Annotated in this window: 44 protein-coding genes and 2 tRNA genes (1 of these 46 running past the window's edge); 8 read left to right on the top strand and 38 right to left on the bottom strand. The window is 47.0% G+C overall.

What is annotated here, in order from left to right; genetic code table 11:
- From DW896_RS16195 to DW896_RS16205, 3 genes are all read right to left on the bottom strand, one after another.
- A protein-coding gene (locus DW896_RS16195; protein WP_005829693.1) for a carboxypeptidase-like regulatory domain-containing protein crosses the window boundary here: on the bottom strand, positions 1 to 546 show its 5' portion. Its footprint begins 1,296 nt before the window's first position; only the first 546 of its 1,842 coding nucleotides appear in the window; its start codon is at positions 544 to 546; the stop codon falls past the left edge of the window.
- Between the two features lie 568 nt (positions 547 to 1,114).
- Entirely contained in the window at positions 1,115 to 3,652 is a 2,538-nt protein-coding gene (locus tag DW896_RS16200; RefSeq protein ID WP_009037837.1) for a hypothetical protein, read from the bottom strand.
- Between the two features lie 254 nt (positions 3,653 to 3,906).
- Positions 3,907 to 6,186: an exo-alpha-sialidase gene (locus tag DW896_RS16205; protein WP_227741041.1), complete on the bottom strand. Its 2,280-nt coding sequence runs from the start codon at positions 6,184 to 6,186 to the stop codon at positions 3,907 to 3,909.
- Positions 6,187 to 6,473: 287 nt separating this feature from the next.
- On the opposite strand from DW896_RS16205, the gene DW896_RS16210 reads away from it, so the two are divergent.
- Positions 6,474 to 7,529, top strand: a complete 1,056-nt coding sequence (locus DW896_RS16210; protein WP_034529478.1) for a porin — start codon at positions 6,474 to 6,476, stop codon at positions 7,527 to 7,529.
- 67 nt (positions 7,530 to 7,596) lie between these two features.
- Positions 7,597 to 8,457 carry a hypothetical protein gene (locus tag DW896_RS16215; RefSeq protein ID WP_009037834.1) on the top strand — a complete coding sequence of 287 codons (861 nt, stop codon included), beginning with the start codon at positions 7,597 to 7,599 and terminating at the stop codon, positions 8,455 to 8,457.
- An 11-nt stretch (positions 8,458 to 8,468) separates the two neighbouring features.
- Here the strand turns inward: DW896_RS16215 and DW896_RS16220 are convergent, their stop codons facing one another.
- The 5 genes from DW896_RS16220 to DW896_RS16240 form a co-directional block, all read right to left on the bottom strand.
- Positions 8,469 to 9,524 carry a Gfo/Idh/MocA family oxidoreductase gene (locus DW896_RS16220; protein ID WP_009037833.1) on the bottom strand — a complete coding sequence of 352 codons (1,056 nt, stop codon included), beginning with the start codon at positions 9,522 to 9,524 and terminating at the stop codon, positions 8,469 to 8,471.
- 22 nt (positions 9,525 to 9,546) lie between these two features.
- Positions 9,547 to 10,563 carry a metallophosphoesterase family protein gene (locus tag DW896_RS16225; protein ID WP_009037832.1) on the bottom strand — a complete coding sequence of 339 codons (1,017 nt, stop codon included), beginning with the start codon at positions 10,561 to 10,563 and terminating at the stop codon, positions 9,547 to 9,549.
- Between the two features lie 44 nt (positions 10,564 to 10,607).
- Positions 10,608 to 11,087 carry a 2-C-methyl-D-erythritol 2,4-cyclodiphosphate synthase gene (gene ispF, locus DW896_RS16230; RefSeq protein WP_009037831.1) on the bottom strand — a complete coding sequence of 160 codons (480 nt, stop codon included), beginning with the start codon at positions 11,085 to 11,087 and terminating at the stop codon, positions 10,608 to 10,610.
- 74 nt (positions 11,088 to 11,161) lie between these two features.
- The gene (locus tag DW896_RS16235) at positions 11,162 to 11,779 is read right to left on the bottom strand and encodes a fumarylacetoacetate hydrolase family protein (protein ID WP_119993572.1); all 618 of its coding nucleotides are present in this window, start codon (positions 11,777 to 11,779) and stop codon (positions 11,162 to 11,164) included.
- Positions 11,779 to 12,435 (bottom strand): redox-sensing transcriptional repressor Rex, encoded by a 657-nt coding sequence (locus tag DW896_RS16240; RefSeq protein ID WP_016274430.1) that lies wholly within the window; start codon positions 12,433 to 12,435, stop codon positions 11,779 to 11,781. The genes DW896_RS16235 and DW896_RS16240 overlap by 1 nt, the downstream gene beginning before the upstream one ends.
- A gap of 150 nt (positions 12,436 to 12,585) precedes the next feature.
- Here DW896_RS16240 and DW896_RS16245 point away from each other — a divergent pair, with 150 nt between their 5' ends.
- Positions 12,586 to 12,933, top strand: a complete 348-nt coding sequence (locus DW896_RS16245) for a translation initiation factor (protein WP_005833443.1) — start codon at positions 12,586 to 12,588, stop codon at positions 12,931 to 12,933.
- Between the two features lie 107 nt (positions 12,934 to 13,040).
- Here DW896_RS16245 and tsf read toward each other — a convergent pair whose 3' ends face one another.
- From tsf to carB, 12 genes are all read right to left on the bottom strand, one after another.
- A complete protein-coding gene (gene tsf, locus DW896_RS16250; protein ID WP_009037828.1) occupies positions 13,041 to 14,033 on the bottom strand; it encodes a translation elongation factor Ts in 993 nt (330 codons plus the stop codon).
- Between the two features lie 122 nt (positions 14,034 to 14,155).
- Positions 14,156 to 14,989: a 30S ribosomal protein S2 gene (gene rpsB / locus DW896_RS16255; protein WP_005829604.1), complete on the bottom strand. Its 834-nt coding sequence runs from the start codon at positions 14,987 to 14,989 to the stop codon at positions 14,156 to 14,158.
- A 172-nt stretch (positions 14,990 to 15,161) separates the two neighbouring features.
- Positions 15,162 to 15,548, bottom strand: coding sequence for a 30S ribosomal protein S9 (gene rpsI, locus DW896_RS16260; protein WP_005829603.1), 387 nt, complete (start codon positions 15,546 to 15,548; stop codon positions 15,162 to 15,164).
- 6 nt (positions 15,549 to 15,554) lie between these two features.
- Positions 15,555 to 16,016, bottom strand: a complete 462-nt coding sequence (rplM, locus tag DW896_RS16265) for a 50S ribosomal protein L13 (RefSeq protein WP_005829602.1) — start codon at positions 16,014 to 16,016, stop codon at positions 15,555 to 15,557.
- Between the two features lie 338 nt (positions 16,017 to 16,354).
- Entirely contained in the window at positions 16,355 to 16,846 is a 492-nt protein-coding gene (locus DW896_RS16270) for a DUF4488 domain-containing protein (RefSeq protein ID WP_005829599.1), read from the bottom strand.
- Between the two features lie 151 nt (positions 16,847 to 16,997).
- Positions 16,998 to 18,401 (bottom strand): asparagine--tRNA ligase, encoded by a 1,404-nt coding sequence (asnS, locus tag DW896_RS16275; protein ID WP_005829597.1) that lies wholly within the window; start codon positions 18,399 to 18,401, stop codon positions 16,998 to 17,000.
- A gap of 27 nt (positions 18,402 to 18,428) precedes the next feature.
- Positions 18,429 to 19,913, bottom strand: coding sequence for a pseudouridine synthase (locus DW896_RS16280; protein ID WP_008664272.1), 1,485 nt, complete (start codon positions 19,911 to 19,913; stop codon positions 18,429 to 18,431).
- 136 nt (positions 19,914 to 20,049) lie between these two features.
- Positions 20,050 to 21,396, bottom strand: coding sequence for an adenylosuccinate lyase (gene purB / locus DW896_RS16285; RefSeq protein ID WP_009037826.1), 1,347 nt, complete (start codon positions 21,394 to 21,396; stop codon positions 20,050 to 20,052).
- A 157-nt stretch (positions 21,397 to 21,553) separates the two neighbouring features.
- Positions 21,554 to 21,628: transfer RNA gene (locus DW896_RS16290), tRNA-Val, on the bottom strand.
- Positions 21,629 to 21,659: 31 nt separating this feature from the next.
- Positions 21,660 to 21,734, bottom strand: a tRNA-Val gene (locus DW896_RS16295).
- Between the two features lie 130 nt (positions 21,735 to 21,864).
- Positions 21,865 to 22,425, bottom strand: a complete 561-nt coding sequence (locus tag DW896_RS16300) for a sugar O-acetyltransferase (RefSeq protein WP_009037825.1) — start codon at positions 22,423 to 22,425, stop codon at positions 21,865 to 21,867.
- A gap of 128 nt (positions 22,426 to 22,553) precedes the next feature.
- Positions 22,554 to 25,781: a carbamoyl-phosphate synthase (glutamine-hydrolyzing) large subunit gene (carB, locus tag DW896_RS16305; protein ID WP_005833447.1), complete on the bottom strand. Its 3,228-nt coding sequence runs from the start codon at positions 25,779 to 25,781 to the stop codon at positions 22,554 to 22,556.
- Between the two features lie 641 nt (positions 25,782 to 26,422).
- Here carB and DW896_RS16320 point away from each other — a divergent pair.
- Together DW896_RS16320 and trpS are read left to right on the top strand one after the other, a co-directional pair.
- Positions 26,423 to 27,067, top strand: coding sequence for an HU family DNA-binding protein (locus DW896_RS16320; protein WP_005833449.1), 645 nt, complete (start codon positions 26,423 to 26,425; stop codon positions 27,065 to 27,067).
- Positions 27,068 to 27,141: 74 nt separating this feature from the next.
- Positions 27,142 to 28,236: a tryptophan--tRNA ligase gene (trpS, locus tag DW896_RS16325; protein ID WP_098032873.1), complete on the top strand. Its 1,095-nt coding sequence runs from the start codon at positions 27,142 to 27,144 to the stop codon at positions 28,234 to 28,236.
- A 156-nt stretch (positions 28,237 to 28,392) separates the two neighbouring features.
- Here trpS and DW896_RS16330 read toward each other — a convergent pair whose 3' ends face one another.
- From DW896_RS16330 to tig, 12 genes are all read right to left on the bottom strand, one after another.
- Positions 28,393 to 29,586 (bottom strand): OmpA family protein, encoded by a 1,194-nt coding sequence (locus tag DW896_RS16330; RefSeq protein WP_119993574.1) that lies wholly within the window; start codon positions 29,584 to 29,586, stop codon positions 28,393 to 28,395.
- Between the two features lie 129 nt (positions 29,587 to 29,715).
- Positions 29,716 to 31,632 carry a DNA mismatch repair endonuclease MutL gene (gene mutL / locus DW896_RS16335; protein ID WP_005829573.1) on the bottom strand — a complete coding sequence of 639 codons (1,917 nt, stop codon included), beginning with the start codon at positions 31,630 to 31,632 and terminating at the stop codon, positions 29,716 to 29,718.
- Positions 31,633 to 31,671: 39 nt separating this feature from the next.
- The gene (locus DW896_RS16340) at positions 31,672 to 31,962 is read right to left on the bottom strand and encodes a hypothetical protein (RefSeq protein ID WP_005829571.1); all 291 of its coding nucleotides are present in this window, start codon (positions 31,960 to 31,962) and stop codon (positions 31,672 to 31,674) included.
- 4 nt (positions 31,963 to 31,966) lie between these two features.
- Positions 31,967 to 33,688: an OstA-like protein gene (locus tag DW896_RS16345; RefSeq protein WP_009037820.1), complete on the bottom strand. Its 1,722-nt coding sequence runs from the start codon at positions 33,686 to 33,688 to the stop codon at positions 31,967 to 31,969.
- A gap of 25 nt (positions 33,689 to 33,713) precedes the next feature.
- Positions 33,714 to 35,081 carry a peptidylprolyl isomerase gene (locus tag DW896_RS16350; RefSeq protein ID WP_005829568.1) on the bottom strand — a complete coding sequence of 456 codons (1,368 nt, stop codon included), beginning with the start codon at positions 35,079 to 35,081 and terminating at the stop codon, positions 33,714 to 33,716.
- 10 nt (positions 35,082 to 35,091) lie between these two features.
- Complete coding sequence (locus tag DW896_RS16355; RefSeq protein WP_005829565.1) at positions 35,092 to 35,940, bottom strand: peptidylprolyl isomerase; 849 nt, start codon at positions 35,938 to 35,940, stop codon at positions 35,092 to 35,094.
- A 57-nt stretch (positions 35,941 to 35,997) separates the two neighbouring features.
- Complete coding sequence (locus tag DW896_RS16360) at positions 35,998 to 37,560, bottom strand: peptidylprolyl isomerase (RefSeq protein ID WP_009037819.1); 1,563 nt, start codon at positions 37,558 to 37,560, stop codon at positions 35,998 to 36,000.
- Positions 37,561 to 37,649: 89 nt separating this feature from the next.
- A complete protein-coding gene (guaB, locus tag DW896_RS16365; RefSeq protein ID WP_009037818.1) occupies positions 37,650 to 39,125 on the bottom strand; it encodes an IMP dehydrogenase in 1,476 nt (491 codons plus the stop codon).
- A gap of 102 nt (positions 39,126 to 39,227) precedes the next feature.
- Positions 39,228 to 41,411: a DNA helicase RecQ gene (gene recQ / locus DW896_RS16370; RefSeq protein ID WP_009037817.1), complete on the bottom strand. Its 2,184-nt coding sequence runs from the start codon at positions 41,409 to 41,411 to the stop codon at positions 39,228 to 39,230.
- A 174-nt stretch (positions 41,412 to 41,585) separates the two neighbouring features.
- Entirely contained in the window at positions 41,586 to 42,830 is a 1,245-nt protein-coding gene (gene clpX, locus DW896_RS16375; protein ID WP_005829557.1) for an ATP-dependent Clp protease ATP-binding subunit ClpX, read from the bottom strand.
- A gap of 2 nt (positions 42,831 to 42,832) precedes the next feature.
- Positions 42,833 to 43,495, bottom strand: coding sequence for an ATP-dependent Clp endopeptidase proteolytic subunit ClpP (clpP, locus tag DW896_RS16380; RefSeq protein ID WP_005829555.1), 663 nt, complete (start codon positions 43,493 to 43,495; stop codon positions 42,833 to 42,835).
- Between the two features lie 131 nt (positions 43,496 to 43,626).
- A complete protein-coding gene (tig, locus tag DW896_RS16385) occupies positions 43,627 to 44,982 on the bottom strand; it encodes a trigger factor (RefSeq protein ID WP_009037816.1) in 1,356 nt (451 codons plus the stop codon).
- A 474-nt stretch (positions 44,983 to 45,456) separates the two neighbouring features.
- On the opposite strand from tig, the gene DW896_RS16390 reads away from it, so the two are divergent.
- Positions 45,457 to 45,705 carry an RNA-binding protein gene (locus DW896_RS16390; RefSeq protein WP_005829545.1) on the top strand — a complete coding sequence of 83 codons (249 nt, stop codon included), beginning with the start codon at positions 45,457 to 45,459 and terminating at the stop codon, positions 45,703 to 45,705.
- 82 nt (positions 45,706 to 45,787) lie between these two features.
- On the opposite strand, the gene lptB is transcribed toward DW896_RS16390, so the two are convergent.
- Entirely contained in the window at positions 45,788 to 46,528 is a 741-nt protein-coding gene (gene lptB, locus DW896_RS16395) for an LPS export ABC transporter ATP-binding protein (RefSeq protein WP_034523256.1), read from the bottom strand.
- A gap of 182 nt (positions 46,529 to 46,710) precedes the next feature.
- Between lptB and DW896_RS16400 the strand changes: the two genes are divergently transcribed.
- Both DW896_RS16400 and DW896_RS16405 read left to right on the top strand, forming a co-directional pair.
- Entirely contained in the window at positions 46,711 to 47,454 is a 744-nt protein-coding gene (locus tag DW896_RS16400; protein WP_005829541.1) for an ABC transporter permease, read from the top strand.
- Positions 47,451 to 48,221: an ABC transporter ATP-binding protein gene (locus tag DW896_RS16405; protein WP_005829539.1), complete on the top strand. Its 771-nt coding sequence runs from the start codon at positions 47,451 to 47,453 to the stop codon at positions 48,219 to 48,221. The genes DW896_RS16400 and DW896_RS16405 overlap by 4 nt, the downstream gene beginning before the upstream one ends.
- 114 nt (positions 48,222 to 48,335) lie before the next feature.
- On the opposite strand, the gene der is transcribed toward DW896_RS16405, so the two are convergent.
- The 5 genes from der to DW896_RS16430 all read right to left on the bottom strand — a co-directional run bounded on the left by der (position 48,336) and on the right by DW896_RS16430 (position 52,570).
- A complete protein-coding gene (der, locus tag DW896_RS16410) occupies positions 48,336 to 49,649 on the bottom strand; it encodes a ribosome biogenesis GTPase Der (protein WP_005829538.1) in 1,314 nt (437 codons plus the stop codon).
- A 49-nt stretch (positions 49,650 to 49,698) separates the two neighbouring features.
- Positions 49,699 to 50,580: a GTPase Era gene (era, locus tag DW896_RS16415; protein WP_005829536.1), complete on the bottom strand. Its 882-nt coding sequence runs from the start codon at positions 50,578 to 50,580 to the stop codon at positions 49,699 to 49,701.
- Between the two features lie 85 nt (positions 50,581 to 50,665).
- Complete coding sequence (locus DW896_RS16420) at positions 50,666 to 51,670, bottom strand: beta-ketoacyl-ACP synthase III (protein ID WP_005829534.1); 1,005 nt, start codon at positions 51,668 to 51,670, stop codon at positions 50,666 to 50,668.
- A 123-nt stretch (positions 51,671 to 51,793) separates the two neighbouring features.
- Positions 51,794 to 51,979, bottom strand: coding sequence for a 50S ribosomal protein L32 (gene rpmF / locus DW896_RS16425; protein ID WP_004288267.1), 186 nt, complete (start codon positions 51,977 to 51,979; stop codon positions 51,794 to 51,796).
- A 12-nt stretch (positions 51,980 to 51,991) separates the two neighbouring features.
- Positions 51,992 to 52,570, bottom strand: a complete 579-nt coding sequence (locus tag DW896_RS16430; RefSeq protein WP_005829530.1) for a DUF177 domain-containing protein — start codon at positions 52,568 to 52,570, stop codon at positions 51,992 to 51,994.
- Positions 52,571 to 52,795 lie beyond the last annotated feature (225 nt).

The following is a 52,795-nucleotide window of genomic DNA, read 5'->3' on the forward strand; positions in this document are numbered from 1 at the left end:
CGTAAATGTAACGGTATAGTCCGCCAGCGGCAAATTGCCAATTTCAAACGTACCGTCGCTTCCGGTGGTGGTAGTCTGTGTAGAGCTGATGCTGACTGTCACCCCTTCCAACGGAGCACTTCCCTTTCCTGCATCGGTCACTTTTCCTTTGATTTTTGCAGCTGCATACTCCATCTTAGGGCTGACTTCGGCTACTTGTTCTTCGTTGAATTTTCCTGCCACAACGGTAACGCTTACCGTCTGGTAATCGGCTTTCGTAAATGTAATTATATGTGTACCTATTGAAATGTTTTCGAGTGTATATACACCCTGTGAATTTGTCGTGGCTTGAGGACCGTCCGGTGTAGCCGTTATACCGGAACCATCGACCAAGACCGTTACCCCTTCAAGGGGAGAAGATAAATCGTCTGTGACGACACCCGTCACTTTTCCATAAGATAAAGCCCCTCCGCCCGTGTCATCATCCGAGCAGGAGCTTACCATGAACACCATACTTATAAGCATGGTCATCAGTCCGAAGACTTTTAGCTTTTTTGCCTGTTTCATAGTTTAATTATTATTAGAAGTTAATATAACAAAGGAGCCGATGCCAATCGCCCACATCAGCCTCAGGGCATTGTAAACCGCCCCCTCGACCACAAATTTGATTTTGCATGGGTTAATTTTAGGGTTAATTTGCGTATAATGGGACAAAAAAAAACATTAATCCGAGCTATTTTAACCCATAAAAGAAAGGACAGACTGCACTTGACTCTTCAAGTATCGAAAGGGGAAACGTGAATCAAACAATTATCGCACGGTTCTACTACCCCCCCCATTTCCAACAGTCCATTTGTCCTCTTTTATCAACGCCGGAACCTTAATTTTTAAAACGCTAATTATCAGAGGCTTTATAATAGTTTTATCTCAGTATACGACTAAGATACCCTAAGTATACGACTGAGGGTACCTAAGTATAAGACTGAGGTATCCTGAATATGCGACTGAAGTCAAAAGCTTTTTGCTTTGTAAACATTTATCAGACAGAACAAGAGCCATCGGACAAGCTGAAAGAGGCAGACCGAAGAATAAAAAGAGAGAAGACTGAAAGCACCGGATGCAACGTGCCGGGGAACTAACTCCAGTAAAGACTGAAAGGATGAGGATAATCCTCCCCCGTATATTTTTTGTATTCTGCCACAAATTTCTGGTAAGTGCCAATAGCGGCATTCTCATGCTTGAGTATGAAAAGCGACTTGAGGCAACAAGACAAGGCTGTCTCGTTCACCGGGTCGATATTGAATTCCGCTTCGGCCAAACTCACAGTTTCCGCATAATCCTGCGCCTCGAAAGCCTCCTTCATCAACTGCAAGACAAGCACTTCCAAGCGGCACTCCACATCTTGCTTAAAACCGTCGAACAACGGACCGTCCATAAAGCCGACAAACTTGCCACGCCCTACGATATACAAGAACTCTTGTCGGCACTCCTCTATCCGGTTTTCGGCAACTATCGCCATAAAACGCAAATAGTCGCAATAAAAATCGGAGGACAGCGTGAAACGGAAACATCCTTTTTCGTAAACCAGTTCTATGCCATCCAATTCTTTTAGAATTTTGCGCAGGTGATTGATGGCTACTCCACGCGAGTTTTTCACTTTGTCCTTTGGCTTGTCGGGCCATATCAAATCGCTCAGTTGCTTGGAAGAAATTCCGTCGGCATCGCTATAACGCAAAATGAGACAGAATATCTGCTTGATACGCAAGGAAAACATATAGGAGATATTGCGTCCGTTCCGGTCGAAAACGGAGAAATCACCGAATAAATACATCGAATTGACAGTTCCCGTATCCACTGCCATCTTCTCCACCTTTACATCAGAGGCTTCAGGAAGTTGTTCCTTGTCCTGTCGCACAGCTTTGCCATCCTCGCCCTTGCCGGAGTTTCGATGCCGCTTGTACACTATCCACACGCTTCCGCCAGCTACAGCCACAACCGCGGCTACCAGTACCAGCCACACATGTGAAGCATTTCCTCCACCGTTATTTGCTGTATATTTTTCAAGAGAAACCGGTGGAAACAACAGTGAGTAGACAGAAAATTTGGAAGACACGTCGTCGCTTGTTTCTTGCACGGTCACAAAAAGCCTGCTTTGACGCTCGTTGTAATAAAGACGAGCGTTCGTCGTGATTTTGTCGGAGTAAATGGGAATGGAATCACCCAATATATGACAACTGCCATCTTCTACAGAAAAACGGTAAAGATGCAAAAACGAGTTGGAGACACTCTCGGGATAACGCAAGACATAGAAACAAGAGTCATTCAGTATAACCATATCCTGCGCCGGAACCATATTAGGCTGTCCTTCTGAAATGTCCCAAAGCTTCTGCACACGCATTTCTTGCAAATCCACCTTATAAAAATCGTGAAAATAACGACGACCTATCACCTGGTCGCCCGACTCATTGCCCATGCCCCCGAAAATGTAGACAGAATGATTACTGTCCAGATAACCGGCCGAAGAGAAATAGCGCGGACAAAGAAAATCGCCGGACAGAGAACCCAGCGTATTCCAACGTCCCTCCTCTGCATTGAACATATAGAATTTATTGCTGTAGTACATATTGCCGAAGCCGCCGAAGATGGTGTAACGTTTGCGAACTGCATCATAATAGGAACAGTGATGATGCAATTGCATACTCAGCCGACTGTAACTCTCCACCCTCCAGCCCAACGTATGCAAGTCCAAACTCGCTATCATAGGCTCTGAATCTCCATTCTCGGTATACACCTCGTAGGCATAGAGCCTTTCACTGTCACTATCGAAGAAACTGCCGGCAAGAAACAGCTTCACAGGACACCGTTCGGCAAAAGCCTTGGCAGAAGTGCTTCCCGTCTCCATATTGTAGACGAACAACGAATCACGGTTGAAATAATAAATCTCGTTTCTGTCGGCATTGTAGCAAGAACCAGCTTCCGAAGCCGACGCAAAGCCACCCTCTTTCCTCCAGTGATAGGCCTCGTTAATCAGCCATATCGGGTTCTCCACTTTTCCATAAAGAGTACCCTCTTGGTTACAGACAGATTCTCCGTCCGCCTCATCCAAGGAAAATGTGTAAGTATGCTCGGCATTCACAACCAGCTTGTCAACAGCTATCTCCGGAACGTCAATGATGTGGTCGCTCTTACCGAACACGATTTTCGGACTGAACTCATCAGAGAGCAACACCCCCTTACATACCTTTTCTTGATCGTGAATTTTGAGAGTAATCTCATCCTGCTTCAGGTTGAAAGCTATCTTCACCTTGAACCAATGGGATTTCATCGCCTCCGCCTTACTGACAGGCAAGGCTATCAACACACACTTCCCCTCCTGGTTCAGACGGAACAAGATGTCATCGCCACGAAAATCAAAGAAAAGATTGAAAATCTGTCCTTCGTCAGCTCCCTTAACCCGCAATACATAGCCGACACTCTCGGTAGAATACAGAGCCATGTTGAACTCCAAGTCAAAGTAGTCTTTGAAAGAGGGACAACTGTGGGCAAACACATCATAGGATGTCCTTTCGTCGATAGGGCTGGCTGCGCCACGAAATCTCAATCCGTATGCGGAAACCATTTGGGTAGTGCAAAGACTTATTATTAAAATGATATATCTATATAAATGTACCATTAGGTTTTCATTTAAGGTTATGCAATGCCATCATAAAACATTAGCCAACATTTATTAAGAAATGATGGGAAGATTAAAATGCAAATATATAAAATATTAATGAACGAATAATATTTTGCTTAAATAAAGTAAGTTCCTATACAGCTATTATAAAAGACTAAAAGTCCGTATCATCTCCGCTCCTATAGAGGCGGAAGATGTACGGACTGGACGAGAAGTAGATACAGAGATGTTATGAAGACTACATGGAAAAGTTATGACGCAGGTACTCCCGTCACAATTCCCCGACCATGTGTCCCTATATAAACCCACCCATATTCCTGCATGTCACCGCAGATATGCAATACCAGGCCATATTGATGGGCATCATCGTTGATACGTACCCAAGAGTTCGCCGCATCGTCAGAACGGAAGAAACCGTATTGCCCGTTGACTACGCCTATCAGATAGATGGCAGGATAATCATTGCCTGGCTTTGCCTTGCCGAAACCAAAAGCATAGATGGTACGTACCTTATCCAAAGCACGGAAATCAAATTTTTCTGAAGCAGCAGAGCGGTACAAACCATCATAAGCTGCAATCCACAAATCTTTTTCATGACCGGGAGTAGCGTAGATACGGTCTTGTCCTCCACGCGGATCTCCTCTTCGTACGGCGGCACCGGCATTACCCCGTTGGAACCGTTTAACAGTTAAATTCAATGTGTCGGCATGAAAAGTCGCCCCACCATCCTCGCTGCTATACAATATTTCGGCCACAGCATCTACAGCATAAAAACGTTGGGGGTTCACCTTGTCTGCAATGACGCGGATATTCTTAGGCAAACCACGGCAAGATTGCCAAGAAGCCCCCTTATCACGGGTCAGATAAGCCTCCGAGCGGTCGGGTGTCCAAATCCAAGAAGAGCCGTCTGCTGCCACGGCGATATGCCCATTACGAGACTTTTCCGTCGGAACGGTGGCACACATAGTCCAGTGCCTGCCCCCATCTTCTGAATATGAAATGGTCTTTGCACCCGGCTGATGGCCGAACAGTGTACCAACCCTGACTATCAAATCCTGCTTCAGCCAGGCACCCGTCACTCCATTCGTATTTCCGAAATGAGGATTGGCATGGCTGCCCAACGAATCGGGACGATTGAGGTCGAAATGCGTAAAGCCACCATAATCACCGATACCGGAAATCAGACGCGCCCCTTTTTCGGGAGCATAGAGTTCGAGAGGCACGGTCTCTTCGATACCGGCAGACATGATACTCCATTTCACCGGTTCCCCACGTTCCACGGCAGAGAGGTTGAAAGTTTCCCAACCGCCGAAACCGGTGGTAAACATGGCATGTTCAGCGTCGGCAGGATCTATCTCAATATCGAACATCCAGTGCAGAGGGGCTACTTTTGTATAGGGAGCCTTAGAATAATCATACTCATATCCCGTCTTGAAAATCGGTTTCCAGCTCTTGCCACCGTCAGTTGTACGGAACATCTCATCACTTTTATAACCGTGCTTGCCCCCTAGACTGTGTGTACTGGCAATCAGATGCTTCGGATTACGAGAATCTACAGATACGGCTGCATAGCCAAATCCTGCCTTTTCGCCATCTGACAGTCTGACGGGAGAAATGTCTGTCCATTTGCCTTTACGGGTATCGTATTTCCATACGCCTCCATCCCCCATCTGGCTTGGACCGGGAGTATCTCCATACGTCAGGACCAATTGCCCGTCACCGGTCAAGACCATATGCGTGGGGCGATACTGCACCGGCTGCCCCCCGACCGGCCGCCAGCTTTCACCATAGTCGTGGCTCACGAACAGATTTTTCCTTCCCATCAATGAAGCCGCCACATAAATGTCACGGGTACCACGCCCATCGCGGGTGCCTTGTGCATCATAGGCAACGCAGACGATGCCACTGCCGCGATTCCCCCATGCGGCACGGTCGGCGGGATTAAACTTCTCGGAGACATCCGGGAAAGACACCACCCGTGCCCAGCTCCGCCCCTTATCCGTACTGCGCCACAAACCATGCAAACGGGTCCCCATATAAATGATATTCCCATTCTGCGGGTCTACCATCATCCGTTCCCCATTACCACGCCCGTTCTCGTTGCCGCCCATCGTAAAGGGCACATCGACACGGGCAAAGGTTCTACCGCCATCATAAGAACAAAGTATGGCCCCATTAGAGCTACTGGTATACGTACCACAGGCAATATACACGTTCTGCGGATTCTTCGGGTCGATGGCAATGCTCTCCACCCCCTGCAGATTGCTTTCATCCAGACTTATCCAGTCCAGCAAGGGCGTCCACTGGTTGGAAGCAGCGTCCCACCGGTAGGCTCCTCCCATATCGGTGCGGCAATAACGGACACCAGAAGCTTCCGGGTGAAAAACGATACCGTCCACAAAGCCTCCTCCCACTATCGGTACGCTCTTCCATTCGTAAGAAACGGAATTCACCGGAGATATATCTTGGGCGAGCATCGGCATGCCGCCCAGTATCAAACTTATTCCTGCTAAAAACAACTGTCTTTTCATAAGCATCAGGGTTCTAAAACAAACGTTCTTGATATTTCCTTCAAAGATAAGAATATTTCATTGATATTTCAGACTGAAACATTTGTGGCAGTGCACATACAATCCTAACAACCAACGTTTTAATAAAAACAAGAAACTAAATCAAGCCATAAAAAGATTAAAACGGCACCCATCGCAGTTCTTCCCTCCAACAGTTTTTTGTAACAACAATGCAACATATATGACACAAAAACACAACACGTATGTCCGAACTTTGTCGCCGACAAATCATTCGACAACAACAGATTATGAAAAAAAGTGCATTGACAGTACTGATTGCCCTGCTGCCGTTGGCCGCAATTGCCCAAACGCCCTCCATCAACGAGGACGGAAAAAAGATTGAAAAGGAGAAGATGGAAACCAAAGACTACCTGCCGGAAGTCCACGGAACCATCCGCGCCAAATACGAATATCAGACCACCATGGGTGCAGGACGTTTCGAAGTACGCAATGCCCGCGTCAGCGTGACGGGCAACGTATTGCCCAGCGTAGCCTACAAAGCCGAGATAGACCTCTCCGACGAAGGCCAAATCAAGATGCTGGATGCCTACGCCCGGCTTTTCCCGACAAAAGGACTGACAGTCACCGCCGGACAAATGCGCGTCCCCTTCACCATCGACGCCCACCGCTCGCCGCACCAGCAATACTTTCCCAACCGCTCGTTCATCGCCAAGCAAGTGGGCAATGTACGGGACGTGGGATTCACAGTAGGATATACCCTGCCTACCGATGTACCTATCACCGTGGAAGGAGGACTTTTCAACGGTTCCGGACTGACCAACCAGAAAGAATGGCACAAGGAAGTGAACTACTCCGCCAAAGCCCAGTTTCTCTTCACCAAAGGACTGAACCTGACACTAAGCGTGCAGAGTATCCAACCGGAAGAAGTACGCATGCAGTCCTATGACATCGGCACTTACTACGAAACCGGCCGTTTCCATATCGAAGGCGAATACTTGTACAAGCAATATTCCGACAACGCTTTCAAAGATGTACACGCCGTCAACACCTTCATCAACTACGACCTGCCTCTACGAAAAGTATTCAACAAGATGTCTTTCCTGCTACGCTACGACATGATGACCGACCAGAGCGACGCCAAAACCGCCGATGAGGAAACCGGCAGATTGACAGTGACCGACTACAAACGCCAACGCCTGACGGGCGGCATCACCTTCAGCCTCAGCAAGGCATTCCGCACAGACCTCCGGCTGAACTACGAGAAATACTTCTATGCCAAAAACAGCATAGCGAAAGAGTCGGAACAAGACAAGGTGGTATTGGAATTGATGGTACGCTTCTGATATTTCCTGGCTTTCCCTTGCTTTTTTCATTCCAAAAAGGTATATTTGGAATAAATTATTCCGAGTTATGGCAAATCCAATCATACCCGGCATACTGCAGACTGAACAAGACTTATTGTATAGTAAGCTGAATGCATACAATCAAGGGAGAGCCTCTTATAAGGAAGTGGGCGCCTATCTTGTCGTACTGCCCCGACCGGAGCATCTCCAATATACTTTATGGATTTACTCTCCACTGCCCGGAAGACAGTCCATCTTCTACATTTGCGACCTTTCCACCGACATTCACGAAACGCTACGGATGGCAAGCACACTATGTTTCTACTCGCCGCGCAGCCTGCTGCTTGTGGAGTACAATGCCAAAAGAATGCAGAGCAAAGGGGACGACATCATCTCCGTAGGCAAATACCACGGACACTTCCTGCACGAAATCCTCCGTATAGACCCTGCCTATCTTACGTGGATAGCTTTCAAATTCCAACCACGCATCCCCAAGCAGGAACGTTTTGTACAGATTGCCAAGATTTACCATTCGGTCCATCTCGACATACAACGGAGAAAAACGTACCAGACCACCGGCGGACGTTTTCTGGGGAAAGAAAGCGAAAAAGTGGAGAACCTGACGCTGACGGTGCTCAGCGTGCGACTGGAGGACAACCCCTACAAGACGCAGCTCAAAGGGACCACTCCTTATTTCTATGTGCGCCAGGTGCTGAAGCTGAAAGACTCCATCGGCAACTTCGTCAGCATCCGGCTGAATGCACGCACGGCAAGCCAGAAATCATGCCAGCTGCCCGCCGTGGAACATGCCTACCAGGTAGGGGAACTGATGGAGATAGCATCGGCACGCATCGCGCGTACCTATATAATAGGAAGTACGAAATACACCCGGTTGACACATGTGAAGCTGCACATCCCTACCGGGTAAAAGATTTTCTATCAGATACGAACCACACGCTGCATACGGCTGCTTTCCCAGCCTGCCTCTATCAAGCGGATGACTCCGACCACCTCGCGGGCATCGCTCTGCAAAGGTTCGCCGTGACAAATATGCCGATAGATATTCTCGTAAAAAGCTGCATAATCACCGGGAAGGCTTGGATAAGGTTCATGCACGATTCTACCGCCCTTTTCCGTATGAAGTATCCCCCAAGAGGATTTGTCCTCCTCGCCCCAGTGCGGAGTGACGGGCAATACGCCTTCGTTCAAGGCGGCTTCCTGAGGGTCGAAACCATATTTCACGTAAGAACCTTCCCTGCCGTGGAGGACGAAACGGGGTTCGCTCGCACACATCAGATAGCTGGATTTCAGCGTTATCTTTACTTCGGGTGCCTTTGAGGGGCGTAGCAAATGAATGATGAAGTAGTCGTCTACCTTGCTGTCCTTGCGCAACGTGGCAATATCTGCAAAGACGGCTTCGGGCATACCGAACAGCTGCACAGCCTGGTCTATGACGTGGGCGCCCAGGTTATAGGTCAAGCCACCGCCATCTTGTCCGGTTTCCTTCCAAGTATTCGGCTTGATAAAATTACGATAACGGGGGAAGGTGGATTCAAACTCCACCAGATGTCCCAGCAGGCCTTTGGACAGTATTTCCTTGACCGTCAGAAAATCGCCGTCCCACCGGCGATTCTGGTAAACGCTCAAGGTCAGCCCCCGGCTTGCGGCAAGTGCCACCAGCTCCTCAGCTTCTGCCACGGTGGTAGTGAAAGGCTTCTCCACAACCACATGCTTGCCAGCTTCGAGGGCGCGGCGGGCATACTCATAATGAGTGCTGTCCGGTGTGTTGATGACAACCAAATCCAACCCTTCCAGTCCGATAAGTTCCCCAAAACTCCGCACAATACAAGCGTCGGGATACTTTTCCCGGGAGAGTTCCTTACTGCGCTCCGTAACGGCAATCAATTCAAAATGAGGGTTGGTGGAGATGAAGGGAGCATGGAAAACACGTCCCGACATTCCGTAAGCGGCTAATCCAGTTCTTATCTTGTCCATATCGTTCTTTTTAAGTTCACCCTTATTCCGTCACCAACGGACGCTTACGCCAATCGTCCTTCATATAGCTGTCGGGGTAGACCGTCTTATCAATGATTTCGCCACCTTTCAGACGAATCCAGGTGGTGAAAGTACGGGCACCTTCCTTCATCACAATGACACGGGCACCGTTGGACAAATGGTTGTACTCGGTATTGCCACCGGTGAAACGGCCGTAAGCCAGCAGAATGCCTTTCCACATTACGGCATAATCGTTGTCATGGTCGTGTCCGACAAACATACCCATCACATCACCGGCCTCTTTCATGGCAGTGAACATGCCCGTATTCAGTTCCGGAGCGCAAGCCTTTTCCATGCGGGTACCTATCAGTATGGCGTTCTCGTCGGAAGCGGCTTCGTTATATTCCGGCAGAGGGATGTGGAAGAATGCCAGTGCAGGCAAAGGTTGGCCACCGTTCTTTGCTTTATAAGCGGCACTCTGCCGACGGTACCAGTTCACCTGGTCGAAAGTGAGCCAGTCGTACCCCTTTACGTCGGGTAGTTTGGAGTAGGAATGGGAATCCAGACAGTAAAGCAGGGCTGCATCCTTCTTGCCGTCCGAGGATTTCAGTGTGAGGACATAGTCGGGGGATTCAACTCCGCCACGGTCGGGTTGGATATTGAAAGGCATGGAACGGATAACATCATAAAGTTCGGCACGTGTTTTTCCCTGCTCGTTGTCGTGGTTACCAAAGGTTACGACAAAAGGAATCTTACGGTCCGTAGCATAGGAAAGCACCTTGCGCATGGCCGTATCGGCAGGTGCGGCATAGACCACATCGCCGGTAAAGACTACTAAATCGGGGCGCTCAGCATCGAGCACCTCGCCAATACGCTTCAAAGCAATGTCTGAAGCCGGATTACCATACTTAAAGTGGATGTCTGTAAACTGGACGATTTTAAACTCTCCATTCTTGTTGAACTGTAAAGGCGATACTTGTGCCGGGCAGAACAAGGAGGATAAAAGTGCCAGACAAAAGGTCAAGGAGATTTTCTTCATATAAGTGGATGATTAAAATTAGTCGGTATCATTTCAGCATAGTATTATTCTTTCACTATCAGCACAGTGGCATAGGCAGATATACCTTCTTCTCTGCCCGTAAAGCCGAGTTTCTCCGTGGTAGTGGCCTTGATGGAGATGTCGTCCTCGTCTATGCCCATCACAGTGGCAAGCGTGCGCTGCATTTCGGGAATATGTGCTTTCAGCTTAGGACGTTCGGCACAGACGGTGGCATCAATGTTGCTCACCGAATAACCTTTGGTAGCTATCAGTTCTATTGTTTTTCTCAGCAGAATCTTGCTGTCTATGTTCTTGAACTCACCGGCAGTATCGGGAAAATGATAGCCGATGTCGCGCATATTCGCCGCACCCAGCAATGCGTCACAGATAGTATGAATGAGCACATCCGCATCCGAATGCCCCAACAATCCCTTTTCATGTCCCAAGCGAATGCCGCCTAGCCAAAGCTCGCGTCCTGCCACCAGCTGGTGGACGTCAAAGCCGAAACCTACACGTATCTTCATATCATTACTTCTTTAAGTTGATACGAAAGTACGGAAAAAAAGCGAGGTAACAAGAAAAAACAAGACGAAGATAATCAGCGGATATGGAAGTCGAGCACTTTCTCCTCTCCAAGATAGCCCTGCAAGTGCTGTCCGATGCTGACAGGGCCTACTCCCGCAGGTGTACCCGTAAACAGCAAATCACCGATTTTCAAGGTCATGAAGCGGCTGACATAAGCAATGATTTCATCTACCCGGAACAGCATGTCCGCTGTATGACCGCGTTGCACCTCCTTATCATCAATCGTCAGATGGAAGTCCAGATTTTGCACGTCTCCACCCGCCTGCTCCAACGGGATGAAGGTGCCGATGGCTGCCGAATTGTCGAAACCTTTGCAGAGTTCCCACGGATTACCGGCTTCACGGAACTTACGTTGCAGGTCACGCGCAGTGAAATCAATGCCTACCGTCACTGCATCATAATAGCGGTGCGCAAAGCGGGGTGCAATGTTCTTGCCCAGCCGACAGATACGCACAACTACTTCCGTCTCATAATGCACCTCGTTGGAAAAGTCGGGGATAAAGAAAGGTTTGCCATCTTTCAGTATAGCCGAATCGGGTTTCAAGAAAATAACCGGTTCCTTATTCTCGTGTGTATGTCCCAGCTCCTTGTTGTGCAGAGCATAGTTCATTCCTACAGCAATAATCTTCATTACTTGATCTCATTAAAGTTCAGTCTGTTAAACATCACGGCCAGATGGGCATAAAGGGAAGTGTTCTGCACGACAATGTTCTCGGGAACACGGATACGGAACGGGGTGAAGTTCCATACGGCCTTGATACCGCCCTCTACCATGGAATCCGTTATCTGCTGGGCTATTTCGATAGGTACCGTCAGCACGCCTATATTGACATCGTACTCCTGCATCTTCTGCTTGAACTTGTCCGAGTGATAGATGGGGATGCCGCTCAGTGTCGTACCCACCAGTTCGGGCTTCACATCGAAAGCAGCTACTATCTCCAAACCGAAATGGCTCAGACCCGAGTCGCGCAGCAAGGCACCTCCCAAGCTTCCGACACCGAACAGAAAGGCTTTGTGTATATTGGTAAATCCCAGGAAATCCTCCAGCACAGCTATCAGTGTGTCCACCTCATAGCCTACACGCGTACGTCCCGAGATATTGACATACGAAAGGTCTTTGGCAATTTGTGAAGCATCAATATTGATTTCCTTGGAAATCTGGGTGGATGATACGAATCGTTCCCCCTTTTGTTTCAGCAACTTTACATTGGAAAGGTACCACGGAAGCCGGCGCAAGGTAGGTTCCGGCACCTTCATGGTTTCTTTTTTCTGTAACGGACTGCTCATAGTTTCTTATTTAAGTTCTCAATATTGCGATTGGCAAAAGTAGTGCTTTTTTTCTAATCAGTAACACGGATGCAACAAAAGCTTAACATAATTTCTAATTGCATAATTCCACATAATATCGTACTTTTGGGAAGTTTAAAAGAAAGAAGTATGAAGAATAATGATTGGAAAGAACGGTTGAATATAGTCTATTCCACCAACCCGGACTACAACTATGAGATGAATGACGATGAGGAGCAAGCTACCCTCCCCCCTGCACAACAACGCCTGCGTGTACAGCTGGACCGCAAGAACCGGGGTGGCAAAGTCGTCACTCTTGTCACAGGTTTCGTGGGCACCGACAATAATCTGAAAGAACTGGGCAAATTGCTGAAAAGTAAATGTGGAGTAGGCGGAAGTGCCAAAGATGGAGAAATCATCGTGCAAGGCGACTTCAAACAACGTGTCATCGACCTCCTGAAGGCAGAAGGATACACGCAAACCAAGCCCGTGGGATAAACGCATCATCCGTCTCACTGCAACTGTAGAGGCATAAAAAAGTGACCGTTTAGGAATTCAACTCCATATACGGCCACTTCTTTTTATAGAATCGTTTCTAAGCGGAATTATTCAGCGCGCAAAGTAAAACGTTTGAAGTCAACAACCTTCAATTCTGGATCAGCTTCTTTCAAGACTTCTCTAACTGTCTTCTTGCCGTCCATGATGTCTTCCTGGTTCAGCAAGCAAACTTCTTTCAAGAACTTGCCAAGACGGCCCTTAGCAATATTCTGAATCATTTGTTCAGGCAGATGTGCAGCTTTCTCGGCAGAAACAGTAGCAATGATTTCCTTTGCCTTTGCCACGTCTTCAGCAGTAATCCAGCCCTTGGCCATGTTGCTTTCCATGTGGTCTTCGCTGTCCACGTGAGCCGGGTTGATACCAGCCTTCTTCAAAGCAGCCTCAACAGCCTTCTGTACCTGTTCAGCTTTTGTCTTCTCGATAGCAACATCTATTTCCTTCTGCTTGATTTCTTCAGATACGCCATCTTCGTCTACTGCAATCGGGTTCATGGCAGCAATCTGCATGGCAATCTGCTTAGCCAGTCCTTCTTCAACAGCCTTGTTGAAAGCAACAATAGTGCAGAGGCCATTTCTGTTCATGTGGTTATAAACCACAGTGCTTGCGCCTTCTACAGTCATGTAACCATCCAGCTCCATCTTCTCGCCAGTGATACCGCTACGGTCTGTTACAGCATCCTGTACAGTACCGTTGCCCATCGGCAGAGCTTTTACTTCGTCCAGAGTCTTGCACTTGTTAGCTACGGCAAGGTCCAGAATATCCTGAGTCAGTTTCACGAAATCAACATTCTGAGCCACGAAGTCAGTTTCGCACTTCAAAGCGATGATAACGGCAAAGTCACCCGTAGTCTTAGCCAGCACACAGCCTTCAGAAGCCTCGCGGTCTGAACGCTTAGCTGCAACAGCTTGTCCCTTCTTACGGATAATTTCCATTGCCTTGTCGAAATCGCCTTCAGCTTCAGTCAAAGCATTTTTGCAATCCATCATACCAGCACCGGTCATCTTGCGGAGCTTGGTTATATCAGCCATACTTACAGCCATAATATCTTTTTATTTTAATTGTTAATAATATCCTTATAAAGTAATTGAGAGTTGAGAATAGAGAATTGAGAATTGCCGTAAAGTAACTCTCAACTTTCAATTCTCAACTCTCAACAGTATGATTAAGCCTCTTCTTCCTTCATGAAAGCAGCAGCCTTAGCGGCATTGATTGCTTCCTCGTCGGACTTGTCGAGTCTTGCTTTTGTAGCTTTCTTCTTGCCTTTGTTGGCAGGAGCTTCACCGGCAGCTTCCATGTCTACCTTTTCGGCCTTACGTTCTTCCAGACCTTCCTGCATAGCAGCGCAGCAAGCATCAAGAATAACTTCTACTGACTTAGTAGCGTCATCATTTGCCGGGATTACGAAATCGATATTCGTAGGATCGGAGTTTGTATCAACGATACCGAATACGGGAATACCCAGACGGTTAGCTTCACGAACTGCGATGTTTTCCTTCATTACGTCGATAACGAACAGAGCAGACGGCAGACGAGTCAAGTCAGCGATAGAGCCCAAAGTCTTGTCCAACTTTGCACGTTGACGTGAAATCTGAAGAATTTCTCTCTTGGAGAGGTTTGAATAGGTACCGTCGCTTGTCAACTTGTCGATGGTAGCCATCTTCTTGACAGCCTTACGGATAGTCGGGAAGTTAGTCAACATACCACCCGGCCAACGCTCGATTACATAAGGCATATTTACAGATGCAGCCTTATCGGCAACCACCTGCTTAGCTTGTTTTTTAGTAGCAACAAACAGGACTTTCTTTCCTGATTTAGCGATTTGCTTCAAAGCTTCAGCAGCTTCGTCAATTTTAGCAACCGTCTTGTTGAGGTCAATGATGTGAATACCATTGCGCTCCATGAAGATGTAAGGAGCCATTGCAGGGTTCCACTTTCTTTTCAAGTGACCGAAGTGGCAACCGGCTTCTAATAATGTATCAAAATTTGTTCTAGACATTTTCTTTTAAATTAATCGTTTACTTTCTTTTTTGTTTCTTCTAAACCAACCGCCGGGTAGTCTGAATCTGAAGAGTCCCGGTAGTTTAGATACTAAACGCTTTTTCAGTTGAGAGTTGAGAGGTGAAAGTCGAGAATTAAGCAACTTGTCCGCCCCAACCGTTCTCCAACTCTTAACGTTTACTGAACTGGAATCTACGACGTGCTTTCGGTTGTCCCGGTTTCTTACGTTCAACAGAACGAGGATCACGAGTCATGAAACCTTCAGAACGGAGAGCAGCCTTGTCCTCAGCATTGATTTTCACCAGTGCGCGGGCAATTGCCAAACGCAAAGCCTGAGACTGGCCGGTGAAACCGCCACCGCAGAGATTAACTTTGATGTCGTACTTTTCAGCAACACCCAGCTTATTCAACGGCTGTTTAACTACATACTGAAGAATGCTTGATGGAAAGTACTCTGCGAGGTCTCTCTTATTAATAGTAATCTTTCCAGTACCTTCGCTTACGAAAATACGTGCAATTGCACTTTTACGTCTGCCTAATGCATTTACTACTTCCATTATCTCTTATTTAAGTACGTTAATATCAATCATTTTCGGGTTCTGAGCATCGTGTTTGTGCTCGCTGCCGGCATATACATACATATTGCCCAGCAATTTTGCGCCCAACTTGTTCTTAGGCAACATACCCTTTACTACTTTTCTCAGTAACTTGTCATCACCGTTCGGTTTTGCCTGCAAACGGGCAGGAGTGATTTCTCTCTGGCCGCCGGGATAACCTGTATATGACAGATATACCTTGTCATTCCACTTGTTACCGGTTAATTTTACTTTGTCGGCGTTGATAATGATCACATTATCGCCACAATCTACGTGAGGGGTAAAGTTAGGTTTATACTTTCCTCTCAACAGTTTCGCAACTTTTGCGCCCAGACGACCCAATACCTGGTCTGTAGCGTCAACAATGACCCATTCTTTAGTCACTGTAGCTTTGTTTGCAGAAATGGTCTTGTAACTTAAAGTATCCACTCTTAATTGTTTTTTAAAATGTTACTACTAAAATGTTTTTCTTCACCGCAAGCCAGTCATCCCGGACAATGGAAGATTAACTCGCTATGAATTAAATGCTTATCCTTTTGAGATAATAATCGGCTTGCAAAGGTACGGTTTTTCTTAGAACTGGCAAAAGTTTTCCACTTTTTTTTAGAGAGCCACTTGGCTGATATACAACAGACAAAGTTATCCTGCGGAGAAACGAAAGAATCTCCGCTAGAACAACTCTTTATGATGCGGCCTTCATCGGCCAATGCCGTCATAGAAGACCTTCAAAGCTGCATTGAGAAAGAAACGGGAAAGAGAAAGAAATATCAACGAACAAGGTCCTCGGGGAATTTCGCGGGCATGCCCACCCGCTTCCATGTTTCATGGAACCATGTATTCAGTTCATTCCCATTCAAGTCCTTAGCTATAAAATACTTCAGGTACATTACCCCGTCGTCCCCTATTTCAAACTCCAATATATTGTCTTTGTGGTCCAACATGGGCAGATGGATGTTTTTCTCAATACTTTCCTTATAGGAATTATCCGTCAGCTGCTGATAAGTCCCATACCCCGTGATGATGGCATCCTTGCCAGGAATCATTGTAAAGTTGACAATGCGGCCGTCATCACTCAGCACTTTAAAGGTATTACTCGGTTTCAATATCCCGGGAACATCCGGGATTTCGGACACATAATGACATAACTGCCAAATTCCTGCCAGTTCCGCAGGCCTAAACTCTGCGCTCTCCTGCGCATTGGCTCCCGCTACCGCAAGCAGCACCGCTGCCAGCATGGTAAAGAAATAGTTCCGTTTCATATTCGTATGATGTTGGTTAACGTTATGTCGTTCCGCTAGACACAAATATAAAGATTTATTTTGAGATTACAACATTTTTGGGTATAAAAAAACCGCACAAACAACAGAATGTTTGTGCGGATGATTTTATCCAGTTTGTATATTCCGAAACTTAGAACTCGGCGTTGCGCGGCGTACGCGGAAACGGTATGACATCACGGATATTCGTCATGCCCGTAACGAACAGCAGCAAGCGCTCAAAGCCTAAACCGAACCCGGAGTGGGGACATGTACCGAACTTACGGGTATCGAGATACCACCACATATCCTTCATCGGGATGTGAAGTTCGTCAATGCGCGTCATCAGCTTGTTGTAATCCGATTCACGTTCGGAACCGCCAATGATTTCTCCAATCTTCGGGAAGAGTACATCCATGGCACGCACGGTCTTGCCGTCTTCGTTCTGCTTCATATAGAACGCTTTGATTTCCTTCGGATAGTCAGTCAGGATAACCGGACGCTTGAAGTGGTCTTCCACCAGATAGCGCTCGTGTTCGGAAGCCAAGTCAACTCCCCAGTACACCGGGAATTCAAACTTATGCCCTTTGGCAACAGCCTCTTCCAATATCTTGATACCTTCCGTATAAGGCAGGCGCACGAAGCTTTCTTTCAAGACACCTTGCAGACGTTCAATCAAGCCCTTATCAAACATGTCATTGAGGAACTTCACATCGTCGGCACAGTTGTCCAAAGCCCACTGTACACAATATTTGATGAAATCTTCCGCCAGGTCCATATTGTCCGTAATATCATTGAACGCCACTTCCGGCTCAATCATCCAGAACTCTGCCAAGTGGCGGGGAGTATTGGAATTCTCGGCACGGAACGTAGGACCGAATGTATAGATGGCTCCCAATGCAGTAGCGGCAAGTTCGCCTTCCAACTGTCCGGAAACAGTCAGGCTGGCCTGCTTTCCGAAGAAGTCATCATCGTAAATAATGGAACCGTTCTCATCTTTCTTCAAGTCGTAAAGGTTCTTCGTAGTCACCTGGAACATCTGGCCTGCGCCTTCGCAGTCGGAAGCCGTGATAATCGGAGTATGAAAATAGAAGAATCCTCTGTCATGGAAGAACTTGTGGATGGCAATCGCCATATTATGACGAATACGGAACACAGCCCCGAACGTATTGGTACGGGGACGCAGATGGGCTATCTCACGGAGGAACTCCATGGAATGACCTTTCTTCTGCAACGGATACGTGTTATCGCAAGTTCCCAGCACTTCGATTTCGCGGGCCTGCACTTCGGCCTTCTGACCGGAACCGACAGATTCCGTCAGCACACCGTTTACGCTCAAACAAGCACCGGTAGTAATCTCTTTCAGCATCTCCTCATCGAAGTTACCCAAGTCTACTACAATCTGCACATTATTTATTGTAGAACCGTCATTCAGCGCGATAAAGTTTACTTGCTTACTACCTCTGCGGGTACGAACCCAGCCCTTCACGTTGACCATAGCGCCAAAATCTTCACGCTTCAGCAGGTCAACAATCTTTGTTCTACTAATCTTTTCCATAAAACAGTTATTATACCTTATTATATATTACTCAAAAGAACCCATGCGCAGGAAGTTCACCTCTTGTTCCGTGAGGTAACGCCATTCGCCGCGGCGCAGGCCTTTCTTGGTTAAACCGGCAAAATACACACGGTCCAGTTTCATCACCTTGTATCCCAGCGATTCGAAGATACGACGCACGATACGATTCTTGCCGGAGTGGATTTCAATACCGACATCATCTTTCTTGAAGTCATCCGTATAGCTGATGGCATCTGCATGGATTTCCCCGTCATCCAGTTGAATACCGGCTGCAATCTGCTCCATATCGGCTTTTGTCAGGTTCTTGTCCAAATGCACATGATATATCTTCTTCTTCAGATACTTGGGATGCGTCAGCTTGGAAGCCAGGTCACCATCGTTTGTCAGCAGCAACACACCTGTAGTATTACGGTCCAGACGACCTACCGGATAAATACGTTCGTCGCATGCGCCCTTCACCAAATCCATCACCGTGCGACGTGCTTGGGGGTCATCCGAAGTAGTCACAGTATCCTTCGGCTTGTTCAGCAGTACGTAAATCTTACGTTCTATGCTGACCGTCTGGTCGTGGAACTTCACTTCATCACCGCGCTTAATCTTGGTTCCCAATTCCGTCACCACCTCTCCGTTTACAGAAACGACTCCGGCAGTGATGAATTCATCAGCCTCGCGACGGGAGCAAACACCGGCATTGGCCAGGAATTTGTTCAAGCGGATAGGCTCGTTCGGGTCCACAAACTGCTCCTTATATTCTATCTGTTTCTTCTTGCTGTACTTAGCATTGGGGTCATAATCGGCCGAACGACGGACTGGACGGCTATAGCTGTCTCTGTTGCCGTATCCGCCAGGTCTTCCACCACCCGAATTGAAGCGTGGACGATAAGGACGGTCACCACCCTCATTATTGTAGCGAGGACGCTGCGGACGGTCGCCATCTTCGCTGTTATAGCGCGGACGATAGGGACGGTCCGTATTATAAGAACGGTCGCTGTTGTAGGAGCGGTCGCCGTTATAAGGACGTTGCGGACGGTCACCACCCTCATTGCCATAACGCGGGCGCTGCGGACGGTCACTATTATAAGGGCGTTGCGGACGGTCGCCACCTTCGCTGTTATAGCGCGGACGGTAAGGACGGTCACCCGAATTGTTTCCATAAGGGCGTTGCGGACGGTCGCCGCCTTCGCTGTTATAGCGCGGACGATAGGGACGGTCGCCATTATCGTTATTGTAACGAGGACGCTGCGGACGGTCACCATTGTCCGCACCAGGATTAAAGCGCGGGCGATAAGGGCGGTCACTGTTATAAGGACGCTGCGGGCGGTCCCCGTTTTCACTGTTAAATCTGGGGCGATAAGGACGGTCGCCATTATCACGGTTGTAAGACGGACGGCTGTAGCCACCTTCCTTGTTAAATTGGTTACCATCGCGGCCGGCACCTGAGTTCTCCTCTGCGGAAGAAGCATCACGCCAAGTTTCGTTTTCTGTACTCATTGTTTTTTATTCGAATAAAATTAAACCTTGGCCTCACGGCCATTCATTGTCTCTATTATACCTTGAATTTTATATGTTTCTATAACAATTGCCGGAGTAAAAAGTTGAAATTCCTCCGGTACACTTCTGTGGTTGCTTAAATTCCCGTATAAGTATGGGGGGTAATCACCCGCAATTCTTTCTTTATCTCTTCACTTACATTCAGTCCCTCTATAAATTCCTTGATAGACGCTTCCGTAATGGCCTGATTGGTACGGGTCAACGCTTTCAACGCTTCATAAGGATGCGGATAGGCCTCGCGGCGCAGAATGGTCTGGATAGCCTCGGCCACCACGCTCCAGCAATTGTCCAGGTCACGGTAGATGGCCGGTTCGTTCAACAGCAACTTACGCAAACCCTTCAAAGAACTTTGTATGGCAATAATGATATGCCCAAACGGCATACCCACATTGCGGAGCACGGTAGAGTCCGTCAAGTCACGCTGCAAACGGGAAACCGGCAGTTTTACCGCCAAGTGCTCAAGAATAGCATTCGCCATGCCCAGGTTTCCTTCCGCATTTTCAAAGTCAATCGGGTTCACCTTGTGCGGCATCGCGCTGGAGCCCACCTCACCGGCTTTAATCTTCTGCTTGAAATATTCCATAGAGATATATTGCCAGAAGTCACGGTTCATATCAATCATCACCGTATTGATGCGCTTCATGGCATCAAAGATGGCAGACAGATTATCGTAATTGGATATCTGGGTAGTATACTCCTCGCGTTCCAAGCCAAGCTTTTCGGAAACGAACTTATTGCCGAATGCCTTCCAGTCATATTCCGGATAAGCCACATGATGGGCATTGTAATTACCCGTAGCGCCACCGAACTTTGCTGTCACCGGACAAGCCTTCAGCGTTGCCAACTGGCGTTCCAGACGGTAGACAAACACCATTACCTCCTTGCCCAAACGGGTAGGCGAAGCCGGTTGTCCGTGTGTCTTGGCAAGCATGGGGATAGCGGCCCACTCTTCCGCATAAGCACGGAGCTGCGCTATCAGTTCCTCTATTTGAGGATAGTACACCTGCTCCAACGCCTCCTTTACAGACAAAGGAACAGACGTATTGTTGATATCTTGTGAAGTCAGGCCAAAATGGATGAACTCCTTATAGTCGTCCATACCACCCAACTTGTCAAACTCTTCTTTCAAGAAATACTCCACAGCCTTCACATCATGGTTCGTCACGCTCTCAATGTCCTTAATGCGTTGCGCGTCGGCTTCGGAAAAGTTACGGTAAATGTTTCTCAAGGTTTCGAAAACACCCTTATCCACCCCTTTCAGCTGCGGCAAAGGCAGCTCACACAGCGTGATAAAGTATTCTACTTCAACTTGTACACGGTATTTAATCAGTGCAAATTCTGAAAAATAGGCAGCCAAAACATCTGTTTTGCCTCTGTATCGACCGTCAATCGGAGAGATTGCGGTAAGTAAATCAAGTTTCATACGTCGTATTTATGATGATAATTATCGGACTGCAAAATTACTGCTTTTTTCTGAGTAACAAGACATAAAGAATAAAGATTTTAAGAAAAGGAAGTTAATGGATAAAAAAATGGCCTTACAATCGCTTGCAAGACCACCTTCGAATGAAAATTTCCAGTGGGCGTTGACGGATTCGAACCGCCGACCCTCTGCTTGTAAGGCAGATGCTCTGAACCAGCTGAGCTAAACGCCCTTTTGATGAACGAAAGTGCTTGGATTTTGTGTGGGCGTTGACGGATTCGAACCGCCGACCCTCTGCTTGTAAGGCAGATGCTCTGAACCAGCTGAGCTAAACGCCCGTACACTTCCGTTTCAAAAGCGATGCAAAGGTACAGCTTATTTTGACATTACCAAAACTTTTGCATAATATTTTTCGATATTTTTTTAGTCATTTAGCGACACACTCTGTTTTTCAAGCATTTAGTACGTTCACTTTTTTGCCTCATTTTTCCGGATAACCTTTGCCGGATTGCCAACGGCTATGCTATCGGATGGAATATCTTTCGTCACCACACTACCCGCACCGATGATACAACGGTCGCCGATGGTGACGCCTGGACACAAAATGGCACCGCCGCCAATCCAGCAATCCTCTCCTATCGTCACCGGATAGGCATATTCCTTTTCCGTACGACGCTCGATATAATCCATCGGATGATGGGGAGTGTATATCTGTACGCATGGACCGACCAACGTATGGGCACCAATCGTGATATATCCCCCGTCCAGGAAAGTGCAATTGGCATTGACAAAGACATGTTCACCCAGCCGGATACCATCCCCATGGTCGCAATGGAACGGTGGACAGATGACGGACGTGGCGGGAATGCCCGGTACCAGCTCCTCCAGCAAGCTCCGGTAATCCTCATCGTAAGTACTCATCACACGCATTTTTGCCAGCAAGCGCTTGGCATGCTTGAACTTCACCTGTATCTCCGGAACGGACATATCCGCCAACTGGGAGCTACGCATTTTTTCCACTTCATTCATATTATTTCTTCTTTTGATTCATACAGAGACTCAGCCCCGAACAAAAATACGGAAATAAACGCAGTATACCAAAAGAGCGGAAAACCTTTCGGCTTTCCGCTCCTGCAATCGTTTATAGAGCAAACAATTTATTTGTACTCCTGCCAGCTCTTAATCTGGATATCTTCCAGCTTCATTTCGCAGAATGCCTCGATAAAGGCACTTGCCAGGCGGGCATTGGTAATCAACGGAATGTTGTGGTCGATGGCACCGCGACGAATCTTGTAGCCATTGGTCAGCTCGCGTTTCGTATGGTTCTTCGGAATGTTGACAATCAGGTCGAAGGCATGGTCGGCAATCATCGTCATCACGTTGTTTTCCGCATCCGGGCGTTCATCCGGCCAGTAAACGGCTTCCGTCGTCACGCCATGGGCGTTGAGGAAAGCGGCTGTACCTGCCGTAGCATAAATCTTATAGCCTTTGGCAAAGAGCATGCGGCTGGCATCCAGCAAATCCACCTTGGACTTCATGGCTCCGGAGGAGAACATCACGCCCTTCTCGGGACGGGGGATTCTGAATCCGGTAGCAATCATGGCATTCAGCAATGCTTCGGAGAAGTCGTCGCCAATACAGCCTACCTCGCCCGTAGACGACATGTCCACACCCAATACCGGGTCTGCCTTGTGCAGACGGGAGAAGGAGAACTGGCTTGCCTTCACACCGATACGGTCGATGTCGAATGCCGACTTGTCCGGTTGTGTATAGGGAGCGTCCAGCATGATACGGGTAGCAGTCTCGATGAAGTTACGCTTCAGCACCTTGGATACGAACGGGAAGCTGCGCGATGCACGGAGGTTACACTCGATAACCTTCACCTCGTTGTTGCGTGCCAGGAACTGGATATTGAAAGGACCGGAAATATTGAGTTCCTTCGCAATCTGGCGGCTGATTTTCTTGATGCGGCGTGCCGTTGCAAAGTAAATCTTCTGTGCCGGGAATACCAGCGTAGCGTCACCGGAGTGTACACCGGCAAACTCTACGTGCTCGGAGATGGCGTATTCCACCACTTCACCGTTTTGGGCAACAGCGTCGAACTCGATTTCCTTGGTGTTCTGCAAGAACTGGGATACCACCACCGGATATTCCTTAGATACCTCAGCAGCCATCTTCAAGAAGTTTTCCAGTTCTTCTTCATCGTAGCATACATTCATCGCAGCACCGGAGAGTACGTAAGACGGACGCACCAGTACCGGATAGCCCACCTTCTCTACAAAGCCTTTCACATCTTCCAGGCTAGTGAGTTCCTGCCAAGCCGGTTGGTCGATGCCCAGCTGGTCGAGCATGGCAGAGAACTTGTTACGGTTTTCGGCACGGTCGATGGAGATGGGGGAAGTACCCAACACGGGAACTGACTGGCGGTGAAGCTTCATTGCCAGGTTGTTCGGTATCTGTCCACCCACGGACACGATGACACCGCGCGGCTGCTCCAGGTCGATAACGTCGAGCACACGCTCGAAGGAGAGCTCGTCGAAGTAGAGACGGTCGCACATGTCGTAGTCCGTAGAAACGGTTTCGGGGTTATAGTTAATCATGATGGACTTGTAGCCCAGCTTGCGGGCAGTCTGGATGGCATTCACCGAACACCAGTCGAACTCTACAGACGAACCGATGCGGTAAGCGCCCGAACCAAGCACAACCACTGATTTTTCATTCTTATAATAGTTCACATCATAACCTTGAACGGCATACGTCATGTAGAGGTAGTTCGTCAGTTCCGGATGTTCGGAAGCCACCGTATTGATGCGCTTCACGGCGGGCAGGATGCCCAGCTCCTTACGACGGGCGCGTACGGCAAGGTTTTCCTTCTCCATATTGCCTTGCGGATTCAGCACGAAGCGGGCAATCTGGAAGTCGGAGAAGCCAAGCACTTTTGCTTCGCGCAGCACGTCGGCGGGGATGTCTTCCACCTTATTATATTGAGAAAGTTTCTGCTTGTAGTCTACGATGTTCTTCAGCTTGCCCAAGAACCAGGGGTCAATCTTGGTCAGCTCAAAGATGCGGTCGATGGCATATCCCTTTTCCAGAGCCTCGGCAATGGCAAAGACGCGCAGGTCGGTGGGATGTGACAGTTCGTAATCCAAGTCATCGAACTCCACTCCCTCATTGCCCACGAATCCGTGCATTCCCTGACCAATCATACGCAAGCCCTTCTGGATAATTTCTTCAAAGGAACGTCCGATAGACATGATTTCGCCTACCGACTTCATGCTGGAGCCAATTTCGCGGCTGACACCTACGAACTTTGTCAAGTCCCAACGCGGAATCTTGCAAATCAGGTAGTCAAGCTGCGGAGCTGCATATGCCGAGTTGGGAGTTCCCATCTCGCCGATTTGGTCGAGCGTATAGCCCAACGCAATCTTGGCAGCCACGAATGCCAGCGGATAACCGGTAGCCTTGGAAGCCAATGCGGAAGAACGGGACAGACGGGCGTTCACCTCGATGACACGATAGTCGTTTGTCTCGGCGTTGAACGCATACTGGATGTTACATTCGCCCACGATGCCCAGGTGGCGGATACATTTGGTGGAAAGCTCCTGCAACATTTTCACCTGCTCGTCGGTCAATGAGCAAGTGGGAGCCACTACGATGGACTCACCCGTATGGATGCCCAGCGGGTCGAAGTTTTCCATGCTTGCCACCGTGAAGCAGTGGTCGTTGGCATCGCGGATTACCTCGAATTCAATTTCCTTCCAACCCTTCAGAGACTCTTCTACCAGAATCTGCTTGGAGAAAGTGAAAGAGCTTTCGGCCAATTTAATGAAGGCTTCCTCGTCCGGACAAATACCGCTTCCCAGTCCACCCAGAGCATAAGCCGAGCGCACCATCACGGGGTAGCCAATCTCGCGGGCTGCCTTCAGTGCGTCCTCCATGCTCTCTACAGCGTGACTCTTCGGAGTCTTCATCGGAATCTCGTCCAGCTTCTTCACAAAGAGGTCACGGTCTTCGGTGTACATAATCGCCTCAACGGAAGTACCCAGCACACGCACGCCATATTTCTGAAGAATTCCGTTCTGGTAGAGTTCCGTACCGCAGTTCAGCGCCGTCTGTCCGCCGAATGCCAGCAAAATGCCGTCGGGACGTTCTTTCTTGATGATTTCTTCCACGAAATAAGGAGTTACCGGCAAGAAATAAACTTGATCGGCGATACCTTCCGATGTCTGGATAGTAGCAATGTTCGGGTTTACCAAAACAGAACCGATACCTTCTTCGCGCAACGCCTTCAACGCCTGCGAACCGGAATAGTCAAACTCTCCGGCCTGACCAATCTTGAGCGCACCAGAACCCAAGACAAGCACTTTCTTTAAATTCTTTTCCATATTCTCTTGTTGTCTATTAAGTTACGAGTTACAAGCTACGAACTACGAGTTGTAGCTATTTCACAAAAAAAATGCGTCACCCAATAAAGGATTAACGCATTACCAAAGAACTAAAAATATCTTTCTCGAAAAAAGAGAAACTGACGGCTCCCGAATGAAATTCATTCGAACGGAGGTTATATTTGCTTCTCATTTCCTGCGATTGCATAGTCTCTTTAAAATTTGTGCAAAGTAACGACTTATTTACGAAAAGAGCAAATTGTGGCATATTTTTTTGCATAAAAGAAACGTCATCCTCCATAATAGAAGAGCGGCCGTCGCCCACAACCGAAATCTTTTTCCGAAAAATGCGATTCCATATAAAAAAGAAAGACTATATCTCAGTAAAGGCATTTGCGGATAAATATGAAGATTCTCCCCACCAAAACTTGCTTTTCTCGCCACGGAAACTTACCTTTGTGCCTATACAAAAATAGAACAAGGATTCTGTTTCTACAAACAAAGCCTTTATTCTTAAAAATAAAATTTCTATTCCTTGGAATAAAGGCTTTATTCTAAGATTTCTCCGCCACCAAAAGAACTTTGCTCCGCAGGGAAAAGGACTTTGCAACGAAGGAAAGAAAAGAAAGGAGAACGCAACAATGACCACACGCTACCAAATGAAAGAAATGCCCGACTTGCAAGGCACGGGCGAACCAATCACCTACCCCAAGATGGTGATGACCGGACAGACCGGCACGCGCGAACTGGCGGAATACATCGCCATGACCTCGGGATTCTCTAAAGGCGTAACCGAAGGAATTATCTGCGAGCTGGGCGAAGCCCTGGCCCACGAAATGGGAATGGGACGCTCGGTGAAGATAGAAGGATTGGGCGTATTCACCCCCGCACTGTCCATCTACCCCGACAAGGAACGCGAACAGCCCCAAGAAAGCACCACGAAGCGAAACGCGCGGAGCATCTACGTAAGTGGCGTGAACTTCCGCACGGACAAGGCCTTGATTAGAGAAACCAACCATTGGTGCGAACTGGAACGTGCCTCCTGGAAACCCGCACGTTCGTCGAAGAAATACACCCCCGAACAACGTCTGGCTCTGGCGCATCAGTATCTGGACAAGCACGCCTTCCTTACTGTCAGCATCTACCGGCAACTGACCGGACTCGTCCGCTCCACCGCCACCGTGGAACTGCGCAAATGGGCACATACTCCCGGCAGCGGAATCGATACAAGCGGCATCGGAAGCCATAAGGTATACGTGAAAAGGAAAGAAAGCGTCATCCCTTGAGGTTTCGATAATTATAGGTATCTTTGCCGGTCTTAATGGCTTTTATACAATGAAGAAACTAAAAAATACATAATATGGCAAAAGAAAAAATCATCCTTACGGGCGACCGCCCCACAGGACGCCTGCACATAGGACACTATGTAGGCTCATTGAGAAGAAGAGTGGAACTGCAAAACTCCGGCTTGTACGACAAGATTTTCATCTTCATCGCCGACGCACAAGCGCTGACGGACAATATGGAGAATCCGGAAAAGGTGCGCCAGAACGTCATCGAGGTGGCACTGGACTACCTGGCTTGCGGACTGGACCCGACGAAGAGTACCATCTTCATCCAATCCCAGATACCGGAACTCTGCGAACTGACCTTCTACTATATGGACCTGGTGACCGTGAGCCGCCTGCAACGCAACCCGACGGTAAAGACCGAAATCCAGATGCGTAATTTCGAGACAAGCATCCCCGTAGGTTTCTTCACCTACCCCATCAGCCAGGCAGCGGACATTACCGCCTTCCGCGCCACTACCGTGCCCGTGGGCGAAGACCAGGAGCCGATGATTGAACAAGCTCGTGAAATCGTACGCCGTTTCAACTATATATATGGTGAAACCCTCGTGGAACCGGAAATCCTGTTGCCCGACAATGCAGCCTGCCTGCGCCTGCCGGGAACGGACGGCAAAGCCAAGATGAGCAAGAGCCTCGGCAACTGTATCTATCTTTCGGACTCTGCCGACGAGGTGCAGAAGAAGGTGAAGAGCATGTATACCGACCCCGACCACCTGCGTGTGCAAGACCCCGGAAAATTGGAAGGCAACACCGTATTCACTTACCTGGATGCCTTTTGCCGTCCGGAACACTTCGGCCTTTATCTGCCCGAATATCCGAATCTGGACGAACTGAAAGCCCACTACCAACGTGGCGGTCTGGGCGACATGAAAGTGAAGAAGTTCCTCAACGAAATTATGCAGGAGACACTGGAGCCTATCCGCAACCGCCGCAAGGAGTTTGAAAAAGACATCCCCGCCATCTACGACATGCTGAAGAAAGGTTGCGGAACTGCCAGGGAAACCGCTGCCGCAACCTTGGACGATGTACGCAAGGCTATGAAGATAAACTACTTTGATGATGCGGAACTGATTGCAGAGCAAGTAAAGAAATTCGGCGGAGAATAAGGGATAGGAGATACGAGTTACAGAAGTTACGAGTTACAAGGAGCTACCTGTTACAAGTTACTGGTTACAAAAAATGAGGGGCATGCGTCATAATAACGCATGCCCCTTCTCATTTCTATAACTCGTAACTCCTTGTAGCTTGTAGCTCGTAGCTTTCTAATTGGCAGATTTCACCAATACCACACGGTTCAGAATCGGCTGTCCGAACTTATCGACACCACCACCGGCATCCACCTTCAGGCGGTCAGCAGGAATTCCGTATTGTTTTACCAATACATCGACCACGGCTTGTGCACGCTTCAAACTCAACTCTTTGTTGAATGCCGGCGTACCGGTTGCAGAGTCTGCATATCCGTTTACAGTGTAAATGGCGTTCGGGAACTGTTTCATCTGGTCTGCCAGATAAGACAAGTTCATTGCTTCACGTGGAGAGACTTCGGCAGAACCGATATTGAAGAATACGGTACGCGGTGCTATATCCGGATCGGGAACAATCACTTCGGTTTCCGTAACTTCGGCCACCGGCTGGTTCTGTGCAGCCACCAATGCATTCTGCAGCTGCTGGTTGGCAGCTCCCATCTCTGCAAGCTGTGCCTGCATGGCAGCCAGCTCTACCTGAGAAATCAACTGAGGCATCGGGCGACGGAATCCACGGGCGGGGAAACGGTATGTCAACCCTACCGTTGCACTCAGCACGCCATCATATCCATGATCGCCGCCAACTTCGCCATCGAACTTATCTTCAACGCCCATTGCGCTCAGCTCCAGGTTAATATCTATCGCATTGGAAATACGGAAGCGATTGATGATACCCGCGTTTACAGACAGAGCTTCGCGGTGAGGCTTTGTGTAGTTGTGAGTGAAGCCAGCACCTACATAAGGAATGATTTCATACACACGGTGCTGGTTGTATCCTCCAAACAGCGCATTCAGATTGAACATCACATCTCCGTGCAGATTCATATAGTCGAAACGCTGTTTGTAGTAGCCGTCATCCATCTGAGTGCCTTTCACGTAGTCAGCACCTGCATCATACGTATATCCTCTTGCCTGAAGGCCGCTATATTGCAGACGTACTCCCAGTCCCGGGGTGAACCATTTGCCGATGGCAAAATTCAGCGTCGGACTGATACGCTTGCCAAAACTTCCTGCCTTATCATTATCTCCAAAAGTTGCTTCGGCACCACCGCCTATAGAGAAAAACCAATTACTCCAGAACGGATTAGTGATTACCTGATATTTATCCTGAACCTGGATAACACCAAATTCTTCCACAACTTCAGTCTTTTGCTGCGCCATGGCAACAGAAGACACACCAGCTAAAGCCAGTAACATTAGAATCTTTTTCATATACCTTAAAATAGTTAAGTGGTTAATTAAACTCTTTATCATTCAAACTGTCTAATTAACGCCAACAGAACTAAAAGGTTCTGAATATTTGTACTTTTTTTGCCTTGATGCAAAAGAAAGTACTCTTCCTTATTTGGAGAAAAGCTTTTCTATGTCGTCTTCTTTAATGGTCGCCAGCACCGTCTTTCCGTCCGGAGTATAATTCGGGGATGGGCATGCAAACAGATTGTCCACGAGATTGGACATTTCCTCGTTGCTCAGCACTTGTCCATAGACGATGGCCGCAGCACGTGCCAAGGTCGATGCAAGAATTGTCTGCACCTCTTCCTTAACGTCATTCCCTTTTTCCATAGCAGTATGTACCATATTCCGGACCAATTCTACCGGGTTCAACCCCTCTATGCCCGAAGGTATGCCGTTGATGGCATAGCTGCCGCCACCCAGCGGGCTCAAATCGAAGCCTACTGCCGACAAATCTTCCAATATACTTTCCAGTACGGCAGCTTCCGAAGCCGGCAACTGGATAATCTCCGGAAACAATACCCCCTGGGATACGCCTTGTTTCTGTCGAATCTGGCTCATATAGCGGTCGAACAATACCCGGACATGCGCCCGGTGCTGGTCTATCAGCATCAGACCCGATTTAACGGAAGTCAGAATAAAACGCCCCTTGAACTGGAAGTGTTGCGCTCCTTTCTCTACCGTTGCCTCATTGCCATAGAAAGAGGCGCTTGCCCCGGAAGGAACCGTTTCCTGGAAATAAGGAACCCTCTCCTCCTCTCTTGGAGCCGTACCGGTAACCGTATCCTCTACAAAAGGCTCTTCCTCCATCGGCTCGTTCATCCTGCTGGCTTTTTCCAAACCGGAATAAAGCCCCTCCCACTCCACTTTGGGGCGCGAATAATTGCCACCGCCTCCATAGGAAGAAGCGGAAGACGTCTTGAAGGGATTGAAATCCGTGTTATAGTGTACCTTCGGAGGCTCTATCGGACGAGCCTGCTCGAATGCAGGAATATCCGGCATGTCCTCGGTATCAAAATCGATAGTAGGTATAGCGCTAAACTTGCCTAAGGATTCCTTGACCGCAGCCGACAGAATCTGCCAGATAGCCTGCTCATTCTCGAACTTAATCTCCGTCTTCGTCGGATGGATGTTCACATCGATATTGGCAGGGTCTACCTCGAAATAAATAAAGTAGGAGATTTGCTCACCGGCAGGAATCAGCTGCTCATAAGCGTCCATCACCGCTTTGTGGAAATAGGGGTGACGCATATAACGCCCGTTCACAAAAAAGTATTGGTGCGCTCCTTTCTTGCGCGAGGTTTCCGGCTTGGCAACAAAACCGGAAATCTTTATCATCGTCGTATTGACGTCTACGGACAGCAACTGCTGATTCAGTTTCTTTCCGAAAACTGCCATGATGCGTTGCCGCAAAGGCATTACCGGAAGATTGAACAATTCCGTATCATTACTATACAGATAGAAGGCTACCTCAGGATGCACCAGCGCTATACGCTCGAATTCCGTAAGGATATTGCTCAACTCCGTAGAGTTGGCTTTCAGGAATTTACGCCGGGCAGGAATATTGAAGAATAGGTTCTTGATGGAAAAATTGCTTCCCTTAGGGCAGGAAACGGCTTCCTGGCCCTCGACTTTAGAGCCGGCAATCAACAGTCGCGTCCCCAGTTCCTCGCTGGCTGGGCGTGTTTTCAACTCCACTTCAGCTACCGCAGCAATGGAAGCCAACGCTTCTCCACGGAAGCCCATGGTGCGTAGGGCAAACAAATCGGCAGCTTCGCGTATCTTTGAAGTTGCATGGCGTTCAAAAGAAAGACGCGCATCCGTTTCGGACATCCCCTTTCCGTCATCAATCACCTGGATGCAGGTCTTGCCCGCATCGGTAATCAGCACATGTATTTCCTCTGCTTCGGCATCAATTGCATTTTCCACCAATTCCTTCACAACAGATGCCGGACGCTGAATCACCTCTCCGGCAGCAATCTGATTGGCAACCGAATCGGGCAGCAAATGAATGATATCGCTCATGATAATGTTTAATGATTAGGGATTAATGATTAATCATTATTAAATGATTCCGTTACTGATGGCATACCACAAATAAATCAGCACAGCTATGACAACAAGGATTATGCCCAAATGCATCGGCTTACGTCCGCTCTCCTTGCGCCGCTTCAAGTGAGTTGTTCCTTCTATGAATTTGCCCCGTATATCCTCGGGCGAGAATTCCTTTTCCGGCAGCATACCCAGGTCACGCTTGGCGTTTTCTTCCATCTTCGCCAACTTCTCTTTCCGCTCATCCACATAGATATAGCTATGATTGAAGCCACGAGGCTTCCGCATTGCAAACATTCCCATGACGCTACTTATTATTTCGTTTAATATGCATATTCCTTGGCGAAGTTACAGGTTTCCGGTCACTTTTCTTCAATACTTCACCTGCTTTTTTAGCCCTCCACTCGAAGATGTCCTCCTTGTTGAGCGGACGGATGTAGTCGAACCAAACAAAAGAAGGCAGCCTGCTCTTATCTGGTGGAATCTGGTCCAAAGGATAGGCTGTACCGGTAGTCTTTCCAACAAAGACTCCGCGCTCCATTCTTCTCTCCTTCAAGTACATTTTCAAAAGTCCACCTTCCGAATAGTTCATCATAATCAGCGAACTGTCCTTCTCCTCTACCGGATAATACACCACCAGTACATTGCCGTTTACCTCCACCAGACGCATGTCTCCATCTATGAAGAAAGCTTTCATCTCCTTACCGGAAACTTGGTTATAGTGAATACTGTCCTTTTTCTCTACCGTCAGGGCCTGATTGATGATATGTGCCCAGTCGATGGTACTATCGTTCATGTAAATTTTAATTTCCTCGCCCAACAACTGTTGTTCCCCGTGCCACAAGATAGGGTCGGTGTACATCGTCATGCAAGAGTCCTTGGAATTATACACCAACGAATCGCATACGGCCTGCACATCCGTGCGATAAGCACGCACCTTATGATAGGCACGCATCTCCCGGTACATGGAATCGGTATTCATATGGTAGGTAATCAGCCGCAAAGTATCACCATGCATAAACAGACTGTCGCCCTGCGAATAGTCGATAGCTACGGCACGTTTGGTGGCAACGGCGCTTCCGGTCAGTTCGTTGTAGAAACAATAGTCGCCAGTCAACATGTTCCGGTTGACCGTATCATTCATCTGTACATTGTCAAAAGCCTCACCGTATCCCAAGATGCGGTCGTAGAAAAGGCTGTCACCGGTCAATTTCTTGCCGTCGTTGGTCAGTACGGAACGGTCGAGCAGTTCTGCCTGCTCAGTAGTCGTATTGTACACGCCACGTTCGGAATAAATATGATTTTGATCACTCACAATGTCGGAGGGGCCTAAAATAGTAGCAATCTTGGTAGCTGTACTATACTTCAAGGTATCCGAAGTCAAGACAAACTTCGGATTGACCAGCTTCACGTCGTGATTGAAGACAGCCAACTTGGTGGCAGGGCTATATTCTCCCCACTCGGAAGTCAGCACATTATCCTCGTCGGTCAGCGTACCGCCTTCGAAGTAATAACCCAAATCGTACAGACGGTCATAGTTCAAACTGTCGGTTGTCAGCACCGTATTACGATTTATCATACGTACATTCTCACGCAGCATGGCCAGCTGCGACATGCCGTCATAATACAGATAGTCTCCATAGATAAACAAGGTGTCGCCCTGCTCCATACGCACATTGCCGAATGCCTCCACAGAATTTATCTTTTCGAATATCAGCGCACTATCACAGAACATGTACATACTGTCATGCTTCATCCTCACCGAACCGATGAGTACCTGCACATCAGGACGCAACTGTTTGTCCGCCTGCGCCTCATCTGCGTACAACAAATCGACGCGCGTCTTCTTCTTTTCCGACGTCTCCGTCTTTTTCTGTTCAATCGAGTCCACTTTCCTCTTCTCCGGTGCACCAGTACTCTTCTTTTTGTCCTGCGCACTCAGCAGACAGATGCCAAACAAGCATAGAATGCCTACCAGGAGGTATCTATGCTTGTTCAGGAAATGATTTTTTGTATTCTTCTTTTGCATACAAATCCATGTAAATCCTTCCGGATTATTCTTTGATCCAGCCCGGATACTTGAACGTACAGTTATTCTTCCAATTATCCTTGATACGGACATACGTGTGCTTCTGCTTCTCACGAATCCACTTGTCCAGCACTTCGTCGCGGCGTTTCTCCAACACAATCTCTTTCAAGTTCTGATAGTCATCGGCAATGGTAGCCTTGTGTCCCGTCGTACGGCTCTTCAGTTTCACAATCACACACTCTTCTTTTCCGGTCTTTTGCGGAATCATGGTGAAGGCTTCGGAGATTTCGCCCACTTTCATCTTATCCACCACCTTGGCTATTTCAGGGGGAAGTTCCTGCATCTCAAAACGGGAAGTGTTCGTATTGGGATTCGGCAACAAACCATGATTGTTACGCGTATCCTTATCCTGCGAAAGCACTGAGGCAGCCTCTTCAAAAGAGAACTTGTTATTGCGGATATCATCGGCAATAGAATCCAAACGGGCACAACCGGCAGCCAGAGCTTCTTCCGGAATATGCGGTTTCAACAGAATGTGGCGTGTTTTAATACGGTCACCGCGCTTCTCTATCAACTGAATGATATGGAAACCATATTCAGACTCTACAATCTTGGAAACCTTGCTGGGGTCTTGCAAGTTGAAAGCTACATTGGCATAAGCGGGGTCCAGCATACCGCGTCCCGAAAACTCTATTTCACCGCCACGCATGGCCGAGCCACGGTCCTCGGAGTACAGACGAGCCAACATGGAAAAGCTTTCGCCCTTATTGACACGGTCGGTATACTCACGCAGACGCCTCTTTACATCTTCTATTTCCTCCAAAGGAACCTTGGGCTGCTGAGTGATAATCTGCACCTCCACCTGGGTAGGGATATAAGGAATGCTGTCCTGCGGCAAATCCTTGAAGTAACGGCGCACCTCAGCCGGAGTTATCTTAATCTCACCCACCAGTTTCTGCTGCATCTTCTGAACTTTCAATCCTTCACGGGCATTCTCGCGCAGCGTTTCACGAATCTGGCTGGAAGTCTTATTGAAGTATTCCTCCATTTTCTCACGCGAACCGATGTTGGCGATATACATGTTCGTCATATAGTCCACACGCTGGATAACCTCACTCTCGGATACTTCGATACTGTCGAGGGCAGCCTGGTGAAGATACAGCTTCTGCACGGCTATCTCCTCCGGTATCACGCAATAAGGGTCACGGTCAAATTTGCGTCCTTCATACAATGCACTCATGCGTGCTTCTTCCACTTCGGACTTCAGTATAGCCTCGTCACCTACTACCCACACTACCTCGTCAATTACGTTGTCTTGTCCATAAACGGTAGAACCGACTAATAGCGTCAAGGCAAATAAAATTACAAACTTAAAGTTCATACACTGTTTCATTCTTGGTGTCTTATTCTAAATAATATTTAATCTTGTCTCTTTTCACCGCCCGTTGGTACAAATCATCCTTCACTTGCTTCATGAATTCCACCTGCTTCACGTTCAGCAGCATATCCTTCACTTGCCTACGGGCAAACTCATAGGGTTCCTGCTCTCCCACCGGGCGATAATCGCTCACATTCAGGAAATAATGGAAAGCCGTATCCTTCAGCTCTACATGGCGATTCTTGTCCAGATACTCGTCCACATTAGGAACCTTCAAGGGCAGCATATCCAGCACTTCCGATACCGGCACCCATTTATCATAAAAATACTCATACTTCACAGCATTCTGCAGACTGTACTTTTCCAGATGTTCCACCGCCTCACGGGTTTCCGTCTTGTACCAGCGACGAACATTGCCCAGCTGCGGGGCTGTCAAAGGAACTTTGATGAACAAGCCTTTCATCAACGGACGTTCCACCTTGAAGAGCGCCTGGTTCTTCTCGTAATACTCCGTCAAGTCTTGTTCTGAAATCTCCTCTGATAGCCGCTGATGTATTAAAGCCTGCTGATAGGTATGCATTATCAATGCTTTGCGATAATTCTCCACAAGTTTATCAATCTCACCGTTATTGGGAATATTGCTCTGCGCTTTATCGTACAGCAAAATATCTTCCACCCAATTACGGATATAATGTTCTGCAAACAACAGACTGTCGTCTTTGGACAAACCGGCAGGAAGTACCGATTGCAAATCTTCCCGGTAAAGGAAATTGCCGTCCAACTCCACTAACGGTGTCCACCCTTTATGGTCGTGCTGCTCGCTGCACGCCGCACAGAGAAGGAAAATTAAAAGCCCAAAGCAGGTTGTTCGCATCACCAACTGATATTTACTTCGTTTTGAGGTACGAAGATAGTGTTTTAATCGGTTGCATCAGTGATTATTAACGGTTTTTAAAACCTCTTGGTCAATTTCAACCTTACCGGCAGCACGCAACTTTGCCACCCAATGCGTTTCCAAATAGTTCCGATAAGCGGTTACGAGCGGCTCTCGCACCTCTTGCCAACTATCTGGTCCCTTCTGCTTACGACCTTGTACAGCAGTAAAGGGAAATGACAAAACCGGGGTTGCATTCTTCCCTTTGAACACCAATTCATCCACATATGCATTATCACCGGGAGCAAATAATCCTTGCTCTGCCCGCACCTTGGGAGTATCGCCGGCATTGAAAGTGAGACGGATGGCATCCATCCACTCCTCTTCCGGAATCTGTTTCAGAAATTTCCGTACTTGCTTCGCCACCCGCTTGGTAGTACAATGCAGCACAATACCCTTATAACGCGGTTCGTCCCAATGGAAGTCCGAACGGTGCGCCTCAAAATATGCTTTCAATCCCGCTTCATCCACCACACTCCTCTTTCCCACTTCACGGTCAGTGATTTCGGCAAGCAACATGCTGTCACGATGCCCCTGCACCAACGCACAGAATTCGGGATGCTTCAATTCCAGACGGGAGTTTTCATAGTCCAGAATCGTTTTTACTGTAAAAGCCTCCAACTGTCTGCGCGTCCCTGCCGGATAAACAGCGGCAAATCCGGCAAACTCTTTTCCACCGTATGCCTTGCCATCCAGTGTAAACAATACACGGGAAGTGCTTCCTTTGGCCAGCAGTTCGTCGATACCGGCTTTATCCGGCATATAGTGATATTCTTTCTTCAGTTTATCCACAAAAGCCCGCGTTCCTTTATCCATTCCATGACGACGGGTTTGACAACGGATTATCTTGTCCTTCATCCTCTCAAAAGGAAGGATTTCCTGCTGTTCGAGTACTTTCACGATATGAATGCCTTGAGGAGTGAGGAACGGACGGGAAATCTCTCCGGCATTCAACCCGAATACAATATCCTCAAACTCCACCGGCATCTGCAGCCAACCCACCCAAAACGCTTTCTTCTCATCGGAAAATTGCTCGACGCAAGCATCGAAAGACGGCACAGCTCCCCCTTCCTTTGCAAGAGCCCTGTAGATAGAATCCATCCTGGACTCCATCTCACGCAAGGTATGACCGGAAATATTCTGGGGAAGATATTTAAAAATATGCTTCACATATACCCGGCCCGCACGCCGGCCGGATTTCATCTTGTCATAATACTGCCGTGCCTCCTGCTCTGCCGTCTCCTCATCTGTCAAGTATGATTTAATCAGACAGCGGCGATACTCATCCTGCTCCTTCTGGAAGACACGGGAAGTATCCAATCCCGCAACTTCGGCAGCCTCTATTTTCAGCCTGAAGTCTATAAACTTATTCACATATGCATCCAATGCCTTCCGGCCTGCACCGACAGAGGTACCGCCCTTATTATAGCTACGTTCGAATTCAGAACGGAAGACCTCCTTTCCATTGATACGCATCAGTACCGGATCGTCCTGGGCCGAAACAGCCAATCCGAACCCGAGGAAGAAAAACACCCAAAACAATCTAACCATAAGCGCCATCCGTTCTTTTTATACGGCTGCAAATATAAACAAAATGCCCGGAAAGCGGCAATCTCTCTCCGGGCATTCACTATTATTTTGTTATTATCTTACTCTGGACGGCTATAGTTCGGTGCCTCACTGGTTATAGATACATCATGCGGATGGCTTTCGAGTACACCTGCATTAGTAATGCGGGTAAACTTGGCATCGTGCAGTTTCTCTATATTGGCTGCACCGCAATAGCCCATACCGGCACGCAGACCGCCAACCAACTGATAAATCACTTCATACAAAGTACCTTTATAAGGAACGCGGGCAGCAATGCCCTCTGGAACCAATTTCTTCACGTCACTGGTACCGCTTTGGAAGTAGCGGTCCTTGGAACCATTTTCCATAGCTTCCAGCGACCCCATACCCCGATAGGACTTGAACTTACGACCGTTGAAAATAATCGTATCGCCCGGAGACTCTTCCGTTCCGGCAACCAGCGAACCGATCATCACGCTGTAACCACCGGCAGCCAACGCCTTCACTACGTCGCCCGAGTAACGCAAACCGCCATCGGCAATCAAAGGAATACCCGTGTCCTTCAGTGCCTTTGCCACATCATAAACCGCAGACAACTGAGGAACACCCACACCGGCAACTACACGGGTAGTGCAGATGGAACCCGGACCGATGCCCACCTTTACTCCATCAGCACCAGCCTCGACCAATGCCTTCGCAGCTTCACCGGTAGCAATATTACCAACAACAATATCAATATGAGGGAAGTTAGCCTTGGCTTCTTTCAATTTTTCAATAACCCCCTTGGAATGTCCGTGAGCCGTATCAATGACAATGGCATCCGCCCCTGCATCCACCAAAGCCCGCATGCGCTCCAAAGTGTCATTCGTCACTCCCACTCCGGCAGCAACGCGCAGACGACCTTTGCTATCCTTGCACGCCATAGGTTTATCCTTTGCCTTGGTAATATCCTTATAGGTAATCAGACCTACCAATTTGTTGTCTTTATCTACTACCGGCAACTTCTCGATTCTATGTTCTTGCAGAATTTGAGAAACAGCCTCCATATCCGTCGTAGGATTGGTAGTAATGATGTTCTCCTTAGTCATTACCTCATCGATACGCTTATTCATATCTTTCTCAAAACGAAGGTCACGATTGGTAACAATGCCTACCAAATATCTTTCATCATCTACCACCGGAATACCACCAATCTTGTATTCAGCCATCAAAGCCAGCGCATCAGCTACCGTAGAACCTCTCTTGATAGTCACCGGGTCATAAATCATACCGTTTTCAGCACGCTTCACAATAGCTACCTGACGTGCCTGCTCCTCAATGGACATATTCTTATGAATAACTCCGATACCACCTTCGCGGGCAATGGCAATAGCCATCTTCGCTTCGGTAACCGTATCCATGGCAGCAGTTACAAACGGGATTTTTAACTCAATGTTTCGTGAAAACTTAGTCGAGAGTTCGACTGTTTTAGGCAAGACTTCAGAATAAGCGGGGATTAACAGTACGTCGTCATAAGTTAATCCATCCATTACAATCTTATCAGCAATAAATGACATAGGGCTATGCGTTTAAAATTTATTGCGTGCAAATATACGGTTTTTATTCCATTCCGTATACTTGCACGCAACATTTTTTTCTTTTTTATCAACTAAAACCAATCAGTTTGCCATCTCTGAAATAAACTTGATGCGTACCAAACGTACCTCTTCTTCCGTAAAGTCATCACCCAACTCATCCAGAGCATCGTCAATCTTATCAGTGGTAGATTCCTTGAAATAATCATAGATATCCAGCAAGTGGTCTTCATCCATAATATCCTCCAAGAAATAGTCGATATTCAATTTCGTTCCGGAGTAGACGATAGCTTCTATCTCATCCAGCAGCTCTTCAAACTCAATGCCCTTTGACATGGCAATGTCATCCAATGCCACCTTACGATCAATGGCCTGAATGATGGCCACCTTCATTTTTGACTTATTGGCCACAGTACGCACACGCAAGTCCTCGGGACGTTCAATCTCATTCTCCTCACAGTGCCGCTTAATGAGTTTACAGAATTCCTCGCCGTAGCGTTTTGCCTTTCCGGCTCCTACACCCGGTATGTTCTGCAACTCGTCCAAAGTCACCGGATATATGGTCGCCATCGCTTCCAAAGACGGATCCTGGAAAATGACATAAGGAGGAACTTCCAACTTCTTGGACAACTTCTTTCGTAAGTCCTTCAACATGGAGTACAATGCCGGGTCTACCGCACACGCACCGCCTCCACGTGCAGGTGCTTCCTCTTCCACATCCTCAAAGTCATTGTCTTCCACTATCTTGAATGATTTGGGATGTTTAAGGAACTTCCTACCGTCATCCGTCACTTTCAGCAAGCCATAGTTTTCGACATCCTTACTCAGATAACCGGCAATAAGCGCCTGACGGATCACAGCATTCCACGTTTTGTCTTCTTCGCCCATACCAGAGCCGAACACTTCAAGATCTTCGTGCAGATGCGCCTGCACCTCTGAAGTTTCCTTACCTTGTATTATGTCTATAATATAGTCCGCTTTAAAATTTTCTTTCACCGCGAGAATAGCTTCAATCACGGTACACAATAATTCTTGAGCTTCCACTTGTTTTTTCGGATTTAAACAGTTGTCACAATTACCACAATTTTCTTCCATATATTCTTCACCGAAGTAATGAAGCAACGCCTTTCGGCGGCATACGGAAGATTCGGCATACGCAGCAGTCTCCAGCAGAAGCTGCTTGCCAATTTCCTGCTCTGCTACAGGTTTTCCTTGCATAAACTTCTCGAGCTTCTGCAAGTCTTTATTGGTATAGAAAGTAATACACTGCCCTTCTCCCCCATCTCTTCCGGCACGTCCGGTCTCCTGGTAATATCCTTCCAGACTTTTAGGTATATCGTAATGAATGACATAGCGCACATCCGGTTTGTCAATCCCCATACCAAAAGCAATGGTAGCTACAATCACATCAATTTTTTCCATCAGGAAATCATCCTGGTTCTGTGTTCGTGTAGCCGAATCCATTCCGGCATGATAGGCACGGGCATTGATTCCGTTTGCCTGCAGGATTTCAGCAAGTTCCTCCACTTTCTTCCGGCTCAGGCAATAGATAATGCCTGACTTTTCGGGATTGTTCTTAATGAACTTGATGATGTCCCGGTCTACATTTGCAGTCTTGGGGCGTACCTCATAATAGAGATTCGGGCGGTTGAACGATGACTTGAACACCTGCGCATCCACCATACCCAGATTCTTCTGGATGTCATGCTGCACTTTCGGTGTAGCCGTCGCAGTCAACGCTATCAGAGGGGCTTTTCCTATTTCATTGATAATGGGACGGATGCGGCGATACTCAGGACGGAAGTCATGGCCCCATTCAGAGATACAATGGGCTTCGTCCACGGCATAGAACGAAATCTTCACCGTTTTCAGAAACTCCACATTCTCTTCCTTCGTCAGTGATTCCGGAGCCACATACAACAGCTTTGTCTTGCCACTGAGTATGTCGGACCGGACCTGATCTATCGCACTCTTGTTTAGGGAAGAATTGATGAAGTGGGCTATCCCATCCTCTTCGCTGAAGTTACGCATCGCATCGACCTGATTCTTCATCAAGGCAATCAGAGGAGAAATCACGATACCCGTGCCTTCCATCAATAAAGAAGGCAACTGATAGCATAAAGATTTTCCTCCACCGGTAGGCATCAACACGAATGTATCATTACCTGCCAACAGATTCTCTATGATTGCTTCCTGATTTCCTTTAAATGTGTCGAACCCGAAGTATTTCTTCAGCTGGTCTGTCAAATTAATCTTCTTCCCTGCCATGATTCATTAGGTTGTTGTTTATTGAGTTAACTTTTAATAGTGGTACTCCGCCTTGTTTTCACAAAGAACCCTAACAAAGTTATAAACAACTTCTTAAATTTCAAGCATAATCCATCGAATATTTTTCAATAAAAAGTAAAATAGTCGGTTTTACCCCGTATTACCATCTGATTCTTAAGCACTTTGCAGTCGTGCTATATTTGCCTTTTCAAGCTGGCGCTTGGCGTAGTCCAACGTCACAACAAAATTGTCCTTCTGTTCTGACGGAATTTCGAACATGGCATCCATCATAATTGTCTCCACAATGGAACGCAAGCCGCGGGCTCCCAACTTATATTCTACCGCTTTATCCACGATATATTCAAATACAGCATCTTCAAACGTCAGCTTCACATTGTCCATCTCAAACAGTTTGATGTATTGCTTGATGATGGAATTCTTCGGTTCCGTAAGAATGGAGCGCAATGCCGCACGGTCCAACGGATTCAGATAAGTCAGCACCGGAAGGCGGCCGATAATCTCGGGAATCAGTCCGAACGACTTCAAATCCTGCGGAGCAATGTACTGCATCATGTTGCTCTTATCAATGGTTGCCGTATTGCGTACAGCGCTATACCCGACAACGTGCGTATTCAGCCGCTGGGCAATTTTCTTTTCAATGCCATCGAAAGCCCCACCGCAAATGAACAGGATATTCTTGGTATTGACCGGAATCATTTTCTGGTCGGGATGCTTGCGCCCACCCTGAGGAGGCACATTCACCACAGAACCCTCCAGCAGTTTCAGCAATCCCTGCTGCACGCCTTCACCACTCACATCACGGGTAATGGAAGGATTATCACCCTTGCGTGCTATTTTGTCTATCTCATCAATAAACACGATACCTTGCTCTGCCTCGGGCACGTTATAATCCGCCACCTGGAGCAGACGCGTCAAAATGCTTTCAATGTCCTCACCCACATAACCTGCCTCTGTCAGAACCGTTGCATCTACAATAGTAAAAGGAACATGCAGCAACTTGGCGATAGTACGCGCCAATAACGTCTTTCCTGTACCGGTACTGCCTACCATGATGATGTTCGATTTTTCAATTTCCACATCATCACCGCCGTCCTTCTGGAGCAGACGTTTGTAATGGTTGTACACCGACACAGACAAGAAACGCTTGGCATCGTCCTGACCAATGACATATTGATCGAGGAACTTCTTTATTTCTACGGGTTTAGGAAGTTCTTTCAGATTCAGCTTCGTGGCACTTGCCTTCTTGCCAGCCCCCAAAGCCTCCTGAGTAATCTCATAAGCCTGGGTGGCGCAACTGTCGCAGATATAGCCATTCATCCCCGTTATGAGAAATCCGACTTCATCTTCGGTGCGACCGCAAAAACTGCATCTATTTTTATTCTTTCTTGAATCTGCCATATTTATTTTTTAATCAAAACCTCATCTACCATACCATATTCTTTGGCCTCCTGGGCTGTCATCCAGTAGTCACGGTCAGAATCTGCCCATACCTTGTCAAAGGGAGTGTGGGAGTGGTCGGCGATAATGGTATAAAGTTCTTTCTTCAACTTCTGGATTTCACGTGCCGTGATTTCAATATCCGAGGCCTGCCCCTGGGCACCTCCCATCGGCTGGTGTATCATCACGCGGGAGTGGGTCAATGCGGAGCGTTTGCCTTCGGCACCGGCAACCAGCAATACGGCTGCCATGCTTGCCGCCATTCCAGTACAGATGGTAGCCACATCACTACTGATGAACTGCATGGTATCATAAATACCCAGACCGGCATATACCGAACCGCCCGGCGAATTGATATAGATGGAAATATCCTTGCCCGGATCCACCGAATCCAGATAAAGCAACTGAGCCTGCAAAGTATTGGCTGTATAGTCATCAACCTGCGTACCGAGGAAAATGATGCGGTCCATCATCAGACGGGAAAACACGTCCAACTGCGTTACATTGAGCTGGCGTTCCTCGAGGATATAGGGATTCAAATAGCCGGCTTGTGATTTAATCACATCGTCCAGCACCAAACTGTTCATACCAAGATGCTTGGTAGCGTATTTTCTAAAATCATCCATTTCTTTCTATTTTTTAATTTATAAGGATACAAAGAAACAAAAAAGAACACAGAGACACAAAAAAACACAGAGTTATAGTTTGTCAAACTCTGTGTTTCTTTATAAATTTTAGCCGTAGGCTCACATTACTCTTATGCAAACATCTTATTGAACTCTTCAGCAGAAACGTTCTTATGCTCCAGTTCCACCTGAGACTTCAATGCTGCAGCCAATTTAGATTCAACCACACGATTAACCAAGCCTTCTATGCTCTCTTTCTTCTTAAGCATTTCCTTTGAGTAGTTTTCCAGGATTTCTTCAGGCACACTCATCATACCATATTGTGCAAACTGTGCGCGGGTAGCTTCCTTAGCCATGTTTGTGATGTCTTCCTGCTCAACCTTGATATCATTGGCTTTCACCAGCTGTTCTTTAATCAGGTGCCAAGTCAGCTCTTCGATGCTCTTGTCATAGTTGTCCTCTACAAAGCTTTCTTCCTTGTCAGGATTGTTCAGACGCATAATGCGCTTCAGTAATGCATCCGGGAATTCCAGCTTGCCTACTTTCTCTGTCAGCATCTTACGTGCGTCAATCAAGAACTTATAGTCACTGTCTGCCACGAACTGGTTGGCAATAACTTCCTTCACTTTGGCACGGAATTCCTCTTCCGTTTTCACATTACCTTCGCCAAATACCTGGTCGAAAATTTCCTGAGTCAAGTCACCCGGAACGAAACGTGTGATTTCTTCTACCTGGAAGCTGAAATTGGATTTTACTTCGGGAGCAGCTTCCTTGTCAATCTTCAATAAAGAAGACAATTCGGCAGCATTTCCGTCCCAAGCAGTATTCGGATTGAATACAAGCACATCGTTCACTTTTGCACCGGCAAAGATAGATTTCTGTTCATCATTTTTCATGTACGAAGGCATCATTACAGCACCTTCCACCTGAATACCACCCTCTTTGGTATTACCTTCTTCATCCAGTTCAGCAAGCAAACCTTTCAGCATGTCATTGTCCTCGTAAACGTCTACCTTGTCATACTTGCCGTTACGTTGAGTGTAAGCCTTGACCTGGTTATCCACCATTTCGTCTGTAACTTCAATAGTATAGTAATCTACCTTATCTTTTGCACTGACTTCAGCTTTAAATTCCGGAGCCAAAGCAATATCAAACAAGAATTCGAACTCTTCCATAGTATCGAAATCAATTTCCTGCTGCTTGTCTTCGTTGGGCAAAGGCTCGCCCAATATATTTACCTTATTGTCCTGGATATACTTATATACTGTTTCTGAAAGCAGCTTGTTCACCTCTTCAGCCAATGCAGACTTACCATACATTTTCTTAACTAAGCTCATAGGAACCATTCCCTTACGGAAACCGGGAATCTGTGCCTTCTGACGGAAGCTCTTCAATGATTTGTCTACTTTTTCCTGATAATCTGCTTTCTCAAGCTTTACAGTAAGCAGTGCGCTTACTTTGTCAATGTTTTGTAATGAAACGTTCATTCTGACAATTATTTATTTGATTTATACTTTGTTCCATATCTCAAATGGGCGTGCAAAATTAGCGTTATTCTTTCAATTATCAAAAGAACATTGCCGATTTATTTCAGTTTAATTCTTGGATAGAGCGGTAGAAGAGCCCAACCATCGGGCTGACAACGGAGGACGTTTACGGGAAAGATACTCAGGGAAAAGACGATGATAAACCGAACCGTCCAGTTTCTATGAAGAGAAATGGGAGATGCCCGAAGGCACGACAATCTACAAAAATAATTAAGGAAAAACATTGTTTATCCGAATTTTATGCGTTTCTTTGTCGCGGAATGATGGCGCATTAGTTTTTCGATTTCCATTACATGGTTTTTACTTCCGTTTTCAAGAACGCTTTTGTAAACTCTCTGTCGTTGTAATCCATTTATTATTCAGCCTTCCTTCCAAGAGAGTTTTATTCATTATATTTATTTTATCAATTTCATTATGAACATTTATGTTGGAAACCTTAACTACCGCGTTAAGGAGAGTGACCTGCAGAAGGCAATGGAAGATTACGGCACAGTATCTTCTGTAAAATTTATCAATGACCGCACCACCGGACGTTTCAGAGGCATCGCTTTTGTAGAAATGGAAGATGACGCTGCTGCAGCTAAAGCTATTGCCGAACTAGACGGTGCTGAATTCTTCGGCCGCCAAATGGTAGTGAAAGAAGCAAGACCTCCAAAATATTAATCATAGAGATTTAAGGAGAAATAAAAAAAGGCCACTGAATGAGTGGTCTTTTTTTATTTCTATCAATCGACAGTATCCGGGATTACTTCATAAAATCCTTGCGACGAAGTACGAAGCTATTACTCAGATACTTTTCACGTACAATCTTATTCTCGGCCAACTCTTCCGGCGTACCCTGGAACAGAATTTTTCCTTCAAACAGCAGATAAGCACGATCGGTAATGCTCAGCGTCTCCTGCACATTGTGGTCAGTAATCAAAATGCCGATATTCCTATCTTTCAACTTCCACACAATCTGCTGAATATCCTCCACTGCAATCGGGTCTACACCGGCAAAAGGCTCGTCCAACATAATAAATTTGGGGTCAATGGCCAGACAACGGGCAATTTCTGTACGGCGCCGCTCGCCACCTGACAACTGGTTACCCTTGTTCTTCCTTACCTTCTGCAAGCGGAACTCTGCAATCAGACTCTCCAGCTTGTCTTTCTGATACTCCAAAGGCTTGTCGGTCATTTCCAGTACAGATGCAATATTGTCTTCCACACTCATTTGACGGAACACGGAAGCCTCCTGCGCCAAATAACCGATACCCGTCTGCGCACGCTTGTATACCGGATATTTCGTTATATCCAAATCATTCAAGAAGATACGTCCCTCATTGGGAGTAATCAGCCCTACGGTCATATAAAACGAAGTTGTCTTACCGGCGCCATTCGGCCCCAGCAAACCGACAATCTCCCCTTGCTTCACATCAATGGACACATGGCTCACTACCGTACGCTTTCCGTACTTTTTCACCAAATCCTCCGTACGCAGCACCATGCTACCTTCCTCCCGTGGCTCTGCCCCGGCAGTCAAGCTTGGTCCGACCTGCAGATTTTCCTTAACTTCCTCTACATTGTCCTTTATGCCTTTTTCTTCTTCCATACTCTAAAGGTTTTCGCCGCAAATGTAGCAAAAATAAGCCGAAATAGTGTACATTTGCATTCAAATACTTATATGTTATGTTTAAAGCACTTAAGACAGTGGGACGATATATCATACTGATGGGACGCGTATTTGCCCGTCCCGAACGTATGCGTATGTTTTTCCGCCAATATGTCAACGAGTTGGAACAGCTCGGCGTGAACTCTATCGGCATCGTATTGCTGATATCGTTCTTCATCGGAGCTGTAATCACCATACAGATAAAGTTGAACATCGAGAGTCCTTTCATGCCTCGATGGACAGTGGGATATGTAACCCGAGAAATCATGCTGCTGGAATTCTCCTCCTCCATCATGTGTCTGATTCTGGCAGGAAAGGTCGGGTCAAACATCGCCTCGGAGCTGGGCACCATGCGAGTCACCCAGCAGATAGACGCCCTTGAAATTATGGGTGTCAATTCTGCCAACTATCTCATCCTACCGAAAATTGCCGCTATGGTGACAACCATTCCACTGATGGTGACGTTCAGTATATTCGCCGGCATCATAGGTGCCTTCTGTACTTGCTGGTTCGGCGGCATCATGTCGGCGGTAGATTTGGAATACGGCTTGCAGTACATGTTTGTCGAATGGTTTATTTGGTGCGGCATCATCAAGTCACTGTTCTTTGCCTTTATCATTGCCAGCGTATCGGCATTCTTCGGTTACACCGTCGAAGGCGGTTCCATCGAAGTGGGCAAGGCGTCCACCGACTCCGTAGTATGCAGCAGCGTACTTATCTTATTCGCCGACCTAATATTAACTCAACTTTTAATGGGATGATTGAACTGAAAGGACTTTGCAAATCATTTGAAGAAAAAGAGGTACTGAAAGATATCAATGCCACTTTCGAGAATGGAAAGACCAACCTGATTATAGGGCAGAGCGGTTCGGGAAAAACCGTACTCATGAAATGTATCGTGGGTCTGCTGACACCGGACAAAGGAGAACTGTTGTATGACCACCGCAACTTCCTCGCCATGGGAAAGAAGGAAAAGAAAGCGCTCCGCCGGGAAATGGGAATGATTTTCCAAAGTGCCGCGCTGTTCGATTCCATGACGGTACTGGACAATGTGATGTTTCCACTGAACATGTTCAGCAACGATACCCTGCGCGATCGGACTCGTCGTGCCATGTTCTGCTTGGAGCGTGTAAACCTGATTGAAGCCAAAGACAAATTTCCCGGAGAAATCAGCGGCGGTATGCAGAAACGCGTAGCCATTGCCCGTGCCATTGCCCTAAACCCGCAATACTTGTTTTGTGACGAGCCGAATTCAGGACTTGACCCCAAGACCTCGCTTGTCATCGACGAACTGATACAAGATATAACCCGAGAATACAATATGACTACTCTCATCAACACTCATGACATGAACTCTGTAATGGGTATCGGAGAAAAAATCATCTATATTTACGAAGGACACAAAGAATGGGAAGGCAATAAAGACGATATCTTCACTTCCACCAACGAGCGGTTGAACAGTTTCATATTTGCATCTGACCTATTCCGGAAAGTCAAAGAAGTGGAGATACAGAACCTTGAAGGATAAAACCACACCTCATTTTCTAACCTATTACATAAGAAAGCGTCCGGAAGCTATGTTCCGGACGCTTTCTCTTCATAAAACCAGTTAATAGAATCGACTATATCATCACGATATATTTTACTTCTGCCGGATATAGATATTTATCGGAGTTCCGGTCAACTTCCATTTCTCACGCATCTTATTTTCCAGGAATCGTCTGTAAGGCTCTTTCACATATTGTGGAAGATTTGCAAAATAAACAAATGACGGCACCTGGGTATTGGGCAACTGCGTAATATACTTTATCTTGATATACTTACCCTTAATTGAAGGGGGTGGATACGCCTCGATAAGCGGCAGCATTTCCTCGTTCAAACGAGCTGTCGGAATACGCGTCATACGATTTTCGTACACATCACGCGCCTCTTCCAATACCTTCAGAATACGCTGTTTGGTCAGTGCCGAAGCAAAGATGATAGGAAAATCCACAAACGGAGCGAAACGGTTGCGGATAGCATCTTCGAAAGTCTTCATCACCTTCACAGTCTTGTCCTTCACCAAGTCCCACTTGTTCACCACAACCACCAGCCCCTTGGCATTCTTCTGTATCAAGGAGAAGATATTCAAATCCTGGCTTTCGATGCCACGCGTAGCGTCTACCATCAAAATACATACATCTGCATTCTCAATGGAACGAATGGAACGGATTACAGAGTAGTACTCCAAATCCTCATTCACCTTGTTCTTCTTACGGATACCCGCCGTATCTACCAGGTAGAAATCAAAACCGAATTTATTGTAGCGGGTATAGATAGAATCGCGCGTGGTACCGGCAATCTCCGTCACGATGTTGCGGTCTTCTCCAATAAAGGCATTGACTATGGAAGACTTTCCGGCATTAGGGCGTCCCACTACTGCAAAGCGGGGAATATCCTCGTCCAGAATTTCATCAGATTCCTTCTTGAACTTGCTGACGATAAGGTCCATCATATCGCCCGTACCGCTACCCGTTACAGCAGAAATACAATAAGGGTCACCCAAACCCAAACTGTAAAACTCAGGAGCATTGTATTGCAGTTCATGATTATCAGTCTTATTGGCAACCAGCAACACAGGCTTCTTGGCACGACGCAAGATGGCAGCTACCTGCTCGTCGAGGTCCGTAACCCCGTTCATCACATCCACCACGAACAGTATCACGTCGGCTTCGTCCACCGCCATCAATACCTGCTTACGAATCTCTTCTTCGAAAATATCATCAGAGTTCACTACCCAACCGCCGGTATCTACCACGGAGAACTCACGTCCCAACCATTCGGTCTTTCCATATTGGCGGTCACGGGTGGTTCCCGCTTCCTCATTCACAATTGCCTGACGTGTCTTGGTCAGACGGTTAAATAATGTAGACTTTCCCACATTGGGACGTCCTACGATTGCAACTAAATTTCCCATAGTTCACACTCTTTGTTTTTTGCGACTGTCACAGTCGTATGAATAACTCTTAATCCAGCTGATAACCAAAATTACGCAGTTCCTTGTCCGAACTCCGCCAATCCTTATCAACTTTCACAAACGTCTCCAGGAATATCGTTTTCCCGAAAAACCTCTCCAAATCACGGCGCGCTTCAGTAGCCACTTTCTTCAAAGCCTTCCCCTGCTTGCCTATGATAATACCTTTTTGCGAATCACGCTCCACATAGATTACGGCACTGATATGAATCTTCTTTGCCTCCTCCTTAAACTGTTCTACCATCACCTCCACCGAATAAGGGATTTCCTTATCGTAGTACAACAGAATTTTCTCACGGATTATTTCGGTCACGAAGAAACGCGCCGGCTTGTCCGTCCACTGGTCCTTGTCGAAATAGGGAGGAGAGTCGGGCAACAGCTCCTTCACCCGCTTCATGACATAATCCACATTAAATTTCGAAGTAGCAGAGATAGGAATAATTTCCGCCTTCGGCAGCAATTCCTTCCATGCTTCCACCAGTTCCACCAGCTTTTCCTGGTTGCTTAAATCAATCTTATTGATAAGCAGCAATACCGGAACGTCCAAGTGTCCCACTTTCTCCACAAAGTCATTATGCTTGTCGGGAGTCTCAACCACATCTGTCACATACAGCAACACATCCGCATCCGTCAATGCCGAAGTGGAGAAATTCAGCATGGACTCCTGTAACTTATAGTTTGGCTTCAATACACCCGGAGTGTCCGAAAACACAATTTGCATGTCATCCGTATTATAGATGCCCATAATCCGATGACGGGTGGTCTGCGCCTTGAAAGTGGCGATAGAAATGCGCTCACCCACCAAAACGTTCATCAATGTGGATTTGCCCACATTCGGATTTCCCACGATATTTACAAAACCTGCTTTGTGCATGACTTCAGTATTTGAATTGAGACAAAAAAACGCATCGAATCGAAATAGGATGCGTTTTTATCATATTATATTTAGCAATAGTATGTTACTGCTTCTTTCCGTCGTATCCCCACTTCACATACACGGCTCCCCAGGTAAATCCTGCGCCGAATGCAGTGAAAATAAGGTTGTCGCCTTTCTTCAGCTTATCTTCAAAGTCCCAGATGCAAAGAGGCAACGTAGCAGCACTGGTATTGCCGTAACGTTCGATATTAATCAGTACTTTCTCACGAGGAACTTCCAGACGATGTGCCACAGCATCAATGATACGAAGATTGGCCTGGTGCGGAATCACCCAGTCAATGCTATCCTTTGTCAGACCGTTTTTCTCGGCAATGGCCGCGCTAACATCCGACATATTGGATACGGCATACTTAAACACAGTACGTCCTTCCTGATAAATGTAATGCATGTGGTTGTCTACAGTAAAATAAGAGGGAGGACAAACCGACCCACCCGCTTTCATATGCAGGAAAGGCAAACCTTTGCCGTCGGTTCTCAGAATAGCATCCATAATACCTACATCTTCTGTTGTCGGCTCGAGCATGAAAGCTGCAGCGCCGTCTCCAAAGATAGGACAAGTAGCACGGTCTGTATAATCAACCATTGACGACATCTTGTCGGCTCCCACAATGATAACCTTCTTATATCTTCCAGAACGGATGAAATTGGCCGCCGTCTCCATCAGATAGAGAAATCCGCTGCAGGCTGCCTGCAAGTCAAAAGCATATGCATTTTTCAGCCTTAGCTTATCACATAAAATAGAAGCTGTAGAAGGGAAATGATAATCCGGAGTGGAAGTAGCTACAATCACCAGATCTATATCATCCGGATCCGCGCCAGTACGTTGCATCAGCTGTTTGGCAGCTTTACGCGCCATATAGGAACTACCTAACCCTTCTTCATTCAGGATACGTCTTTCCTTTACTCCGATACGAGTCATAATCCATTCGTCATTGGTATCCACCATTCTTGAGATTTCGTCGTTTGTCAAGACGTAATCAGGTACATAACCGCCGACTCCTGTAATTACTGCATTTATTTTTTCCATTAAAATCTTGTTTACTTATAGAACTACTGAAACAACGGTAGTCTAAAAAGGTTTGCTTATTAAATTACAAATCTTTTTAGACGCCCGATATTCAAGTATAAGTTTTAGTCAAACTGACCGTAATTATACGGCAGCTTCCTTTTCAACTGCAAGCTTACCTCTATAGTAACCACATGCACCACATACAGTGTGATATACATGCCACTCACCACAATTCGGGCAAATAGCCAGTGTAGGAGCTACTGCTTTATCATGAGTTCTTCTCTTCGCAGTTCTTGTTTTTGACTGTCTTCTCTTAGGATGTGCCATTTTCTTTAATCTTTAATTGTTATCTAATATTTTCTTTAATTCGTCCCAACGCGGGTCTACCTGCGTTTCTTCTTCATTCATCAGCTCCACCTCTTCTTCCGGAGCAAATGTGTCCTCAGCCATATCATCATCCGGAGTAGTGCGCATATGCTTACTCAATTTGCTGGTCATTGCCTTGTTACACTTACCCGGAGCATGCACATGCTTCATGGGGATGGCCAAAGCTACAAACTCGTACATAAACCATGCTACATTAATCTCACCTTCCTCTTCGGGAATTACAATGAGATTGTCACCTTCTTCGGCATATTCATGACCGAACTTAACCAGCAGCTTATCTGTCGAGCTGACAAGCTGTTCCATATCGTCCAAACAACGGTCACATGGCACCCACACCATTCCGTCTGTCTGGAAGTTCAATTCGAAAGCACGAGATGTTTTCTTTACAACTAACACCACATTGACTTTACCCTTCTGCACTTCCGGTCCATCAATATTGGCAAAGAAAAGGTTGTCTAGCACAAACTCATATTTGCATGAATCTGCTTGCATACCTTTCAGGTCTATTTTGTATTTATCAAACTTTCCCAAAGCTTCTTTTGTTTATTCGGGCGACAAAGATACGAATAATTATCCTCATTATGTAGTATTTAGAGTAAAATATTCATTTTTTTATGTTCATTTCACCCTGATATCACTACAAATCAGCAGAAAACTCATGGTCTAAAACACAAGAACAATCCATGCCGGCATCCAAGTATATGTAAAGATATAAAACGAACAAAGCCTCCGTATCCTTATCAGACACGGAGGCTT

It is taken from the genome of Bacteroides sp. AM41-16 (assembly GCF_003603495.1).
GTDB classification, from domain to species: Bacteria; Bacteroidota; Bacteroidia; order Bacteroidales; family Bacteroidaceae; genus Bacteroides; species Bacteroides uniformis.

Coding starts and splice junctions, on each gene's coding strand:
- DW896_RS16280 (WP_008664272.1), bottom strand. CDS start 19,913: ATGAGTACAGAAAACGAAACTTGGCGTGATGCTTCTTCCGCAGAGGAG.
- DW896_RS16330 (WP_119993574.1), bottom strand. CDS start 29,586: ATGAAAAAGATTCTAATGTTACTGGCTTTAGCTGGTGTGTCTTCTGTT.
- rpsB (WP_005829604.1), bottom strand. CDS start 14,989: ATGTCTAGAACAAATTTTGATACATTATTAGAAGCCGGTTGCCACTTC.
- DW896_RS16245 (WP_005833443.1), top strand. CDS start 12,586: ATGAAGAATAATGATTGGAAAGAACGGTTGAATATAGTCTATTCCACC.
- era (WP_005829536.1), bottom strand. CDS start 50,580: ATGCACAAAGCAGGTTTTGTAAATATCGTGGGAAATCCGAATGTGGGC.
- DW896_RS16350 (WP_005829568.1), bottom strand. CDS start 35,081: ATGAAACAGTGTATGAACTTTAAGTTTGTAATTTTATTTGCCTTGACG.
- DW896_RS16210 (WP_034529478.1), top strand. CDS start 6,474: ATGAAAAAAAGTGCATTGACAGTACTGATTGCCCTGCTGCCGTTGGCC.
- DW896_RS16300 (WP_009037825.1), bottom strand. CDS start 22,425: ATGAATGAAGTGGAAAAAATGCGTAGCTCCCAGTTGGCGGATATGTCC.
- DW896_RS16390 (WP_005829545.1), top strand. CDS start 45,457: ATGAACATTTATGTTGGAAACCTTAACTACCGCGTTAAGGAGAGTGAC.
- asnS (WP_005829597.1), bottom strand. CDS start 18,401: ATGGAAAAGATTAGTAGAACAAAGATTGTTGACCTGCTGAAGCGTGAA.
- DW896_RS16360 (WP_009037819.1), bottom strand. CDS start 37,560: ATGGCGCTTATGGTTAGATTGTTTTGGGTGTTTTTCTTCCTCGGGTTC.
- DW896_RS16215 (WP_009037834.1), top strand. CDS start 7,597: ATGGCAAATCCAATCATACCCGGCATACTGCAGACTGAACAAGACTTA.
- clpP (WP_005829555.1), bottom strand. CDS start 43,495: ATGGATGATTTTAGAAAATACGCTACCAAGCATCTTGGTATGAACAGT.
- DW896_RS16400 (WP_005829541.1), top strand. CDS start 46,711: ATGTTTAAAGCACTTAAGACAGTGGGACGATATATCATACTGATGGGA.
- rpsI (WP_005829603.1), bottom strand. CDS start 15,548: ATGGAAGTAGTAAATGCATTAGGCAGACGTAAAAGTGCAATTGCACGT.
- clpX (WP_005829557.1), bottom strand. CDS start 42,830: ATGGCAGATTCAAGAAAGAATAAAAATAGATGCAGTTTTTGCGGTCGC.
- DW896_RS16355 (WP_005829565.1), bottom strand. CDS start 35,940: ATGCGAACAACCTGCTTTGGGCTTTTAATTTTCCTTCTCTGTGCGGCG.
- tsf (WP_009037828.1), bottom strand. CDS start 14,033: ATGGCTGTAAGTATGGCTGATATAACCAAGCTCCGCAAGATGACCGGT.
- tig (WP_009037816.1), bottom strand. CDS start 44,982: ATGAACGTTTCATTACAAAACATTGACAAAGTAAGCGCACTGCTTACT.
- DW896_RS16270 (WP_005829599.1), bottom strand. CDS start 16,846: ATGAAACGGAACTATTTCTTTACCATGCTGGCAGCGGTGCTGCTTGCG.
- DW896_RS16225 (WP_009037832.1), bottom strand. CDS start 10,563: ATGAAGAAAATCTCCTTGACCTTTTGTCTGGCACTTTTATCCTCCTTG.
- recQ (WP_009037817.1), bottom strand. CDS start 41,411: ATGGCAGGGAAGAAGATTAATTTGACAGACCAGCTGAAGAAATACTTC.
- DW896_RS16320 (WP_005833449.1), top strand. CDS start 26,423: ATGACCACACGCTACCAAATGAAAGAAATGCCCGACTTGCAAGGCACG.
- mutL (WP_005829573.1), bottom strand. CDS start 31,632: ATGAGCGATATCATTCATTTGCTGCCCGATTCGGTTGCCAATCAGATT.
- DW896_RS16205 (WP_227741041.1), bottom strand. CDS start 6,186: ATGAAAAGACAGTTGTTTTTAGCAGGAATAAGTTTGATACTGGGCGGC.
- trpS (WP_098032873.1), top strand. CDS start 27,142: ATGGCAAAAGAAAAAATCATCCTTACGGGCGACCGCCCCACAGGACGC.
- DW896_RS16200 (WP_009037837.1), bottom strand. CDS start 3,652: ATGGTACATTTATATAGATATATCATTTTAATAATAAGTCTTTGCACT.
- DW896_RS16240 (WP_016274430.1), bottom strand. CDS start 12,435: ATGAGCAGTCCGTTACAGAAAAAAGAAACCATGAAGGTGCCGGAACCT.
- ispF (WP_009037831.1), bottom strand. CDS start 11,087: ATGAAGATACGTGTAGGTTTCGGCTTTGACGTCCACCAGCTGGTGGCA.
- DW896_RS16405 (WP_005829539.1), top strand. CDS start 47,451: ATGATTGAACTGAAAGGACTTTGCAAATCATTTGAAGAAAAAGAGGTA.
- rpmF (WP_004288267.1), bottom strand. CDS start 51,979: ATGGCACATCCTAAGAGAAGACAGTCAAAAACAAGAACTGCGAAGAGA.
- DW896_RS16420 (WP_005829534.1), bottom strand. CDS start 51,670: ATGGAAAAAATAAATGCAGTAATTACAGGAGTCGGCGGTTATGTACCT.
- guaB (WP_009037818.1), bottom strand. CDS start 39,125: ATGTCATTTATTGCTGATAAGATTGTAATGGATGGATTAACTTATGAC.
- lptB (WP_034523256.1), bottom strand. CDS start 46,528: ATGGTGCTGCGTACGGAGGATTTGGTGAAAAAGTACGGAAAGCGTACG.
- DW896_RS16340 (WP_005829571.1), bottom strand. CDS start 31,962: ATGGGAATGTTTGCAATGCGGAAGCCTCGTGGCTTCAATCATAGCTAT.
- carB (WP_005833447.1), bottom strand. CDS start 25,781: ATGGAAAAGAATTTAAAGAAAGTGCTTGTCTTGGGTTCTGGTGCGCTC.
- DW896_RS16345 (WP_009037820.1), bottom strand. CDS start 33,688: ATGCAAAAGAAGAATACAAAAAATCATTTCCTGAACAAGCATAGATAC.
- DW896_RS16235 (WP_119993572.1), bottom strand. CDS start 11,779: ATGAAGATTATTGCTGTAGGAATGAACTATGCTCTGCACAACAAGGAG.
- DW896_RS16220 (WP_009037833.1), bottom strand. CDS start 9,524: ATGGACAAGATAAGAACTGGATTAGCCGCTTACGGAATGTCGGGACGT.
- der (WP_005829538.1), bottom strand. CDS start 49,649: ATGGGAAATTTAGTTGCAATCGTAGGACGTCCCAATGTGGGAAAGTCT.
- purB (WP_009037826.1), bottom strand. CDS start 21,396: ATGAAACTTGATTTACTTACCGCAATCTCTCCGATTGACGGTCGATAC.